Source organism: Streptomyces sp. DSM 116793, from assembly GCF_057320905.1.
The window spans coordinates 6,212,239-6,269,909 of the sequence record NZ_CM170494.1 but is presented as its reverse complement, the minus strand read 5'-3'; the positions used below and the strand labels follow the sequence as shown (position 1 = coordinate 6,269,909).

Below are 57,671 nucleotides of genomic sequence, written 5' to 3'. Positions count from 1 at the left end.
GGTGCCGAAGGCGGCGGGGCGGCCGGTCGCCGCGTCCTCGGCGACCACCGTCCGGCGCGCCGCCACCTCGTCGGGCCGCAGCGTGAGGTCGGGGCCGCAGGCGGCGAGGAAGGCCGGCTCGTAGCCCCAGTGCGCTTTGGAGCGCAGCGCGAGCGCGCTCAGTGCCGCCGCCTCGTCCGGGCGGGCCCGCCGTATCCGCACGCTCGCACTCTAAACGCCGGGACGGGCGCGGGCGGGCCGTACGGGCCTACCCACGCCGTCAGGGGTGAACCGGCGTCCGGCCGGGGCGCCCGCCCCGGCCGCGCGCCGGTCATGGTGTGCTCAGGAGGCCGGAACCACCGTCAGGACGTGATGCCGAAGAAGGCCAGGGCCCGGGCCGCCATGCCACTGGTGGGCAGGGAGTGCCCGACGTTGGCGATGCTGATGCCCTCGACCGGCGCCTGGGTGGTGTTGCTGCCGTACCGGGTGCGGGTCCAGCCGGACTGCGGCTGGTCGGTGGAGACCGGGGTCTGGCTGACGCCCAGCACATTGGTCCACTGCTTGATCTCTTCACCGAAGTTGGGGTAACGCAGCGTGGTGTCGGCCGTGCCGTGCCAGAGCTGCACGCGGGGCCGGGCGCCGCTGTAGCCGGGGTAGGCGCCCCGTACCAGGTCGCCCCACTGCTGGGGGGTCTTGATGATCTGCCCGTTGGCGCAGGCGGTGTTCCAGCCGGAGCCGTCGGTGGTGGCGAAACAGCCGAAGGGCACGCCCATGAAGGCCGTGCCCGCCTTGAACAGATCAGGGTAGTCACCGAGGAGGACGTCGGTCATCATCGCGCCGGACGAGGCGCCGACGACGAAGACCCGGCTCGCGTCCGCCCTGTGCTGCTGGATGGTGTACCTGACCATGGACGCGATGCTGGTCGGGTCGCTGCCGCCGTCGTGCCGGAGGGCCCCCGGCGAGGAGACGTCGAAGCACTGGCCGCTGACGTTGGCGTCGGGGTAGACCACGATGAAGCCGTACTGGTTGGCCAGGTTCGCGAACTCGGTGCCGGAGAAGAAGGCCTGGGCGCTGCCGGTGCAGTAGTGCACGGCCACCAGGACCGCCGGGTTGGGCCGCACCGAGTCCGGCACGTACTCGTACATCCTCAGGTTGCCGGGGTTGTTCCCGAAGTTCGTCACCTGCGTCAGCGTCGCGGCGGGCGTGCGCACCTCGGTGGCCGCGGCCGGCTTCGCGGACTCGGCGGAGGCGGAGGTCACGGCGCCTGCCGTGAACAGGACCGACGCGGCCAGCGCGGCCAGCACGGTGGTGCGGAGTCTGGTGAGCATCGTGGGCCCTTTCTGGGCTGCGGGTGTCGTGGGTGCCGGTGTGCACGTGCTCATGTGCTCGTCGTGCGCTCGGGTGCGGGTGCGGGTGCGGGTGCCGGTGCCTCGCGTGCGTGCGGCGGTGTGCCGTCCGTCCGCTCACACGGGTGGGTGACGGTCGTCGTGCCGTCGGCCGGGTCCGTCGGCCGGCCCGCGGGCGTTGGTGCGCACGTCGGGCATCTCACACCCGAGATTTCGAAATTCGTTCCGAAACTATCGCACCATGACCGTGGACAGTCAAGAAGTGGGGATCCGGACACCGCTCGGAACGACCCGCAACCAGAGCATGTACTGGGAAAGAAGAGCAGTTCAGAGAGGACTCACACCCCGGCCGACGACACCCGACACCGGTACCCCGCATCCGCACGCGGGGCCGAAAATTTCGAAACTCTTTCCCTCAGCGCCCGTGGCCGGCGCCGTGGCGGGGCCTACCGGGACGGGTGGCCGGTGCCCCGGTCGCGATGCCGGCGGCGGGCCGGGCGGAGGGTGTCCGGTGGCGGGCAGGTGCTGCTGCGCACCACCAGGCTGGTCGCCAGGTCGACGCGGTGCAGCCCGGCGGCGCTGCCGCGCCTGAGGTCGAGGACGAGCCGTACGGCCGCCTCCGCCATCTCCACCAGCGGCTGGCGGACCGTGGTCAGCGGCGGCCCCATCCAGCGGGAGACCGTGAGGTCGTCGAAGCCGACCAGGCTGACGTCCTCCGGGATCCTGAGGCCCAGCTCCCAGGCGGCCTCGTACAGGCCGAGGGCCTGGAGGTCGTTTCCGGTGAAGACGGCGGTGGGGCGGTCGGCCATGGTGAGCAGGCCGAGGCCGGCGGCGTGGCCGGTCTCCTGGACGAACCTGCCGGGCCTGACCAGGTCCTCGTCGACGGGGACGCCGGCCTCCTCCATCGCGGCCCGGTAGCCGTCGACCCTGGCGCGGCTGCACATCACCCGGGGGCCGCTGATCACCGCGATGCGCCGGTGCCCGAGCCCGAGGAGGTGCCGGGTGGCGGCCAGGCCGCCCTGCCAGTTGGTGGTGCCGATGGACGGCACGTCGTCGCCGGGGTCGCCGGCCGGGTCCATCAGGACGAACGGGATGCCGCGCGCGGAGAGTTGGGCGCGCTGCCCGTCGTCGAGGGCCGAGGTGACCAGGATGACGCCGACCGGGTTGCGCGCCAGCACCCCGTCCAGCCAGGACTGCCCGACCCGCGGTCCCGCGGAGGCCTCGGAGAGGACGAGGCTCATCCCCTCCTGGCGTGCGACGTTCTCGGCACCGCGGACGATCTCCGTCGCCCACAGGCTGCCCAGTTCGTAGAGGACCAGGTCCAGCAGCGGCGACGAGGGCTCGACGCTCCTCCTGCGCTGGTAGCCGCGGCCCCTGAGGAGCTTCTCGACCCGGCCGCGGGTGGCGGGTGAGACATCCGTGCGGCCGTTGAGGACCTTGGAGACGGTGGAGGCCGACACGCCGGCCTCCTGGGCTATGTCGGCGAGCGTGGCGGCCCGCCCCGCCTTCACCGGCGCGGACGGGGCCCGCGACGGCTTCCTGTGCGGGGCTCGTGGGTCGTTCACCGCGTCATGCTATCCCGGCCCCCTCGGCGGTCCCGGACCGTTTTCCCTGCCCAGGGGGGCGCTGTTGTGGCTTCGCCCCGGAAGGGGCGGCACGACGCGGGCGCGGGGCTGGGGGCGCCTCCCCCGCCTTCGAGGCAGGAGGAGCGCCCGGGCACGTAGGAACCGTCAGATCCCCGCCGCCCCCGAGGGCCCAATCCCTGTCGCAGCCGGGCCACCAGCCGTGGTGGGTTGCTCGCGCAGTTCCCCGCGCCCCTTCAGGACGGGGCTGCGCCCCGTCCCATCTCCGGGGCGCGGGGACGGGGGCACCTCCCCCGCCTTCAAGGCGGGGGAGGAGGAGCGCCCGGCCACGGAGGAACCGTCAGATCGCCGCCGCCCCCGAGGTGGCAGCCCCTGTCGCGGTCGGGCCACCGCCCGGCCGCGGGGCTCCGCGCCTCCGGGGAAGCCGGGAAACCGGGGTGCCCCTAGCGGGAAGCGGTCCTGTACAGGCCGACCGACGCCAGGTGCGGCGTGGCGCGGGACGCGTCGATGTGGACGCGGAGCCGAGTCGTGGTCACCGGCGCGTCGAGGACCAGCAGACGCTGGTACCCGATGGTGGTGCCGGTGCCGACGGGAACCCACCGCCCGTCCCGCCAGGCGTCGACGCCGAAGTGTTCGACGTGCTGCGAACGCGTGATGTCCTCACCGAGCCCCACCTGGTCGAAGGTGGCCGGCTCCGGCAGGGACAGCGTCAGTGTGCCGGTCGTCGCACCGCCCGGCGGCGACCACCCCGTGCGCAGGTCGTCGTCGGTGAGTGACCGCTGCCCGGTCAGCAGGTTCGTGCCGTAGGTGTCGCGGATCGCCGTGCCGAACGACGTCAGCGAGGAGACGTCGGCGTCGGCGATCCGGCCGTCCGTGCCCGGCGGTGTGTTCAGCAGCATGACGGCGTTGCGGCCCACGGACTGCCGGTATTTGGTGACGAGTTGCTCCGGCGACTGCGGCGACTCGTCGGCGTGGTAGAACCAGCCGGGCCTGATCGAGGAGTCCGCCTCGGCGGGGTCCCACTGGAGGTAGTGCACGCCGGGCCCGGTGAGCACGCTCCGCGAGCCGATGTCCTCGGCCTGGGCGCCGCCCGGTATCAGGCCCTCGTTGTGCGCGGTGGACGGGTCGGCGGTGGTGGGGACGACACTCCACTCGGTGTCGCGGGCCACCCCCGCCTCGTTCCCGACCCACCGGGTGCCCTGCGGTCCGGCGAAGACCACGGTGTCCGGCGAGAGGCTCCTGATCAGCTTGAACCAGGCGGTGAAGTCGTACGGCTCGCTGACGCCGGAGCCGGCCCACGGGTTGGCGCCGTCGAGCCACAGCTCGTCGATGGGGCCGTACTGGGTGAACAGCTCGTAGAGCTGGTTCATGTAGTACGTGTTGTAGTCGTCCTCGGTGACGTGGAACTGCGGCAGGGCGCCGCTCGCCACCCGCGCGGCCCGGTCGTCGCCGGGGACGAGGCTGGGGATGGTGCGGGGCACGGGCGTGCTGCCGTTGCCGTACCGGCCGTTGCCGGCGGGCGGCGCGGGGGCGTCCTCAAGGGTGGCCACCTCCGCGGTGGAGCGCTGGGACGCCGGCTTGGCCTTGATCGCCGGGATGTAGGTGTCCTTGTGCCAGGCGTGCGGCAACTCGGCGCCGTCCGTGGGCGAGAGGTAGATCCCGACGCGCAGGCCCGCGGCGCGCGCGGCCCGTACGTAGGACCCGAGGATGTCGCCCCCCGGGTTGCGGCAGCCGGCGTCGCGGACCTGCCAGATCGCCGACGGGTCGGCGTCCCGCCGCTGCTCGGCCGCCGTCCTGGCCCTGGTCACCGCGTCGGCGTCGGCGCACCCGGAGGTGCGGACCCACCAGGGGCTCGCCACCACCGAGTGGTTGGTGTACCGGGTGGGGTAGAGCACGAAGCCGTCGTGGTGCTTGGCGGTGAAGATGACCTCTTTGGCGCCGCTCGCCTTGTAGGCGCGCATCCACTGGGTCACATCGGCGGCGGGCGGGTCGAACCGCGACTCGTCCTCCATGCCCGAGCCCCACTCGCGGTCCGTGAAGGTGTTCATCCCGAAGTGGGTGAAGGCGACCACCTTCCGCTGCTGCCAGGCCACCTGGGCGGGCCTGGGCACGATGTTCGCCGCCTTCTCCACGATCCGGTCCGGACTGTCGCAGGGCTCGACGGGCAGCACGGGCGCCGGCCGCACGGGGCCCCGGCACTCCGCCTGTGCGGCGGACGCGGCTGCGGGGGACGCGGCGGACGCGGGCGCCCCGGCCGCGGCCGGCAGGAGTCCCGCCACCGCGAGTGCGGCGGCCAGGAACACGGCCGGTGCCCTGCGGCCGCTCCCACGGCCTCCCCTGGCGAGCTGAAACGGTGTCATCGGGTGCGATCGCTCCCTTCCCACTGCGGGACCAGGCCCGGCGTCCGGTCGCCCCGACCGCGTTCTCACCGCCTTGACAGGCCTCCCGGCGGCCTGAGAATAGTTACCGCATCGGCCGATAGGAAGAGGTAATTATTTTCATGGCCAAGGGAGGGCTGATCCCCCGGCTGCGCGCCCTGCGGCCGGAGTTGAGCGGGGCGTCGGCCCGGGTGGCCGACCGGCTGCTCGCCGATCCCGCGGGGGCCGCGGCGATGACCATCCAGGAACTGGCCGCCGCCGCGGGCACCTCTCCGGCGACCGTCACCCGGGTGTGCCGCAGGGCTGGCCTGGACGGCTACGCCGAGCTGCGCATCGCGCTGGCCACCGAGTCCGGCCGGGCGGCCGGCGGCGCGTGGCAGGCGGACCTCGGCGAGGACATCGACGTGTCCGATCCGCCCGAGCGGGTGCTCGCCGTGCTCGCCGCGCGGGACGCCGCCGCCATCCACGACACCGTCGGCGGCCTGGACACCACGGCGCTCCGGGCCGCCTGCGACGCGCTCGCCGTGGCTCGCCGGGTGGACCTGTACGGCGTCGGGGGCAGCGCGATCGTCGCCACCGAGCTCCAGTTGCGGCTGCACCGCATCGGCTGTGCCGTCTGGGCGTGGGCCGAGGTGCACTCGGCGCTCACCAGCGCCAGCCAGCTCGGCCCGGCGGACGTGGCGGTCGGCATCTCGCACACCGGTGAGACCGCCGAGACCTGCCGGCCGCTCGCCGTGGCCGCCGACCGGGGCGCCGCCACCATCGCGCTGACCAACGCGCCCGGCTCCACGCTCGCCAGGACGGCCGGGACGGTGCTCACCACGTCGGTGCGCTCCCTCAGCCTCCGGCCGGACTTCCTCGCCGCGCGGCACTCCCAGCTGATCGTGCTCGACGCGCTCTACATGGGCGTGGCGCAGCGCACCTACGGCCGCACCGCCCTGGCCCTGGAGGCCACCGCCGCGACGATCGCGGAGCACCGCAGGGCCCACCCGGCCCGGCGGGCCGTCCGCCGCGGCGGGCCGGCGGACCGGGCCGGCGCCCCCGACCCGGCGGCCGGCCGGCGGACCGCCGACCGCGGGGCCGACGACCGTCCGACCACCGACCGTCCGACCACCGACCGTCCGACCACCGACCGAGAGGGACCCGCTTAGATGACTTCCGACACCATTTCCGGCGCCGCCTACTGGCAGACCGTCCAGCAGGCGCTGCCGGGCACGGTCGAGCGGGCGCAGGAGAGCGTCGCCAAGGCCGCGGACCTGATCGCGGCGGCACTGCGGGACAAGGGTGTGATCCAGGTCTTCGGCACCGGGCACTCCCAGGCGCTCGCCATGGAGGTCGCCGGGCGGGCGGGCGGCCTGGTGCCCACCAACCAGCTCTCCATCCGGGACCGGGTGCTCTTCGGCGGCGAGGACGCCGAGAGCGCGCTCGACCCGTTCGCCGAGCGGGACCCGTCGGTCGCCGCGAAGGTGCTCGACCTGGCCGAGATCCACCCCGCCGACATCTTCATCATCGCCAGTCAGTCCGGCGGCAACGGCGCCATCGTGGAGATGGCCCGGCTGGTCAAGGAGCGCGGCCACCGGGTGATCGCCGTGACGTCGGTCGCCCACTCGTCGCGGATCACCGCCCGCCACCCCAGCGGACAGCGGCTGTTCGAGGTGGCGGACGTCGTGCTCGACAACGGCGCGCCGTTCGGCGACGCGGCCCTCCACCTCCCGGACGGTACGGGGGTGTGCGCGCTCAGCACCATCAGCGGCGCCGTGCTCATCCAGATGACCGTCGCCGAGACGGTGGCCCGGCTGCTCGCCGCCGGGGTCACCCCGCCGCTCTACCAGTCGGCGAACGTGCCCGGCTCGGACGAGCGCAACGCCCGGCTGGAGGCGGAGTACGCCGGACGCATCCGGCGCACCGCGTGAAGCCGTCCGCCCGGCACACCGCCTGACCCGCGCCGGCGGCCCGGCCGGCCGGGCCGGCGGCGCGACCCCCCACTGGAACTCCGAGGACCCCGAGGCCCGCACAGTGTGAGGAGCACGTCGTGACACGTCATTTCCGGCCGCGGCCGGCGTTCGGATGGGCAGCGCCGCTGCTGGCCGCCCTGGCCCTGCTCGTCCCGGCGGGCCTGCCCGCGTCCGCCGCAGCGCGCGAGGCCCCGGCGGCGCCGGCGGGCGCGGCGGGCGGCACCGCCGCGGCGGGCGCCCCCGCGGTACTGCCCGCGCTCTCCCGGTGGACACCGGGCGAGGGCAGTCTGCGGCTCGGCCACGGGTCCGCGGTGGTCGCCGGGGACCCGGGACTGCGCGGCGACGCCGACGCGCTCGCCGGCGACCTGGCAGCCGCCACCGGCCTGCGGCTGCCTGTCGCCACCGGGGCACGGCAGCACCCGGGCGACGTGGTGCTCCGCCTCGACAGATCCCGGGGCGACCTCGGCGCGGAGGGCTACGCGCTGGACGTCTCCGGCACGGTCCGGGTGACCGCGGCGACGGAGACCGGGGTGTACTACGGCACCCGCACCGTGCTGCAGATGCTGGGCGCGGGACGGAGCCTGCCGCGGGGCAGCGCCGTCGACGTGCCGCGGTACGCCGAGCGGGGCGTGGACGTGTGCGCGTGCTACATCCACGTCTCGATGGACTGGTTCGAGCGGCTGATGCGCGACATGTCGTACCTGAAGCTCAACCAGCTCCAGATCGAGGCCAAGGTGGCCAGCGACGCGGACCCGAAGACCAAGTTCTGGGGCTACTACACCAAGGACGAGGTGCGCCGTCTTACAGCCATGGCCCGCAGGTACCACATCACGCTGGTGCCGGAGATCAACTCCCCTGGCCACATGGACCCGTACCTGGAGAACCACCCCGAGCTCCAGCTCACCGACGCCTCCGGCGCCAAGTCCCCGACCCGCCTGGACATCACCAAGCCGGAGGCGTTCGCCTTCTACACCAAGCTGGTGGACGAGGCGCTGACGGTGTGGGACACGCCGTACTGGCACATGGGCGCCGACGAGTACATGCTCGGCTCCGACTTCAAGAACTACCCGCAGATCGCGGCGTACGCCAAGGCGGAGTACGGCGACAAGGCCACCCCGCAGGACGCGTTCGTGGACTTCGTCAACCGCGTGGACGCGCACGTCCGCGCCGGCGGCCGCACCCTGCGGATCTGGAACGACGGCCTGAACGGCCAGAACACCGTGCCGGTGAACAAGGACGTGGTGATCGAGCACTGGCTCACCGAGACCGGTGCGCGGCCCTCCGCCCTGCTCGCCGCCGGCAACCCCGTGATGAACTCCGCGTACTCGCTCTACCTGGTGCGCGGCGGCTTCCACATGGACACCGAGAAGCTCTACGAGAGCGACTGGACGCCGCTGAGTTTCGAGGGTGAGACGCTGTCCGGGCCGCAGCCCGGCGTCACCGGCGCGCAGATCTCACTGTGGCCGGACTCGGCGGCGGCCGAGACGGAGAACGAGGTCGAGACGGACGCGTTCATGCCGCTCCGGTTCGTCGCCCAGGCCACCTGGGGCAGCCCGAAGCCGGCCGCGGACTACGCCGGCTTCACGGCGCTCGCACAGCGGATCGGCCACGCGCCCGGCTGGCGGAACGTCGATCGGCGGCCGCTCGCGGACGGCACGTACGCGTTCGTGGCGCGGGGTTCGGACCAGCGCCTCACCACACCGTCGGCGGACACCGGGGCACCCGCGCGGTTCACCGCCGACACCGCGACGACCTGGGCGCTGACCGCCACCGCGGACGGCTACTACCAGGTCCGGGCGGTGCGCGACGGCACACCCACGCAGGAGTGCCTGGACGTGGTGGACGGCACCCACTACCTCGGAGCGCCGTTGGAGGTGGGCGCGGCCGTCACCCTCCAGCCCTGCGAGGACACCACCCGCACCCAGCGCTGGCAGGTGGTGGCACACGGCGGGACGGTGCGGCTGGTCAACGCCATCTCGCAGTTGGCGGTGGCCGCGGGCCCGTCCGGCGCGGCCGTCCAGACGGCCCCCGACGTGCAGGCCCCGGCCGAGCTGCGGGCGGTGCGCGGGCACGGCTGACCACGCCTGCGGCCACCACCCGGGCCTGCCCGCAGCGGCGGAGACCGCCTCCTGCGGGCAGGCGTGGGTGGGCCGCCGGCTCGGCGGTGGCCCGGCAGCCGCCCGGCGGCCATGGCGAGCCCCGGCCTGTCCTCGTCCGCGCTGCCGGGCCGCGCGCTCAGGATCACGATCTTGAGCTCGGAATCGCCGGGGCGGCCCCGTGGCTGCCGCTCGCCCAGCCGGGCGAAGGTCCGGCTGCCCGCCGTGAGCACACCCGGACCAGCTCGGCCAGGCGAGCGTCATGGGGAAAGCGGCCGGTCGCGCGCCGCGCAGCGGACACGATGGCGAGGGGCGAGCTGTCCGTGTCCCGTACGCGCACCGGCCACGCCGAGATGCGTACGGGGTGGGAGCCGACCGGGAACCTCCCCGGGCGAAATCGCGCAGCCGAGGTGGCGAAGGGCGGGGGCCCGGCGCGGGGCCCGGCGGGTTCCGGCGGGGCCCCGGCGCGGGGCCGTGGGTCTCAAAGGGCGGCCCCGCGCAGGGTCGGCAGGCGCCGGGCGAACGTCAGGGCGCCCGCCGTGCCGTCGGGCACCGGGAGGGGGCGCAGGCCGAGGGCGGCCAGCACGGGCGTCAGCCGGGGCAGCAGCGGCCCGTCGGGCCCGAGCAGCCCGCCGGTCGTCACCACCGTCTCGCCGGGCACCGGGCACAGGGCGCGGACCGACTCGGCCAGTGCCTCCACGGCGCCGGCCAGGATGCCCGCGGCCACCTCGTCCCCGGCCTCCGCGGCGGCCACCGTCGGGGGGCAGAGCCGGGCGAGGGCGGGCGAGCCGTCCGCGATCAGGGCCTCCAGGAGCCGGGCCCGCACCCGTTCCCGCTCGCGCCGCTCGGCGGGCGGTGCGGTGACCGGCTCCGCGCCCCACCGTGCGGTGAGGGCGGGCACCAGCGCCGTCCACGGGCCCCGCCCGTCCAGCGCGCGCAGCGCGGCCCGCCCGGCGTGCCGGCCGATCCAGTGACCGCTGCCGGCGTCGTCCAGCATCGCGCCGTGCCCGTCCACGGTGGCCACCACCTGTCCGGCGGCGAACCGGATGGCGTTGCTGCCCGTGCCCGACAGCACGAGCAGCCCCTCGCCGGGCGTGCCGGGTCCGGAGGCGAACGCCACCTCCACGTCGCTGCGCACCTCGACGGGGACGCCCGCGGGGGCGCCGTGCCGGGCCAGCGCGGTGCGCAGGGCCGTCAGCGCCCTGTTCCTGCCCGGGTCGTCCGCCAGCAGCCAGGAGGCCCCGGAGAACCCGGCGGCCACCCCGCGCAGCCGGGCCGCGGCCCCGGCGGGCAGCGCCTCGGCGAGGGCCGCGGTGAGGTGGTCGGCCAACTCGGGCCCGGCCACCGACAGGGCGTTGCCCGGGCCGCCGGTGCCGCGGCCGAGCACCTGCCGGCCGTCGGCGACGAGCGCGCGCGTGCGGGTGCCGCCCGCGTCGATCCCGACGAAGACCCCGTCTCCGTCCCCCGCCCCACCCGGTCCCCGACCCATCCGCACACCTTCCGTCCCGGGGCCCGCCCAACCGCCGTGGACCGCCCGCCACCTGCGCAAACCGATACGCTCACGCGATCACCCAGCACAGTCCACCCCACCCGGCGCGTCAAGCCGCAGCCGGTAACCATCGTGTGTCACCGGCGCCACGCTCCCCCGCCCCGCTGCCCACCACCGCGGCCGGGCGGCGCCGCCGGGCGGTCAGGGGCGCCAGTCGAAGGGGAAGCGCTCGCTCGCACCGCCCCCCCCGTGGCACCGAGGCGCACCGAGCCGCACCGAGCGGAAATCTGCCGACTCCGTCCGGTCGTATTACGCTGACGGATATCTCGTGTTCGCCACGCTTTGCAGCAGTGTCCTACGCGCAAGGAGAGGCCCATGACCGAGAGACAGCCCAAACGGGGCCGGAAAAGAGCGGCGGGGCCGGTGAACCGTACCGGCGAGGTGTCTCAGGCCCCTTCGAGAACGCCCGCGAACCGTTCAGGTGCGCCTGAGAACCGTTCCCGTTCCGGGTCCGCCCAGCGCCGTTCAGGAGCAGTTGCCGATCTGCGGCGCACGGGCATCGACCCGAATTACTGGTACCCCGTGGCCCTTTCCGGGAACGTGCCGGGGAACAAGGCGTTCGCCGCCACGTTCGCCGGCGAGCGGATCGCGCTGTACCGCGGCGCGGACGGCACCGTCCACGCGCTTGAGGACCGCTGCGCCCACCGCCAGGTGCCGCTGAGCATGGGGGTCGTGGAGGGCGACGTCCTGCGCTGCTGCTACCACGCCTGGGCCTATCGCGGAAACGGCCGCATATCGCAGATACCGTATCTGCCCAAGGGCGTCGGTGAGCCGCCGCGCGGCGTACGGTCCTATCCGGTCCGGGAACGCTACGGGCTCGTGTTCGTCTTTCCGGGTGACCCGGAGAAAGCGGCCGCGACCGAGCTGCCCGTCCTGCCCGAATTCCATTCGCCCCGGCACCGGACCATGACGTTCTCGCGCACCGTGCACTGCCATTACTCGTTCCTGCACGAGAACCTGCTCGACATGAACCACCAGTTCCTGCACCGGGGTGTCCTCGGCAGGATCCACCCCGAACTCCTGGGGTACGACACCGGCCCGCATTCCGTGGAGGCCCGGTACCTCTTCGTCCCGGGCGGCGGGAAGAAGGACCGCGGCGCCGGGCTGCTCTCCGGCGAGGGTGTGCGCGGCGGGGCGTCGCGGGACGCCATCACCGTCCGCACCCAGTACCCGTACCAGACGCTCCGGTCGGTCCCCGAGCACGCCGATCTCCCGGCGTTCTCCCTCTGGGCGGCCTATGTCCCCGAGGACGCCGAGCAGCGCAGGACGCACGCCTTCGGGCTGCTCATGATCGCGAAACCGCCGGTGCCGGGCGCGCTCCACCTCGCCTGGCCCTTCATCCGGAGGTTCACGGAGCGGGTGTTCGCCGAGGACCGGATGGCCGTCGAGGCCGAGCAGCGGGCCTGGGACGAGCAGGGCGAGGACTGGAACCAGGAGGTCTTCCCGCTGATCCTCGACGTCCGCGAGGTGCTGCGCACCAATGGTGTGCCGATCCGCCCGGAGTCCGCACTGTGCGGGGCCGCCGCGTTCTGCGGCGACGGCGGAGCCGGTGCGGGTACGGGTACGGGCTCGGGCTCGGGCTCGGGCTCGGGCCGGGGCGCCGGTGGCGCGGCGGCCGGGGCGAGCGCCAGGACGGGCGGGCGGTCGGGCGCCCGGTCCGGCCCGAAGCCCCCCGTCCGCCCGACCGGCGTGGGGTGAGGCGGAGCCGGGCCCGGGCCTGCCACCGCTCACCCCGCCGCCGCGCACCGCCGGCGCCCGGCACCTCCCGGCGGCCTGCCGCCGCCCGGCACCCCGCCCGGCGGACCCGCCGCCGGCCGGCGCCCCGGCACCACCCGGCGCCTCCTCACGCCAGTCCGAGCCCCGCGTGCTCCAGCCGGGCCACATGGCTGCGCCACACCGTCTCGTCGTTGAACGCGGAGCCGAGGTCCGGGAGTTCGGCGATGTCGGCCTCCGGCAGCGCGGGCGGTGTGCGGTGTGCGGAGGCGGCGAGGGTCATCCTGGCCAGCGTCTCCATGGTGAGGGCGCGCACCACGGCCTGCTGGACCGTCTCGCCGGTGGTGACGACGCCGTGCCCGCGCAGGATGCAGACCGGCCCCGCCCCGAGCGCGGTGGCGACCTCGCGGCCCAGCTCGGGGCGGGTGATGAGGACGCCGCGCGGATAGACGGGGATGCCGTCGAGCGCCATCCGCATGGCGGGGATGTTGTAGGCGCCGACGATCGGGCGGAGGGTGAGCCCGGCCAGGTCGGCGGCGACGACGCTCGGCGGGTGGATGTGCACCACGGCCCGGACGTCGGGCCGGGCCCGCAGCACCTCGCGGTGGATGGGGAGTTCGTTGGGCACCCGGTGGCCGCCGGGCACGGTGGTGTCGCCGTCCAGGCCGACCCGCCACACGTCTTCGGGCTCGGTGAACAGCAGGCCGCGCTCGCGCGGGCCCCGGCAGCGGATGTGCAGGGTGCCGTCGTCCTCACGCAGGCTGATGTGGCCGAGGATGTCCTCGGCGAGCCCGCGGTGGGCGAGGATCCGGCAGCCCAGGGCGATCAGCCGCCGGGCCTCCTCTGCGGAGGGCGTCGCTGGGGCGGGGGCGTCGTGCGGGGTGGTCATGCGGGATTCCCTGGGTTGTGCGTGCTGGGTCGTGCGTGCTGGGTTGTGCGTGCTGGGTTGTGCGGGTTCGTGGGGGGGCTCGGGTGGGTCAGTACGTCGCGGGGTGCAGGACGTAGCTTGCGCCGCCGCCGACGACGAAGACGTGCGCGCGAGATGTGCGCGCGGGGGCCGGTGCGGCGGTGGGGGCCTGGCCGGGGACCGGGACCGGATCGCCGCCGGGTCCGACGGCTCCCTGGGCTCGGGATCCCGTGGGCCCGGCCGGGGTCAGCGAACGGCGGGGATGGTGCCGGGTGCTGAGAGGGTGTCAGGTGTGGATGTGGACGGTGCCGGGGGCCGGGGGAGCAGGGCGCTGCTCTCCGGGTAGGGACGGTGCCGGTAGGGCGTGTCCATGACGTGCCGGAAGAACGCGGCCGTGACGTCGAGCGTGGGACTGCGCACCCCCGCCGACTCGGCGAGGTGCGCGGCCAGCGCCACGTCCTTGGCGATGGTGGTGGTGGCCGGTGCCAGGCTGCGCATGGCCGCGGTGTCGCTGCGGAAGTAGCTCGCGGCGGTGCTCAGGCCGGACTCGGCGCCGCTGCACTGCTGCACGGCGTCCGCCTCGGCCAGCGCCTCCGGCCATGCGTCATGGCACCGCACCGACCAGCCGTCCCGGAGCAGCCCGACGGCCGCGCGGTCCCCCATCGACCCGAGCCCGATGGTCCCCATCGGCCCGAGCCCGATCACCCCGGTCTCCGACGTCCGCGACGGCCCCCGCGCGGTACCGGCTTCGACGGTCACGACCGCGCCCCGGCACACCGCCACCCGGGCCCGGTGGCACGGCACGTTGCTGTTCGCACTGCGGAGTTCCCTTCTCCATGGCGCCGGCAGCCGCCCTTCCGCATTGAAGAAGTTACTTCTTCCATACGGAGGCTGCCACCGCCGTCACCACCCAGTCAAGAACCACCACACGGCAACCACTCGCGTCCCACCCACCCCGAAGAAGACACAAGGAACCCCCGGTGACCAAGGCCGCTGGATCACACGCCTATGGAAAGGGATCATCACGCCCGAGGAACAGCCCGAGTGGATGCAGTTCCCTGCCCTCATGCCTCACACCGTCTCTTCATGGGGCCTGCACGACGCCTTCCGGGGCCTGAACCACGGCAAGCCCTACGCGGTCCAGGTGGAGCCGTTCAACTTCCTCCTTCTGAGGACAGTCGGCGAACGGTGGACGGGACCCCATGACGTGCTCCTCATGGCCCCCTACACCCCCGGCCGGCCGATTGGGGCCGCATCCCCGGGACGGACCACAACCGGCCCACACAGACCTCCGTCGGGCCCCGCTGCGCACCGTCCGCGACGTGGCCGCCGACTACGCCACCCACCCGGAGTACAAGTTCGAGGACATGCACGGCCAGCCGTGCGGACCGCGCTGGATCCACGCACCCGCAGCACGAGTCATCGGGAAAGAGGCCAACTCCCTAGACTAGAGGGAGAGCAGCTATTCACGCTGGAAGGCGTTGCGAGTCCGCTACTCGGCAAAACCTGGGAGGAATGGCTTCCCCTGGTAGACCTGTTTCCAGACCGGATTGCCGATCAAGTGGTCATCTCCGCACGGCAAGTTGCCCGGTACAGGTCCGGCCAGGCCCCCGAACGGGGCCGTATGACGACGTTGGTTCAAGGGGCTGTGCAGCTTGCTCTCAGCGACCTACGGAGCCATCGGTTCGCCAGCATGGGCCCGGCCACATCCTCCACACCTGGTACCAGGTCCACCACGGAGACCCCTCCATGCCCTTCTGAGGCCCCGAGACAGCAGCGAGGCCCCGTTCCACCGGGTGGTGCGAACGGGGCCTCAATGGCCGCGTATTGCCCCACGCGGCCGGTTGACTTCCCCCGGATGGGTTGAGGGAAGGCCATAGTCAGCGGGGGCGCCGAGACTGGATTCCGGCGCACGACAGCATGCCTACTCACCTGGCAGCCCCCAACTCACGGACTCTATCGGCCAGAGAGAGGATTGTGTTGGCTAGGGAACCGTTGTAGTCCAGCACCGAAATTAGGCCGTCCCCAACGTTCCTGAAGACCAGGTTCTGAGCCTCTTCCAATTGCCGGGTCACGGTGCCACGTTCCGACGCTTCAGGAAGTAGCTTTCCCATTAGCTCAAGCCTGAGCATCAGATCATGCACACAGAGACGCAATCCTGCCGTAGTCCGCAACGCTTCCTCGTAAGGCGGAATGTGATGATCCCGCCTCACCGAAAGCGCGTAGTCGCAGACCGCTTGCAGATCATCCGGGCCCCGATGATCGGGGGATGCAGGGGGTGACCCCGCCGCCGGTATGTTCGGACACGTCGACGATCCTCCTTGATCTCGTCGGCCACGCCCCCGGACCGCTCCCTGGCAGTTGCGGTCGCGGGGGTCCTGCCGTTGCGGCAGGCGTGGCTGTTCGGTTGTGGTGCCCCGCCGCCCTCCCACCGCCCAGTGGGAGCTGCGCCGCCGCAGGAGGACGACGGGGGTGCCCAACTGTGCGCCCCTATCAGGGACGTTTGAGCCCCAGGGGAGGGACAGCCGGGACGCTTCGGCGGTATCGTGCTAGGACGCCCAAACGTCCCAGGAGGTCTCTTGAATACAGCGCTACGTCATGCTATGGCTGAACGAAAGATCACACCCCGAAAGTTGGCCTTGCGGGTCGGTGTTGCACAGAAGACAATCGAACGGTGGATCGCAAACGAAAATTTAATCCCGCATGCGGCTAACCGAGTCGAGGTCAGTACCGCTCTAGGAGTGAGTGAAACCGTGTTGTGGCCAAAGGCGGCTAGGAACGTACTTAAGACCGGTCACGACCGGGAAATTGTCGCTGTTTACCCGTACCGCTCTGCGTGCCCCTCACCTGTCTGGGCAGATCTAATCGCAAAGACGAAGGGCGATCTTTTCTTCGCAGGGTACACAAACTATTTTCTCTGGCTAGAGCAACCCGCATTTTTGAGCACGCTTGAAACCAAGGCGAAAAATGGGTGCCACGTGCGCTTCCTTGTCGGTGACCCTGAGCTGGACATAACGCGGCAACGAGAACAGGCCGAAGACGTCGCACTCACCGTGTCCACGCGAATTCGGATTACGCTCGAAAACACGAAAAAACTGAGTAATGTCGAAGGGATTGAAACACGCGTCAGCGACCCACTGGACGCCCAAACACACATGTCGCTTTCAGTGTTTCGCTTTGATAATGAGGCATTGGTAACCCCGCACTTGGCACGAATGGCAGGTCACGATTCGCCGATGTTGCACCTGAAGAGGCTGGAGGAAGGCGGCGTATTTGACCGGTTCATTGAGCACGCCGACGAACTTTGGGCCCGGTCAAGGGAAGTTGAGCAGTAAGGTAAAGTATTACGTGCAATGGCGGAGCCGCCCGGCCAACCAGCCGGACGGCTCCTTTTTTCACTCAGAGTCACGGTCGCAGATTGCGCACGAGCCATTACGGGTCTCGACAGACGGAGGGGTCTATCACTATTCGCCCCACGGGCGCGGGGAACTGCGCAAGACACCCACCAACCCGCTACGAGGACATCGCCGACCGGGAGAACACCCGGGACGGCGAGGTGCGGTGGTTCGACGAGGGCAAGCAGACCGTGGCACTGCGCGTGGCCCAGCTCGCCACCGGGCAGCACTGGGCCGAGGAGCCCGTGTCCCGGGTCTCCCATCTGGTCGCCACCGTACGGCTGGAGTCCGTTGCGGCCCCCGAGGTGGAGGTGAGCTGCCGCCTCCTCGTGTACCGGGCCGCGTCGCCGACGAGACGGACTTCCTGGTCGGGCGGCGCCGGGACCTGCCGCGCAGGGCGGGTGACGCGTGGCCGTGGCGGGTGGCGGGTCGTACGGCGCAGCCTGCTGCTGGACCAGTGGGTGCTGCTGGCGAAGAACCTGTCGGTCCTCGTCTGAGGGCCCCCGAGCGGTTGCCCGCGCCGCTTCTGGCGCGTCCCCTGGCGCCCAGGGCGCCCATGGAGCGGCGCGGGGAACTGCCCGCGCGACGGGCGTGAGACCCGCGGATCGCCACCGGCCGCAAGGGGCACCGCCCTGCCGCACGCGGCCGCCGACCTCAAGCGCCCGCGCTATGATCGCCGGATGGCTCAGGGCAGAGCGGTCGACAAGACGGGCCGCGCGGGGGGTGCGAAGCCGTCCTACCCGATCACCTCGGTAGGCAACGCGCTGCGGCTGCTGCTGATGTTCCGCGACCACAAGCGGCTCCGCCTCACCGACGTCGCCCACGCCCTGGACGTCGCCGACTCCACCGCGCACCGGCTCCTCGCCATGCTCATCCAGCACGACTTCGTGCGCCGCGAGGAGGACCTGCGCGTCTACGTCGCGGGCCCCGCGCTGCTGGAGATCGGCCTCGCCGCCGTCCGCAATCTGGACATCCGCAATCTGGCCCGGCCGATCCTCGCCGACCTCGCCCTGCGGGTGAACGAGACCGTGCACCTGGCCCAGTTGGAGGGCGGCCGCATCCGCTACCTGGCCGGCGCCGAGAGCAACCGCGCGCTGCGCGTCGCCGACCGCACCGGCCAGCTCATGCCCGCGCACCGCACCGCCACCGGCAAGGCGCTGCTCGCCGAGCTGACCCCGGCCCAGCTGGACGAGGTGTTCGCCTCCCACTCCCCCGGCGCCCTGCGGGCCGAGGAGCGCGCCGCGCTCGACGCGGAGCTGGCGCGGGTCCGCGACCAGGGGTACGCCACCAACCACCGCGACGCCGACGAGGACGAGATCGTCTCGGTGGCCACCGTCGTCCGTGACCGCCGCGACCTCGCCGTGGCCGCGTTGAACGCGTCCGCGCCGGCGACCCGGATGCCGCGTAAGCGCCAGCTCACCGTGGTCCGCCATCTGCACGCGGCGGCGTCCCAGCTGGAGACCCTGCTCAACAACGCGGTGGGCTAGGCCTGCCCGGCACCCCGGCACCCCGGCCCTGGAGGTCTCGTCTGCCCCGGCCCTGGCGGTCTCGTCCGCGGCCACCGGCCGGTGCTGGTTGTTCGCGCCCGCGCGGCGGAGCCGCACATCGACACAGCCCCGCGCCCCTTATCGGGCGCGGCCCCTCACGGTCTCGTCCCCGGCCACCGGCAGGTCGGGGCTGGGCGCGCAGGTCCCCGCGCCCCCTGCGAGGGGACCGGAGCCGCCGGGGCGGCGGAATCAGTCGGGTTCCGTGGCGTCCGGCCCGCCGGAACGGGGCGCGGCCGTTGCGACGGGCATGCTGCGCCACGCCGCCCAGTCCGCGCTGACCGCGCTCGCCGTGCGCAGCAACCGCGGCAGATGCAGCTCGACCAGCGTCTCCACGGAGGTCTCCGCGGCGTGCACGGTGACGTTCATCGCCGCGATGACCCGCCCGTCCCCGTCCCGCACCGGCACCGCGACGGACCGGACGCCCACGGCCAGGTCCTCGTCGGCGAGCGCCCAACCCCGGGCCCTGACCTCCCGCAGCACCGGCTCCAGTTCCTCCGCGCCGAACGTGCGCCGGGGCGTGACGCCGGACCTGCCGGGCTGGGCGAGCACCCCGGCGAGCCGGTCCGGCGGCAGCGCCGCGAGCAGCACCCTGCCCTGGGAGGTGGCGGCCGCGGGGAACCGGGTCCCGATCGTCACCGCCAACGCGATGATCTTCGGTACGGCGACCCGGGCGACGTAGACGATGTCGGAGCCGTCGAGCTGCGCCATGGACGACGACTCGCCGGTCTCGTGCACAAGGCGTTCCATGTGGGGGCGCGCGATCTCCCACAGTCCCTGCGACCCGATGTACGCCATACCGAGGTCGAGCACCCGGGGCGTGAGGGTGAAGCCGCGGCCGGTGGCGGCGACATAGCCCAGTTCCTGGAGGGTGAGCAGCATCCGGCGGGCCGTCGGACGGGCGAGGCCCGTGGCGGACGCGATGTCGCTCAGCGTCATCTCGGGCCGCTGCGGGCGGAAGCAGCGCAGCACGTCCAGGCCTCGCGCGAGGGCCTCGACGAAGTCGGGGCCGACGTCCCGGCGCACACCATCCCCGCCTCTCGCACCAGCACCGACCTGTCGTGCCCCCGAGGATACCGGCACGTCAGGCACGGCCGGGCGGGACGTGGACGGCGCCGCGGTCCACCGCCTCGTAGATGCGGCCGGCGACCGGCCGCTCCCGTTCCTCCGCGAGGTGACCGAGGAGGCCCGCGGTCCGCGCGAGCAGCGCGAAGCCGCGCAGGATCTCCGGGTGGAACCCGAGGTCGGCGAGGGCGGCGCCGCACACCCCCGCGCCGTTCAGCGGCAGCCTGCGGCCCAGGATCTCCTGGTGCACACGGCCGACGGCCTCGAAGAGCCTGAGGTGCGGGCCGCACCGGCCCTCCTCCTCGGCGATGCGGAGGATCACCGGGGTGCGGGGATCGCCCTGCTTGTGCACGGGGTGCCCGAGGCCCGGCACCAGCAGGCCGGCGGCCCGCTGCCGCCGGACTGCCGCGCGTGCGATGGCGTCCCAGCGTGCGGCCTCGGCCGCCTCGACGGTCTCGGCCGTCTCGGCCGTCTCGACGGTCTGGGCCGTCTCGGCCGTCTCGACGGTCTCGGCTGTCTCGGCCGTCTCGACGGTCTCGGCCGTCTCGGCCGTCTCGTCGGTCTCTCCCGTCTTGTCCGCCGTCTCGGCCGCCTTGTCCGTCTCGTTGGGTGTCGGCAGTGCGCCGTGCTCGCGCTCGGCCGCGCGCAGTGCGTCGGCGAGGAAGCGGCCGGTGTCCTCGGTGACGCCGAGGAAGCGGGAGCCGCCGCCCAGCAGCCCCGCGGCGAGGGCGCCCTGGAGTGCCTCGGGGGCGCTGAGGTAGGTGAGCCGGGCGGCGATGGCGGTGGGCGTGAACCCGTGGTCGGCGAGCGCGACGAGGACGGCCTCGAAGACCCGGGTCTCCCCCGGGTCCGGCCGCCGGCCGGCCACCAGCCAGTACGCCAGTTCCCCGAACGACACCCGGCCCAGCAGGTCGGCTGCCAGGTCGGCGCCCAGCAGCCGGATGGAGTCGGCGTCCGAGGTGCCGAGTGAGGTCGGGTACGCGCCGTCCTGCGAGTCATCCGTCACGATTCCCACTCCCAACCGCCTTACGGACATTCGTCCGCTACCCGGCCACGCTAAGGCGCCCCGGCCGCGCCGGCAAGAAGGGCCCCGCCAGGGGCACGGAGAACCGCGCGAGCGACCCACTACCGGCCGACGGCCAGAACACGACCGGAACAGCTCACCTTCGGACGGCGACGACCAGACGGGGCAGGCGCCTCCGGGCGGGTCTCGTCGTAGCCGGTCGCGCAGTTCCCCGCGCCCCTTCGAGGCGGGGCTGCGCCCCGACCCGCCCAGGGGCGCGGGGAACCGCGCGAGCGACCCACCACCCACCGGCGGCCAGGACACGACCGGAACGGCCCCCTTCCGACGGCGACGACCAGACGGCCCCGACGGCCCCGCCGTAGCCGATCGCGCCGCTCCCTGCGCCCCCAGGGACCGGGGCGCAGCCCCACAGGAAAGGGGTGCGGGGAAGCCCTGCATGGCACTTGACAGCGGGTGATGACGCCGATCACCGTGAGGGACGCGAGGAAGTGACCGACATACGGACGGCTGTCCGGAGGTGTCCGTGGCACAACTGGTGGCGGTTCTGGCGACCACGCACCACCCGTTCTACTACCGCACGAGCACCCTGCCCCCCGAGGAACGACCGGACTTCGCCGAGGCATGGGTGCGCAAGGTCGAGGCGTACCGCGCCACACTGACCCGCGCGCGGCCCGACGTGCTGGTGATGGTCGGCTCCGACCACTTCCACCAGCTCTGGCTGGACAACATGCCCCAGTTCCTGGTCGGCAAGGCGCCGTTCTACGACGCCAACTTCCACAACGAGGAACGGGAGTTCGGCCTGCCGCGGATGCTGCTGAAGGGCCATGAGGAGCTGTCCGCGTACATGCTGCGGGAGGGCCTGGACAAGGGCTTCGACCTGGCGTTCAGCAACGAACTGCGGGTGGACCACAGCATCACCTGCCCGATCATCACGCTCCGCCCGGAGAACGACCTGCCCGTGGTGCCGCTGTACACCAACATCTTCGCGCCGCCGCTGCCACAGCCGAAGCGGTTCGTGCAGCTCGGCCGGGCCGTGCGGGAGATCGTGGAGTCCTGGCCGAGTGAGCTGCGGGTGGCGGTGGTCGGCAGCGGCCACCTCTCCCTGGAGCTGGGCGGGCCCCGGCAGTTCGGCCCGCACGGCCCCGACCCGGAGTTCGACCGCAGGGCGGTCGGCTGGATCGCCGCGGGCGACATCGGGGGCGCGCTGTCCGAGGTCAGCCTGGACAGCCTGTGGGAACCGGGCAACGCCACCCACGGCTTCATGGACTTCCTGCTGATGATGGGCGTCGCGGGCGAGACGAGGGCGGACCACGCCGACACCCTCGACCTCTTCCACACGATGGAGGCCTACTTCACCTGGTATCCGAACGGTGCGAACGGGGCCGCCGCATGAGCAGGTACCTGCTGGACAAGTTCCTCTACGACGTGGACCGCGACCCGGAGCTCACCGAGGCCTACCGCGCCGACCCGGCGGCCCTCGTGGCCCGCTGGGAGCGCGAGGGGATGCGACGGCTCACCGGGGTGGCGGGTGACCGGACCACCTGGACCCGGCTGACCGACGACGAGCGCCGGGCGCTGGTCGCGCAGGACTACGTGGCGATCCAGGAGCTGGGCGGCCACCCCTTCCTCACCCTGACCCTCTTCATCGCGCTCTTCGAACGCGACTATCCCGAACCGCTCGGCTTCCAGCACGAGTACGCGCGCCGCCTCGCGCACTGGACACTCCCCTACCCGGACATCGCGACCTGACGGCGCCCCCGCATGAGCACCGCGCAGGGCGTACCCGCCGCGCGGGACACCCGCACCGCGCGCCGGGCGCCCACACCGCCCCGGGCACCCACACCGCAGCGCACGGCCGCCCCCTCAGCAGCACGCCCCGCACAGCGCGCACGCCCCGCACACCGCGCACGCCCCGCACAGCGCATCCAAAGGACCCTCATGACCACCGACGACGCACCACCGAACGACACCCCGCCGAACCCCACACCCTCACCCGCACCGGTACCGGTACCCGCATCCCCGCACGGCCCGCTGGCCGGTCTCGTGGTAGCCGACTTCTCGCGGGTCCTCGCGGGGCCGTACTGCACCATGCTGCTCGCCGACCTCGGCGCCGAGGTGATCAAGGTGGAGGGGCCGGGCGGCGACGACACCCGCAGCTGGATGCCACCGGTGCGGGACGGCGTCTCGACGTACTACCTGGCCGTCAACCGCAACAAGCGCTCGGTCGTCCTCGACCTCAAGGACGCCGGCGACCGGTCCCTGGCGCAGGAGCTGTCGGCCCGTGCGGACGTGCTGATCGAGAACTTCCGGCCGGGCGGCCTGGCCCGCTTCGGCCTGGACTACCCGGCGACGCGGGCCCGCAACGAGGGCGTGGTCTACGCCTCGATCAGCGGCTTCGGCAGCGGCGAGGGCGCCGCACTGCCCGGCTACGACCTGCTGGTGCAGGCCATGTCGGGGCTGATGAGCCTGACCGGGGACCCGGACGGCGAGCCGTACCGCGCGGGCATCTCCGTCTTCGACGTGATGACCGGGATGCACGCCGCGATCGGAATCCTGTCCGCGCTGCACCACCGCACCCGCACCGGCGAGGGCCAGCACATCGAGGTCAATCTGCTGTCGTCGGCGCTGTCCGCGCTTGTCAACCACACCTCCGCGTATGTCGCGGGCGGCACGGTCCCGCTCCGCATGGGCAACGCACACCCCAGTCTCTTCCCGTACGAGCCACTGCCGACCGCCGACCGGGACCTCATCGTCATCGCGGGGAACGACGGCCAGTTCCGGAAGCTGTGCGCGGTGCTGGGTCTGGACGGCCTCGCCGACGACGAGCGGTTCCGGCGCACCGAGGACCGCACCCGGAACCGCGAGGCGCTGCGGCCGTACCTGGTGGAGCGGCTCCGGCAGCGCGGCGCGGACGAGTGGTTCGCCCTGCTCACCGCCGCGGGGCTGCCGTGTGGCCCGATCAACACCGTGCGGGGCGGGGTGGAGTTCGCCGAACGGATCGGGCTCGCGCCGGTCGTCCGGGTGGGCGAGGGTGACGCGGCGGTGCCGGGCATCCGCAACCCGATCTCCTTCTCGGCCACCCCCAGCCGCCATGTGCTCCCGCCGCCGGCTCTCGGGCAGCACGGCGACGAGATCCGCGCCTGGCTGAGCGGCCCCCGGGACGCCTGATCCACCCACCCGTCCACCGCCACGCGCCCCCGTCCACCGCCGTGCGCACCGCCCCCCGCCGACCGCACCGCACCCCCGCCGACCGCGCCCGTGCCGGCCACGTACCCCGCGCACGGCACCCGCACGGCCCCTCCCCCCTCCGTCGCCCCTCCCCCCCTCGCCCCCTCGCCCCCTCGCCCCCTCGCCCCCTCGCCCCGACACCAGGCCGATCACAACGAGGTGATGACGTATGAGCAGTGACCCGCGGCCCGCGGACTCCCGGCCCGGCGGCCCCCGGCCCGACGACTTCCGGCCCGGCCGCCCGATCCTCTTCCGCAACGCCACGGTCCTGACGATGGATCCGGCGCTCGGCGAGCTGTCCGGCGGCGACGTGCTCGTGCGGGGCAGCCGGATCGAACAGGTGGGACGTGACCTTCCGGCGCCGGACGGGGCGGTGGTGGTGGACGCGACCGGCGGCATCCTGATGCCGGGGATGGTCGACACCCACCGGCACATGTGGCAGACGGCGCTGCGGGGCCTCGGCGCCGACTGGACCCTCTCGCAGTACTTCGTCTTCTACTACCTGAACTGGGGAAAGATCTTCCGCCCGCAGGACATCCACGCGGGCAACGTGCTCGCCGCGATCGAGGCGCTCGACTCCGGGGTGACGACCACGGTCGACTGGTCGCACGGGCTGCGCACCCCGGAGCACGGGGACGCCGCCGTGGAGGCCCTGCGTTCGGTGCCGGGCCGCTACGTCCTGGCGTACGGGAACCTGCTGGGCGCGCCCTGGGAGTGGGCGAACACTCCCGAGTTCCGGGCGTTCGTGGCCCGGCACTTCACCGTCCGCGACGACATGCTCGGCCTTCAGCTCGCCTTCGACGTCACCGGTGACGCGGCGTTCCCGGAGAAGGCCGCCTTCGAGGCGGCGCGCGACCTCGGGCTGCCGGTCACCACGCACGCCGGGGTCTGGGGCGCCACCGACGACAACGGCATCCGGCTGATGTGGGAGCACGGCTTCATGACGCCGGCCACCACCTATGTGCACGCGGCCACCCTCAGCGAGGACTCCTACCAGCGCATCGCCGCGTCCGGCGGCACGGTCTCGGTCTCCACGGAGAGCGAGCAAAGCGCCGGACAGGGCTACCCGCCGACCTGGCGGCTGCGCCGGCACGGCATCCCCGTGTCGCTCTCGATGGACACCAGCGTGTGGTGGAGCGGCGACCTGTTCTCCGCGATGCGCGCCACGCTCTCCGCGGACCGCTCCCGCGAACACCTGGCGGCCCAGACGTCCGGTGAGACCGTGGTGCACAACGCGCTGCGCGCCCGGGACGTCGTGGAGTGGGCGACGATCGGCGGCGCGCGGGCGCTCGGCCTGGACGACTCGATCGGCTCGCTGACCCCGGGCAAGAAGGCCGACCTGGTGCTCATCAAGAACGACCGCTCCCCCGCCATGTTCCCGCTGCTGCACCCGTACGGACATGTGGTCTTCCAAGCAGGGCGCGGCGATGTGCACACCGTCCTGGTGAACGGCACCGTGGTGAAGCACCGCCACGAGCTGACCGGCGTCGACCTCGCCCGGGCCCGGGCGGAGGTGACCGCGACGGTCGACCACGCCCGCAAGGAGATGGGCGAGGAGGCCTGGCGGCAGGCCATGGAACCGGAGATCCCCCGGACGGAGCTGATCCACAACCCGTACGCCTATGCCGAGTACCGGGGCGAGGGGGTGGCGGTGCGCGGACGGGAGGCGTAGCCGCGGCGGGCGGGCTCAGCCGGCCGTGTGCCGTCCGGCGCCGGAGCGGCGGGCCGCCCGCCACTCCGGCGCGAGCACCGACCACACCTCGATGTCGAGCCGCCTGCCCCGGTGCGGGAAGCTCTCGCGCAGCACGCCGTCCCTGGTCATGCCGAGCCTGCGGGCCACCGCGACGCTGGCCTCGTTCTCCGATGCGACCCGCCACTCCACGCGGTGCACGCCCCGCTCCTCCACGGCCCAGTCGATGATCAACCGCGCCGCCCTGGTCACCAGTCCCCGGCCCACCGCCGCCGGTTCCAGCCAGCAGCCCGCCTCCGCGGTGCCGAGCGCGACGTCCATCGTCCGGAAGAGCACGCCGCCGACCAGCTTGCCGTCCGTCCAGATGCCGTGGATCCGCCCGGTGTCGGAGGCGGCGCGCTCCGCGTACGACCGGAGGAACGCCCGGCTCGACTCCAGATCGGTGACGCGATCGGCAAGCCCGATGTGCCGCCCCACGAACTCCCGCCCACGATCCATATGGGCAAGCAACTCCGCGGCATGCCACGGCTCCAGCGGCCGCAACTCGGCACCGTCGTCCCCCAGAACCCTCACGAACATCGTCACCCTCGCCCTCACCGCACCCACCCCGCACCGGTGCACCGGCACGGCTCACGGCGTTATAACCCGGGGCCCATGCAAGACGCACGGGATTTTCTCCGACGACGGAGCCACCCGGGGTGGAGAGCCGCCCGCCCCGGGGGAAGCCGCCGCCCAGGAAGGCACCCCGCAGGGAGGCGCCCCGCGGGGGCCGCCCCCCGAAGTGCCGGGGCCCCGAAGGGGCGCGGGAAACTGCGCGACCAGCCACAAGGAACCCGCCACGCAACCACGGCCCCACAGGACACCCCCATGAAGATCGGTTTACCGGGACGCCCCACGGCGGGCCGCACCCGGCAGAGGAAGCACCCACGCGGGGGCCGCCCCCCGAAGTGCCGGGGGCCCCGAAGGGGCGCGGGAAACTGCGCGACCAGCCACAACGAACCGCAACACAACCACGGGCCCCAGGGGGCACCCCAAAAATTCGGCTTCCCCGGACGCCGGCGTCCGCACGTGCAGGCCCACCCCCCGCAGACGTACCGTCGAAGACATGGGCACACGTATCGACCCCACCGCCGTGTCCGCCCTGCGGAACACCTCCACGGGCGGCGTGCTCACCCCTGACGACCCGCCCTACGACGAGGCGCGCAGCGTCTTCAACGCGATGATCGACCGCCACCCGGCGGTCATCGCCCAGTGCCGCACCGTGCAGGACGTCGCACGCGCCATCGGCTTCGGCCGCGATCTCGGCCTCGAGATCGCGGTACGCGGCGGCGGGCACAGCGTCGCCGGCACCTCGGCGGTGGACGACGGCCTCGTGGTCGACCTGCGCCTGATGAACGCGGCGGTGGTGGACCCCGAGGCGCGCACCGCGCACATCGAGGGCGGCGCCACCATGGCCGGCCTGGACCGGGCCGCCGAGCCGCACGGCCTGGCCACCACCGGCGGCCGGGTGTCCACCACGGGGGTCGCCGGGCTCACCCTCGGCGGCGGCGCCGGCTGGCTGGACCGCAAGTACGGTCTCGCCTGCGACAACCTCCTCTCGGTGGACCTGGTGACCGCCTCCGGCGACCTGGTGCGGGCGAGCGAGGACGAGAACCCCGAGCTGTTCTGGGCGCTGCACGGCGGGGGCGGCAACTTCGGCGTCGCGACGTCGCTGGCGTTCCGGCTGCACCCCCTGCCGTCGGTCACGGTGGCCCTGCTGCTGTGGGAGCCCGCGGAGGGCCCGCGGGTGCTGCGGGCGTACCGCGACTTCATGGCCGGCGCACCGGACGAGGTCGGTGGCGGGCTGCTGTTCCTCACCGCGCCGCCGGAGGAGTTCGTGCCGGAGAGCCTGGTGGGGCGGCTCACGTGCGCGCTGGTCGCGACGTACGCGGGCCCCCGGGAGGAGGCGCGGCGGGTGCTGGCGCCGCTGCTCGGCCTCGGCCACGCCGGCGGGATGGTCGCCGAACTGCCCTACGCGGACCTGCAGAGCATGCTCGACGACCCGCCCGGCTACCGGAACCACTGGTCGGCCGAGTACCTGGACGCCTTCCCTGACGAGGCCGTGGACCGCTTCTCCGCCCGCGCCGCGGACATGGTCGTCCCCTCACCGTCGCAGCACGTGCTGTTCCCGCAGGGCGGCGCGGCGGCCCGGACGGGCGCCGGCTTCCCGGTGCCGTGGCGCAGGGCCCCGTGGGTGGTGCACCCGTTCGGCCTCTGGGCCGACCCGGCCGACGACGAGCGCGCCGAGCGGTGGGCGCGGCAGACCAGGGCCGACGTCCAGCAGTGGTCCTCCGGCGCCGTCTACCTCAACTTCATCGGCGACGAGGGCGCCCACCGCGTCGTCGCGGGCTTCGGCCCCGACCACTACCGCCGCCTGTCCGCCGTGAAGGCGTCCTACGACCCCGGCAACGTCTTCCACCTCAACCACAACATCGAGCCCGACAGCTCCGGCGGTCCCCTGCGCGGAGGGACCAGGGGAGCACCGTCCTCACCTGACACCTGACACCTGGCTGTGCACCGGCCCGCTTCGCACACACTCTGTCAGCCTTGCCGTGACCGGTGAACTCACGCCGAATCCCGCCCCTGCTCCACATCGCCCGAGGCACCCAAGCGCTGTCGTATCGAATCGGCCTGTTGATGTAAGCCCAGCTGGCTATACACCTCCAGGGCCGCACGCCAGAGTGACTCGGCGGCCTTGAGACCGCTCTGTTCCTGGGTGATTCTGGCGATACCCTCCACGGCGTGGGCCTCTTCGTATCTCCGATTCAAGTCCCGCGCCAGTTGCAAGGCCTGGCTGTATGCGGCCAGCGCGGATCGGGTATCGCCGACGCGATAGTGCATCTCCGCATGCACAGCCAGGATTCGCTGCCGCTGATGCATATCTCCTATCTCGCACGCAATCCCCTCGGCTCGCGTCAAGTAGTCACGCGCATCTGCATACCGGCCTTGTTCTCGGCAGGTAATTCCGAGGTTGACAAGCGAATCGACCTGACCTGCTCGATCACGTATGGCCTGATAATTCTCCAGCGCCAGACGGAAGTAGGAGATCGCCTGCCCAGAATTCTGCACAGACCTGTGCAGATTGCCGATGTTGTTGTAGAGGATGGCAAGCTCCTGCCTGCCGCCGAATCTCTTGACAAGCGCAAGCGAGCGCTCATAGTACTCACGAGCCTTCTCTTGATCGCCCTGCAGTCCATACACTTCGCCGATGTTGTTGAGAGCCTTTATCTGCCCATTCACATTTTCAACTTCGCAGTGAATTTCAAGTGCGGCACGGAACTTATGCAATGCCTGCTGAAGATAGCCGAGGTGCGCCAGGGTGATTCCTTGGTGACTCAGCGCCTCGGCCTCACCGGCGATGTTCCCCGCCTGCCCGTGCAGCAGTAGCGCCTTCTGAAAATGCTGGAGAGCATCAGGTAACCGTTCGGAAACGAGGGCCACCACACCTAATTGCTCCAGCGCTTCGCCCTGAAGCCAGACATCCTCCATCGCCCGCCCGTAAGAGAGCGCCTCGGTCGCATGCCGAAGGGCATCTTCATGGGCACCCTGAGGTCGGAGCAAGGCAGCGCGTTCGATGAGGATCCGAGCGGTCACCGAGGGGTCACCAAGAGCACACGCGCGCGCAAGGGCAGCCGCATTTAGTCCGGCAGCCGTCTCCCACATGCCCCACACATGGATGGATCGATCCAGGACGTGCGGAAAGTACAGCGCATGGTCCTGCCCCTCCGCGACCGCCAGTTGCGCGGCCGCCAAGAGATTGCCTCGGTTCAGATCCAACCAGGCCAGAGCCATCTCTGGGCCGTTCAGCTCGGGAACAACCCGGGCCCGGTGGGCTGCGGGGATGTCCATGCGCCGACGCTGAGGGTAGGCCATCCGGTCACTGTGATCGGCGGCGGTGAGGTAATGATCGAGGATGCGCCGAACGATCTCGCGCCGCTCATATGGTGCGTCATCCCTCTCCCCGACAGTCCGGGCGAAGTGCCTGACCACGTCATGGAGCTGGTACCGATGTTTGACAGGCTCTTCGAGCAAGTGCCTGTCGACGAGCTCGTCCACGATGGTGCGGGCTTGCGTGACGCTGACGTCCGCCAAGAGCGCTATCACGTCGATCGTAAGGTCAGGGCCCGGGTGAAGCGCAAGAGCACGGAAGAGCCGCTGATCGGTCGTGCGGAGTCCGGCATAGGAGAACTCGAACGCACCCACGATGCCATGCTGCGTGTCAATCTCGTCCAGTGGGCGGGCGGACTGGCTCAGGCGCTCGGCCAGGTCAGCAGCGTCCCAGGCCTCGCTGCGACGAAAGCAGTTGGCGGCGAGGCGTATGGCCAACGGGTGCCTGTTGCAGAAGTTCACGATCCGGTGCACCGCTGACCGGTCCGATATCCGGTGGGGGCCGACGATGCGGGTGAACATGCCTGCGGCTTCCCGACCGTCCAGCCCATCCAGGGCCAGCGATTGCGCGCCCTCGAGCTCGAGGAGTCGGTGGCGGCTGGTCACGAAGACCCTGCAGGACGACGAGCCCGGGAGCAGGGGACGCACTTGCGCGGCAGTGCGGGCATCGTCGAGCAGCAGGAGCAAGGAACGGTGTGCTGTCCGTGCACGCCACAGGGTCGAACGAGCCTCGAGCGTGGCGGGCAGGTCGTCTGGTACCACGCCGATGGCCTGAAGCAGCACGGCAAGAGCGTCCGCGGGCTCCACGGGAGGCTGTTCATGGTGCGCACGGAGATGGAGGTGGAGCCGGCCGTCGGGGTACCTACTCCGGAGCCGGTGGGCGGCGTGTGTGATCAGTGCCGTCTTGCCGACTCCCCCCATTCCGTGGACAACGGTGAGCGGCAGGGCTGTGGCCCCCGGGACAGGCATCGCCAGCAGCGAGGCGAGCTCGTGTTCTCGCCCACTGAAATCGCTGATGTCACGCGGCAGATTGTCCGGCGGCATGGGCGCTGTCGCACGCTGCTGCACCGAGGACGGCACCTGAAGGGTGGGGTCGCGCGTCAGAATGCGTCGGTGCAACATCTCCAGCTCCGGGCTGGGATCCGCGCCGAGCATGCTGCTGAGACGCCTCCGCGTCTCCCGGTAGACGGCCAAGGCATCACCGTGACGACCGCACCGGTGCAGGGCCAACATCAAGTACTTGGCATAGGGCTCCGGGTCGGGCTCACGGGCGAGCAGGTCGTAGAGCTCCGCCACAAGGTCGGCATGGCGGCCCAGGTCCATCTCCCAGGCGATCCGTTGTTCCCGGGTCTGCCGAAGGTTCTCGGTGAGACGTCGCCGCATGGCAGCGGCCCAGCTCCCGGCGAATTCGGCCAATGGCTCTGCCCGCCAGAGACATTCGGCCGCACGTAGGAGGTCGACCGCCTGCCCAACATCACCATTGGCGGCGGCTGCGCCCGCCTGACGTCGTAAATCACGGAAGCGCCGCAGATCAACGGTTCCGGACGGTACACGAAGGGTGTAGCTGCGGGCGCTGAAGTCGATGTGGACCTGATCTCCAACGGCCTTCCGCAACCGCGTGCGCAGGCGGGAAATGTTGCTCTGGAGAGTGGCCGTTCCACTGGCTGGCAGTTCCGCCCACACTCGTCTCAGTAGCGTGTCAGCTGCGACTGGCGCCCCCTCGGCACACAGCAGAACTGCCAGAAGGCACCGTTCCTTGGCTGAACCGATGTCATGAGTCGACCCGCCCACCCACAGCTCGAGCGGGCCCAGCATTCGGAACTCCACCAGCGTCCCCTCCGCCGGGCGCTCCCCATTTGAATTGGAACTCTTCTTCGAACAGTGTGACACCTACGCGCTGAAGCTGACAGAGGGTGCGGTCGACAGCGGGCCGGATCAAGACATGGGACTTACGCGTATGCTGTTGGCATGTGCCGTGTCACCGTGCGTCGTAGCGTGCAGGAATAAGTTTGTTCGACTCCGATGGTGGGCAAATGATCGATCAAAGTGTGCGTGCCCGATGCATGCGTCTCGGCCTGGGGGCGGCTTGAGAGAAGAGGACGCGGGGATGGCGAATGGGGCGTCCGGTCCCGCATGGCATGCCAACACCCTCTCGGGGACGGTCCACGGGCACAGCGTCCAAGCTGCGACCATCCATGGGAATGTGTTTATCGGCGCCGATGCCGAGCGGGATCGCCGGCGGGTACCACGGCAGCTTCCTCACCCTCCCCGCCACTTCACCGACCGGAGCGACAGCCTCGCCACCCTGGACCGCCTTCTGACCCCCGCCGCGCCCTCCACTGCAGTCATCACGGGCCCTGCCGGGATCGGCAAGACGTCCCTGGCCCTTCAGTGGTTGCACAACCGCCGCGACAACTGGCCGGACGGGCAGTTGTACGTGGACTTGCGCGGCCATCTGTCCGAGGCCCCAGTAAGCCCCAGCTCGATTCTTCCGCAGTTCCTCCGGGCACTCGGCGTATCGGCCGAGCAGATCCCGTCCGACCTCGCCGAACAGACGGCTCTCTACCGCACGGTCGCCGCGGACCGACGTATCGCGGTGCTGTGCGACAACGCTCTCTCCGCGGCGCAGATCCGGCCGCTTGTTCCCGCGTCCGAAAGGTCCGTCTGCCTCGTGACCAGCCGCTGGCACCTGACCTCTCTCCTCGTGGACGGGGCGCACTTCGTGCCGCTCGATCCATTGGACACCGACTCCGCTGTCGAGTTACTGGAACACATCGCGGGCCCGGAGAGAGTGGCGAGGGATCGTATGGCAGCTCGCGACATGGTGATGGCCACTGGTTGCTTTCCGCTCGCAGTGGCGGTAGGCGCGGCGTTGCTGCTGACACGACCGGAATGGACGCTTGCCTCAGCCGCGGAGCGCCTTACGGCCCTCCGCTCCGCCGGCCCCGACGAAGAGGTCTCCATGAACGCCAGCCTCGACCAGTCCTACGCCATGCTTCCACCGGATGCCGCGCGCCTGTACTGCCGCCTGAGCTTGCACCCGTGCTCGCCGTTCAGCAGACGCGTCGCTCATGCAGTGGCCGCTACGGTTCCGGCCGTCGATCGCGTCGAGGAGAACTTGGCTGCGCTGGTCGATGCCAATCTGGTCACCACGCCGGATCCAGAACACTTCCGATTCCATGACGTGATCCATCAGCATGCTCGTGCACGTGCCGAGAGCGATGAGACCAGCGAGCAGAGACGCGAGTCCGTCCTGCGCATCGTCGACGCGTACTTGAAGTGCGCGGATGCCGCCGACCGGATTCTGTATCCACAAAGACGGCGCCTGCCGACCTCCTACACATACACCAGCGACGCCGTTGTCGAATTCTCCGACGCCGCAGGAGCGCTGGCCTGGTTCGAACGAGAGCACGAGAACCTGGTCTCGGTCCAGCGCTTAGCAGCCCAGATGCGACTCGACAAGGCGACGTGGCAACTCGCAGAGGCGATGTGGACTCTGTTCATCTATTTCCACCACCACGACGCCTGGATCGCGAGTCACGAGTTGGGAGTCATAGGAGCAGCCAGGGACGGCCACCGGCCGGCCGAGTCCCGCATGCGGACCGGACTCGGCATCGCGTTACGTGAGGCAGGCCGGAACGAGGAAGCTCTGAAGGAGTTTCACTCAGCGCTCGCTCTACGCCGCGGGCTCGACGATCACCGCGGCGAAGGCCTAGTGCTCCACAACATCGGTGTCACGTACCGCCGCCTGGGCGACTGGAATAAGGCGCAGTCCTTCCTGCACAGTGCCTTGGCGATCCGCGAGGAGACGGGCGACATACGTGGCGTTGCCCGGGCGCATGGCGCACTGGGCGAGGTGGAGAGCCTAGCGGGGCGTCACGAGTCTGCATTGGTTCACCTGCGTCAGGCACGCAACGTGCTCATAACCACCCACGACCCGTACGAAGCCCTCGTGGAACGACTGCTCGGGCAGGCTCACATGCGGTCCGGGGACCTCCGTACGGCCCGGACCCATCTCACCGCGGCGCTGGAGGCACTGCGACGGACCGGTGAGGCTTTCGAAACGGGTGCGATTTACGAAGTCTTTGGGGAACTCGCAGAATACGAGCAGGACACGGCTGCTGCCCGAGACCACTACTCCCGGGCCGCCGCCGTCTATTCCCGCCTTGGCGCGGGCAGGGACGCGAGCCGCGTTGCCGAGCATCTTGATCGCCTCGGTCCCTCACCCGCAGGCTAGCGCTCGCCACTCCGCCTAACGCCATGTACTGACCCGGGTGCGCACCGGGTAGACACAGCGCAGGGCATCGAGTTCACCTCCTGTCAGGAAACCTTCCGCCGCCGATGCCGCACCGACCTTCCAGCCGGCGAAGAGCACCGCCGACTCGAGTGCGTCCACTGGCTCGCCCGAGGCCAGCCAGTTGTGCAGGAAGGCGGCGAGCAGCGCATCGCCCGCGCCGTCGGTGCTACAGACGGGCCGCGGTGCCACTGCGGAGATCTCAACCAGCCTGCCGTCCCTCAGACCCATCGCACACCCTTGCTCACCCCGGCCCACTGCAGCTATGCAGCACCCTGGGTAGCGGTGAAGCACATCCGCGATCCACTCCCGCGGAGACGAGGAGAGTCCCTCGTGGCTGCGAAAGATGATGTCCGCGCACTCCAGCCATGGCTGCCTGTCGAGGCCGTCGGACTCCCTCGCGGCATGCAGGTCGGTCGCGATCGGCAACTTGAGCAGGTCCTTAGCCACCTGCAGGAACTTCTCCCCGAACGGGTTACAGGCAATTACCGCCACGCCGGCACCCATGGCCTGCTCGATGAACCGCTCCACCGGATAGGCACCGGTGCCACTGGTCCAACCACTGCGCGCCACGCGCCCGTCCGGCTCGACAAGAATCATGGTCTTGGCAGACTCCGGGACGGTGACCACGCCTCGTCCTTCGAGTCCGGCTCTCTCGATTGCACGCCTGATCGCGTCGCCGGCCTCGTCCGCCCCCACGGTTGTGCACAGCCGCGGGGCGTCCCCCAAGCAGGCCATCGCGCAGGCCATGTTGTATGCGCCACCAACGACCGTGCACCGCATCCACGGTGCCTGCTGATAGGCGCTGTATTGAACAGGGAAGCGCTCGACCGGCATGATCATGGACAGTCGGGTCACCCCCACCAGAACTATGTGTGCCACTGCTGCTTCTGTCTCCCCGTGATCGTTTCGATCCTTCAGACGCAGATCACGGACCCGACCGCACCGGGCGGTGCTAGGCACGGGATCGAATCCGCCATGTCCGAGGGTGAGGGACGGGATTGGACAGAACGCTTGCAGAACACCTGCAGGGCGCCGACGGGGCGCCGTGCGAGATTACCCCGGCATATTTCGTTCGCCGTTCGCCACGCTACAGTGGCACCACATTGATACCCAGACGAACACGTCAGACTGGCACCATACGCCACATACACATAACATCACGCGGAGAAGAGCCGAAGAGGGCGCGATGGAAAGAAGAGGCCTGCGCCGACTGGAGTATCAGCGAAGGCCTGACTAACCGGCCACCGTCTAAATCATAAAGCGGTCTGTCCGCATTTGAGTTGCCGCCGTGTAGGTCACATCCTGGCGGCCGGCCTGCTCCGCGTAAGCACTGCAAGCAACCCCAGACACCACAGCAATCAGAATCACCATGCCAATAAGATTGCGCTTAGCTTTCGCGCACATAATTCTCCTGCGGTAGATCGCCGCCGTTTTCCCTGGCGGCCTGCAAGAGGAACCTATCACCATCTGCGACGACCCAATCACAGCCAAAAGCCCGGCATCGACACAGGCCGCAGACTGCTGGATTCGAGAGCCTAGCATCATCAGGCGGTGCGTCGATCACATGGGGACGCACCGTCGGGATGTCCGAATTTAGGGCGTATTCAGCAAGAAGTAAGCTTGGAACACGTCTGGCAGCGTTGAAAGATGAATTCCGCGTAAGCCGCCCGCCAGGACTGCGCGGCCGCCCGCGGGGCACCCGGAACACCCCGTAGGACGTGCAGAGAGGCGCAGAGGACATGCCGGACAAGCCCAGTGGGGGACCGCGTACGCCCGAACCCGAGTTCCCGCAGCAGGAGCAGGAGCACCCCGGGTGGACGGGGCCGATGGACCCGCCACCCGACCACGGCGAGCTGTCGTACCGGGGCAGCGGGCAGCTCACCGACTGCAAGGCGCTGCTGACCGGCGGTGACTCCGGCATCGGGCGGGCCGTGGCCATCGCCTATGCGCGGGAGGGCGCGGACGTGATGTTCACGTACCTGCCGGAGGAGGTCAAGGAGGCGGAGGAGACGGCCCGGCTGGTCGCCGACGCGGGCCGGACGGCCGTCGCCGTGCCGTGCGACGTCCGCGACGAGGACCAGTGCCGGAGCCTGGTGGAGCGGGCCGTGGCCGAGTTCGGGCGGATCGACATCCTCGTCAACAACGCGGCGTTCCAGATGAGCCAGCCGGACGGGATCTCGGCGATCTCCACCGAGCAGTTCGACCGGGTGCTGCGCACCAACCTGTACGGGATGTTCTGGCTGTGCAAGTTCTCCGTGCCGCACATCCCGCGCGGCGGCTGCGTCATCAACTCCACGTCCGTGCAGGCCTACAAGCCCAGCCCGCACCTGCTGGACTACGCGACGTCGAAGGGCGGCATCGTCACCTTCACACAGGGCCTGGCGCAGATGCTCGCCCCGGACGGGATCCGGGTCAACGCCGTGGCGCCCGGGCCGGTGTGGACGCCGCTGATCCCGGCGACGCTGCCCGACACCCGGGAGTTCGGCAAGCAGTCACCCCTGGGCCGCCCGGCCCAGCCGGCGGAGATGGCGCCCGCGTACGTCTTCCTCGCCTCCCCGTACGCCGGCTTCATCACGGCCGAGATCGTCAACGCCACGGGCGGCACCCCGCTGCCCTGACCGGCCCCGGACCCCGCCGCCCCGAGGCGCCGTCGCCCCGGCGGCTTCGCCCGGGGCGGCGGCGGGGTCGGGACGACCCCTGGCGGAACTCCAGGCGACGCACAGGGGTATGGCGATATACCCGTCCTTTCCGGCGCACTGTTTCAGCCACATTTAAGCCATTGGCCATCTGGTCACCCAAGGGATCACCATCCGGCGGCACGAGTGTGTCGAGGCCCCCTCATCGGCTCCTGGCCGGTCTCGAAAGGACCTCGATGGACGACACCGCTCCCGCCCGCCCCCAGAAGACGGGCCTGACCCGGCGCAGACTCCTGGGCTCCGCGGCCACGGTCGGCGCGCTCACCGCGACCGACACGGTCCTGCCCGCCAACGTCCGCAAGGCCGTGGCCGCCCCCGCCCGGCACGGACGGCTCGCGGACATCAAGCACGTCGTGCTCCTGATGCAGGAGAACCGCAGCTTCGACCACTACTTCGGCACCCTCTCGGGGGTGGACGGCTTCGACGACCCGAAGGCCGTGCGGCTGCCCGGCGGCGCCTCCGTCTTCGAGCAGCCCGACCCCGCCGCGCCGGAGGGCACGTTGCTGCCCTACCGGCTCGACACCCGCACCACCGCCGCCCAGGTGATCCCGTCCACCAGCCATGAGTGGGCCGTCCAGCACCAGGCGTGGAACGGCGGCAAGATGGACCAGTGGCTGCCGGCGCACCGCGCGGCCGACGGCAAGAACGGCCCGTACGTCATGGGCTACTTCACCCGCGAGGACATCCCCTTCCAGTACGCCCTGGCCGACGCCTTCACCGTCCTGGACCACTACCACTGCTCGGTGCTCGGCCCCACCGGGCCCAACCGCCACATGTGGCTGGCTGGCACCATCGACCCGGACGGCGTGGCCGGCGGCCCCTCTCTCACCACGGGGGCGCCAGGCGGCCAGTACTCCTTCACGACCTACCCCGAGCGGCTGACCGAGCACGGCGTGAGCTGGAAGTTCTACCACCAGGACGGCGCGACGGGCCTGCCGACGCTCCAGCACATCGCGCAGTACTTCAACGCGGGGCCGGGCGACCCGCTGCACGACCAGGCCATGGCCTCGTCGCCGATCGGCCAGTTCGAGTACGACGCGCTCAACGACAAGCTGCCGACGGTGAGCTGGATCCTCCCGCCGGCCGGCTACGACGAGCACCCGGCGGGCTCGCCGGCCGCCGGTGCCGCGTTCGTGTCCGGCATCATCGACGCGCTCGCGGCCAACCCGGACGTCTGGGCGAAGACCGCCTTCATCCTGTCCTACGACGAGAACGACGGCATGTTCGACCACGTCGTCCCGCCGACACCGCCGCCGGGCACCCCCGGCGAGTTCGTCACCAAGACGTCCGTGACCGGGGTGGACGGCGGTGGGCTGCCGACCGGTCTCGGCTTCCGGGTGCCCGCCATCATCGTCTCGCCGTGGACGGTCGGCGGCTGGGTGTGCTCCGAGGTGTTCGACCACACCTCGCAACTCCGCTTCCTGGAACTCGTCACCGGGGTGCGGGAGCCCAACATCAGTGCCTGGCGCCGCAGCACGGTCGGTGATCTGACCTCCGCCTTCCGGTTCAACGCCACCAGCAGGACGATTCCGCCGCTGCCCGGCACCAACGGTCAGCTCGACCTGTCCAAGTACCAGAGCAGTCAGTTCCCCCTGCCGACCGCGCCCACCACCGGCCAGCACCTGCCCGCGCAGGAGCGCGGTTCCCGCCCGCACATCTCCTGAAACCGGCCCCCGGGCCGGCCGTCCGGCCCGGGGGCGCCCCGCCCACGTCCGCGTACGCACCCACCCGGCACGGCAACGCGGACACCCCTGCTCCGCCGGCCACACCCCCGTTATGTGGCAGACCGGACAAACCTCCTCCTAGACTGAGAGACGTGGCCCGGACCAATGACGAGGTCGAGGCGCTCCTCCAGGAGTACGCGGACCTCATCGCGATCACGGGAGGCGACGCCTTCAAGGCGCGCGCCTACGAGAAGGCGGCCCGTGCCATCGGCGGCCACCCCTCCGACGTGTCCCGGCTGGGTCCCAAGGAGATGCAGAAGATCCCCGGGGTGGGCAAGTCGATCGCCGAGAAGGTGGAGCAGTATCTCCGCACCGGCAGCATCGACGTGGTGGAGGAGCGCCGGGAGGCGATCCCGGCGGGCGTGCGGGAACTGATCACGATCCCGACGCTGGGCCCCAAGAAGGCCCTGACCCTCTACGAGGACCTGCACATCTCGTCGGTGGCCGAACTGGCCGAGGCGATCCGGGCGGACCGGCTGCGCGACCTCAAGGGCTTCGGCCGGAAGACCGCCGAGAACATCCTGCACGGCATCGAGCTGATGGAGCAGGCCGGAACCCGTATCCCGCTGGGCGTCGCCATGGACCCGGCGGAGGAGATCGTCACGGAGCTGTCGCGGCTCACCGGCTGCCGGCAGTGCGCCTACGCGGGGTCGCTGCGCCGGGTGAAGGAGACCATCGGGGACATCGACATCCTCGTCGCCGCGCACAAGTCGGCCCCGTTCATGGACGCGCTCGGCGAGCTGCCGTCCACCGCCGAGGTCATCGCGCAGGGCAGGAAGAAGACGTCGATCCGCACGGTGCAGGGCGTCCAGGTGGACCTGCGGGTGCTGCCACCGGACTCGTGGGGCGCGGGCCTGCAGTACTTCACCGGGTCCAAGGCGCACAACATCCGCACCCGCACGATCGCCGTCCGTAAGGGCCTGAAACTGTCCGAGTACGGACTGTTCGAGATCGAGAACGACAAGCAGGTCGCGTCCCGCACCGAGGAAGAGGTGTACGCACGGCTCGGCCTGCCGTGGATCCCGCCGACCCTGCGGGAGGACCGCGGGGAGATCGAGGCGGGCCTCGCCGGCGACCTGCCCGACGTGGTGACCGAGCGGGACATCCGCGGCGACCTGCACACCCACACCTCCCTCACCGACGGCATCGCCCCGCTGGAGGACATGGTGGAGGCCGCGGCCCGGCGCGGCTACCGGTACTACGCGGTCACCGACCACGCGCCCGACCTGTACATGCAGCGGATGACGGACGAGAAGGCGCTGGCCCAGCGCGAGCAGGTGCGGGAGCTGGACGGCGCGCACCGCGGCATGCGGCTGCTGCACGGCACCGAACTGAACATCGGTCCGGACGGCGAGGTGGACTGGCCCGAGGAGTTCCTCGCGGGCTTCGACATCTGTGTGGCCTCGCTGCACTCGCACTTCGGCCTCGGCCGGCGGGCCATGACCCGGCGCCTGGTGCGTGCCTGCGAGCACCCGAGCGTCAACGTCATCGGACATCCGACGGCCCGGATGATCGGCAAACGCCCGGGGGTGGACGCCGACTGGGACGAGGTCTTCGCCGCCTGCGCCCGCACCGGCACGGCGCTGGAGGTCAACTCCCAGCCGGACCGGCTCGACCTCGGCGACGAGGACATCCTGCGCGCCAAGGAGTTCGGCGTGAAGTTCGCCGTCGACACCGACGCCCACTCGGTCCTGCACCTCGACAACATGCGCTACGGCGTGGGCACGGCCCAGCGCGGTTGGCTCACCCCGGCGGACGTCATCAACACGTGGCCCCTGGGCCGCCTACGGCGCTTCCTGCGGAAGGGCCGGGAGACACCCCGGTAGCCCACACGCCCGGCGCCCGGAACGAAACCCCAAAGGGCAACCACCCTCCAGGGGCGCGGGGAACTGCGCGACCAGGCCCGACCGGCCAACACCCGAACACGAAACCCCAAGGGGCAACCACCTCCCAGGGGCGCGGGGAACTGCGCAACCAACCCCCACCGGCCGGCGGCCGGACACGAGACCGCAGGGAACTCGGCCAGGCGGCGCGCCGCAGGCGCATCGTGGCGGGCGCGCCCACACCCCGAAGGACGGCGGCGGGGCCCCGAGGGCAACGACGCCGGCCACCTGTGCGCCGCGGGGCCGGCCGCGGGCTCGCCTACCCGCCGCGCCCCGGGCCCGTGGCTCCGGCCCCCTGGGCCCTGAGCACGAGTGCGCCGCCGGACGCGGCCTCGACCCGGGTGCCGAAGGGACGGCTGACGTCGTCGAGGACGGTGCGCAGCCATGCGGTGTCGCCGGGCGACGGGTGCCGCAGGCGCATGCGGTACGCCTGGAGCGGCACCATCCGGACGCCGGTCAGCCGGCCGGTGCCGCACTCCACCGTCACCAGGTACAGCAGCCGCAGGTCGTCCCGGTACTCCTCGTGGCCGCCGATGCCCTCGTAGTCGTCGACGAGGTCGCCGCAGCCGTACAGCACCAGCTTGCCGCGGTACACCTCCAGGGGCCGCGGATGGTGCGAGGAGTGGCCGTGCACGATGTCCACGCCCGCGTCGACCAGGGCGTGCGCGAGGCGGCTCTCGGCCGCGGGGACGTCGTAGCCCCAGTTGCCGCCCCAGTGCACGGACGCGACGACGAGGTCGCCCGGCCGCTTCGCCCGGCGCACCCGCTCGCCGAGCGCCGCGGCGGACGCCATCGGCGCCGCGACCAGGTCGACACCGGAACGCCGGGCGGTGGCGGCCCAGTCGTGGGGGATCCCGCTGGTCGGCAGGCCGAACGAGAAGACCAGGAGCCGGCTGCCGCCCGGCAGGGTGACGACCGCGGGCCGCCGCGCGGCGGCCGCGTCCCGGCCGGCCCCCGCGGTCCTGAGCCAGGCACCGGCCAGCGCGTCGAGCGTCTCGGAGAGGCCGCGCCTGCCGAAGTCGAGCACATGGTTGTTGGCCAGCACGGTGACGTCGGGGCGGACGGCGGCCAGGCACGGCAGGTTGGCCGGGTTCATCCGGTAGTGCACGCCCTTGCCCGGGGCGAAGTCCCCGGCCCGCGTGACGCTGGTCTCCAGGTTGACCACCCGCGCGTCGGGCGCCGCCCGGTCCAGCACCGGCAGCGCCTCGCCCCACGGCCAGCGGTAGTCGGCAGGCCGGGGCACCGGCCCGTTCTCCGCCTCGGCGAGCGCCACGTACTCGCGGGCGTCGCGAACGTACGCCTCCTGGAGTTCCGGGTCGCCGGGGTGCGGCAGGATCTGGTCGACGCCCCGGCCGAGCATGACGTCACCGCAGAGAAACAGGGTGACCGCGTCGCCGTGCATCGGTCCTGGTCAGTGCCGTGACCGCGGGGTCGTGGCGGCGAGGCAGGCGATCACCTCGTCGTCGTCAACCTGCGCGAAGTCGGCGTAGAACTGGCCGATCGCCCAGAAGTCCCGGGGGGTCTCGGGGCTGACCAGCTCGTCGGCCTCACCCGCCAGCCGGTCGGTCCAGCCGTACGGCGCGACGGGCACCGCCAGCACGGTGCGGGCGGCGCCGCGGGCCCGCACGATCCGGCAGGCAGCCCGCGCGGTGGACCCGGTGGCCACCCCGTCGTCGACCACCACGACGGTCCGGCCCGTCAGGTCCACCGGCGGGCGGTCGCCGCGGTACTGCCGCGCCCGGCGCTCCAGCACCGTGCGCTCGCGCTCCTCGACCTGGGCCAGTTCCTCCTGTGTCACACGGGCGTCCAGCATCACCTCGTCGTTGATGACGCGCACGTCGCCCTCGCCGAGCGCGCCCATCGCCAGCTCCGGCTGGAACGGGGCGCCCAGCTTGCGCACCAGGCAGATGTCCAGGGGGGCGTCGAGCGCGTCCGCGACCTGCCGGGCGACCGGGACGCCGCCCCTGGGGAGGCCCAGGACGACGGTGTCCTCCGTGCCGAGGTGCGTGAGGGCGGCGGCCAGCCTCCGCCCGGCTTCGTGACGGTCCACGTAGATCACGTTGTGTCCCTCTTCTCTGTTGGCCGGGACTCTCCTTCTCTGCTTCCCGCTCTCTCCCTCCAGGGTCACTCGGTGGCGGTGCCGGTGCCCAACGGGTGCGGTCCGCGACTCGGCGTACGGCGGCGCGCCGGGCCGCCGTCGTCCGTCCTGTCCCGGGCGTTGACACCTCAAGTGATCTACTGATCTACTCACTTTATGAGTCGCCGTGAGTTGTCGTTGTCCGAGCGTCTGGCGGACGACATCGTCGAGATCATCCACACGCAGGGGCTGGCCCCGGGGGACGCGCTGGCCTCCTCGCGGGAGCTGGCCCGGCGGTTCGACGTGACCACGCCGACCGTGCGGGAGGCGCTGCGGCGGCTGGAGGCCACCGGGGTGGTGGAGTTCCGGCACGGTTCGGGCACGTATGTGGGGCCGGGGGTCGAGCGGCGGCTGCTGGCCAACCCGCACCAGCCGCGCGGCACCCGCACATCGGTCCTCGAACTCGTGGAGACCCGTCTCGTGATCGAGCCGCCCGTCGCGGCCATGGCCGCACGGGTCCGCGCCCCGGAAGGGCTCGCCCTGCTGGAGAGCGCAGCCTCCAACGCCCTGTATCCGCCCGAGGAGTCGCTGCGCCAGTCCGTGCACTTCCATGTGGCGCTGGCCGCGACCAGCGGCAACGCCCTGCTGCGGGAAACCGTGGAGGCCCTGCTCGACGTCCGGGCGCGGGAACAGGTCGAGATCCGCCACCGGTACAACGACCGTACCCGCGACCACACGGAGCACATCCGGATCCTCCGCGCCGTCCACGACGGGGACGCGGCGGCCGCGGAACGGCTCACCCGGGAGCACCTGGAGGCGATCCGCACGTCCGTCGCCTCCGCCGACTTCCCGGGGGAGGCAGGATGAGCGCCCCGGGGAGCCGGTCACCGGGGCCGGCCCGTCCGGTGCGGCTGGCCGAGATGACCACCGAGGAGGCCGCCGAGGCGGTGACCGGGGCGCCCGTCGTGCTGCTCCCGGCGGGCGCCTTCGAGCAGCACGGCCCGGGTCTGCCGCTCGCGACGGACACGATCCGGGCCGAGCGGGTGGCCGACCTGGTCGCCGCGGGGCTCGGCGGGCGGGCCGTGATCGGGCCGGGCCTGCCCGTGGGCGTCTCCCCGCACCACCTCGCCTTCGCCGGCACGCTCACCCTGACCACCGGCACGTTCGCCACCCTGGTCCGCGAGTACGTGGCGGGTCTCCACCGGCACGGCTGGCGCAAGGTCCTGGTGCTGACCGGACACGGCGGGAACAACGCCACGCTCACCACCATCGCCCAGGACCTCCTCACCACCCACCCCGACCTGGGCTTCGCCTGGACCCCGCTGACCGCCCTCGCCGCCGACGTGGTGGCCCGCATGCGGGTCGGCGAGGTGCACGGGCACAGCGGCGAGGCCGAGACCGCGCAGCTGCTCCACCTGGCACCCCACCTCGTGCACCGGGACCGGCTCACCGCCGGCACCACCTCCACCGGGCAGCTCACCCCGCTCGCCCGGCTCGCCCGCCGCACCGGCCACCCCACCCTCACCGTCCGCTACGACCAGCTCAGCCCCAACGGTGTGCTCGGCGACCCGCGCACCGCCACACCGGACGACGGCCGCGCGATCGTCGACGCCGTCGTCGCCCGCATCGTCGCCTTCGTCGAGGAGTGGCTGAACGCCTGAGGCCCGGCGCCCGGCCGCCGTGTTCGGGACGGTCGGCCGGCACGTCCGGGCCACCGCCCGGCCCTCGGCGCACCCGCGCCCGCGCGGCCCGCGCCCACCGGCGCCGCCCGGCCGCGCAGCACGACGCCCACGCCCACGCCGCCTCCGCAGCACCTCGTCGTCCGCAGCACCTCGGCGCACGCCCACGTGCCCGGCAGCACACCCGCGCGCCCCGCAGCACACCCGCGCCCATCCGCCCTGACGTACCCGGCCGGCCGGTGGAAGCCCGCCGGCGGAAGGAGCCCGCCGTGACAGGAACCACCGCCCGCACCCCCGCCCGACTGCGCGCCCCCGCCCGACTGCGCACCGTCGCCACGACGGCGGCGACGGTCCTCGCCGCGCTCACCACCCTGGCCGCGGCCCCTGCTCCCGCTCCCGCTCCCGCTCCCGCCCAAGCCTCGCCCGTCGTCACCCCGTCCTCCGGGGCGCTGCCCCCGACACCGGCCACGGCGCCCCTGAAGGGGCGCGGGGAACTGCGCGACCAGCCATCCACCGGCCGGTGGTCCGGATACGACAGAGACAGCCACTTTCGGCCGGTGGCCACCCGCATGTCGCGTCGTGGCTGGACACGCCCTCGCGGCGGCGCCTCCCCCACTGCCTCAAGGGTGTGGGAGGTGCCCCCGGGACACAGCCCCGCCCCCTCCAAAGACGCACACAGGCCGCAGGCCGGCACGCACGCCGGGCGCGCCCCCGGCAGCCCCGCGCCCACCGCCGGCTGCGGCACCCCCGCGCCCCAGCTGCCGGACACCAGTGTGCTGCGCACCCTCACCAGCGGTGGCCGCGAGCGCACCTACCAGCTCCACCTGCCCGCCGGCTACCGTGCCGACCGCCCCTGGCCGGTGATCCTCGCCTTCCACGGCCGCGGCAACACCGGCGCCGGCACGGAGGAGTTCTCGAAGCTCTCCACCCTCCCCGCCGTCGTGGCCTACCCCAACGGTGTCGTCAGCACCGGCGACGGCGACCGCCAGGCCTGGCAGGGCGCGCCGTACGCGGCGCCCGGGGTGGACGACGTGGCGTTCACGGCCGACCTGCTCACCGCCCTGGAGCAGCGGCTCTGCGTCGACGCCGGGCGCGTGTACGCGACGGGCAAGTCCAACGGCGCCGGGTTCACCGGCCTGCTCGCCTGCCGCATGGCCGACCGGATCACGGCGATCGCCCCGGTGTCCGGCGCCTTCTACCCGGGCACCGGCACCGACTGCCACCCGTCCCGGCCCGTGCCGGTCATCGACTTCCACGGCACCGCGGACACCACCATCCCGTACGCGGGCGACGCGGACCGGGGCCTGCCGGCCATCCCCGACTGGGTGGCCGGGTGGGCCGGGCGGGACGGCTGCACCGAACGGCTGCCCGACCGGCTGGTCGAACCCGACATCACCGTGTCCGCCTGGGTGAGCCCCGGCGGCGGGACGCGGGTGGAGCACGTCGCCGTCGCGGGCGGCGGGCACACCTGGCCGGGCGCCGACAGCTACAGCGGCGGCGGTCACACCACCCAGACCATCGAGGCCCACGAGGTCCTGTGGCGGTTCCTCAGCGACTACCGCCTGCCGTAGCCGCCACCGGCCCGACTCCCGCTCCCCCGCTCCCCCCACCTCCGTCCTCCCCTCTCCGTCGTCCCCCGCGCCCCCACCTCCGTCCTCCCCTGCCTTTCTTCCACGCCTCTCCGCTCCCCCGCCCCCGTCCCCACGGACTCCCCCGCCCCCGTCCCCACGGACTCCCCCTCTCGCCGTCCCCCGGAGCCGCCATGTCCGCCGCCAGTCCCGCCCCACCAGGTACTCCGCAGAAGCCCGCCGAGCCGCGGGTGCCCCGTGTCGTACGGGCCATGGCGGTCGTGGAACGCGCGGGGAACGCCCTGCCGCACCCCTTCTGGCTGTTCTGGATCCTCTCCGCGGTACTGGCCGCCGTCAGCGCCCTGCTGGCCGGTCTGGACGTGTCCGTGGTCTCGCCCGAGGGCGGCAAGGCGGTCGCGGTGCGGAACCTGCTGAGCGGGGACGGCCTCGCCATGGCCGTCTCCACCATGGTCGACAACTTCGCGGTGTTCCCGCCGATGGCGACCATCGTGATCGTCATCATGGGCGTGGCGGTGGCCGAACGCACCGGGTTCCTGGCCGCGTTGATGAAGGCGGGCGTGTCCCGGGTGCCCGCCTCGTGGGTGGTGTTCGCGGTCGCGTTCGCCGGTACGGTGGCCCATGTCGCCTCGGCCGCCGCCTACATCATCCTGGTGCCGCTGGGCGGGCTGGCCTTCCACGCCGTGGGCCGCTCGCCGGTGCTCGGCATCGTCGTCGCCTACACCGCCATCGCCTCCGGCTACGACGCCAGCCCCGTGCCCACGCCCAACGACGCCATCTTCGCCGGCATCACCACCACCGCCGCCAGGATCGTGGGCGGGCACGACGCGTATGTCTCCCCGCTGAGCAACTGGTTCTTCTCCATCGCCTCCTCCCTCGTCCTCGCGGCCGTCATCACGCTGGTGACCAGGACCGTGCTCAGCAGGCGTCCCGACCTCGACCCGGACCAGGACGCCGACCTGCCGGACATCGGCGGGCTGAGCCTCGGCGACCGGGAGCGCGCCGCGCTGCGCCGGGCCGTGCTCGCCCTGGTGGTGGGGGTGCTGGCGGTCGTCGCGGTGGTGCTTCCGGAGTCCTCGCCGCTGCGGGGCGAGGGCGGCAGCATCGTCGACTCACCGCTGCTGGACGGCATCGCCGCCGTGGTGGCGCTGCTGTTCGGCGTGGTCGGCACCGTCTACGGCGTCCGGGCCGGCTCCCTCGGCGGGGCGCGCGACGTGCCGAAGCTGATGGCGCAGGGCGTGGTGCAGATGGCCCCGGTGCTGGTGCTGTTCTTCGCCGTGGCGCAGTTCCTGGCCTACTTCGACTGGACCCGCATCGGCGATGTGCTGGCCGTGCGGGCCGCCGAGGCGCTGCGGCACAGCGGGCTGCCGATCGTGGTGGTCTTCCTGCTGGTGCTCCTGCTGCTGACGCTGGTCAACACCATGGTGACCAGCGGTTCGGCGATGTGGGCACTGGCAGCGCCGGTCCTGGTGCCCATGCTCATGCTCGTGGACGTCCCCGCGCAGACCACCCAGGCGCTCTTCCGGATCGCGGACTCCGGCTCCACCGCCATCACCCCCATGAGCCCGTACTTCGTGATGGCACTCGGCTTCCTCCAGCGGTACCGCCGGACCGCGGGCATCGGCACCCTCGCCTCGTACACGCTGCCACTCGCCGTCGCCATGACGGCCGTCTGGACGCTGCTGTTCCTGGCGTGGTGGGCGGCCGGCATCCCCCTGGGACCCGGGGCCGCCGTCCGCTAGGCGGTGCCGGGCGGCCCGACGGGCAGCCGGGCGGGGGGGGCGGAACCGGCCGGCGGGCCGGGGGGCCGGGGGGCCGGGGGGCTGGCGCCGGTCAGCGGGCGAGGGCGGCGCTCCGGCGACCGCCCACGCCGAACGGCGGCCTGCCGGCCACGCCCGCCAGGCCCTCAGCTCCCGGCGCGCCGGTACTCGTACACCGTCGTGCTCACCTTGCACACCCCGGGCGAGACCACCTGCGCCCGCAGCGTCCCGCTGTGTGTGTCGTAGTCGACGCCCTCCGCCTCGAAGGTGCCCGTGCAGACGCTCTGCTGGGGCAGCGCGCCGAGGTCGGTCACATGGCCGGTGACCGCGGTGCCGTCGAGGGTGTGCGGGAGGTCCACCTGGAGCAGGGGGCGCGGGTCGGGCCAGAGGTCGGTGGCGGCGTCGTCGGAGGCGCACACCAGCTGGGTGGCGGTGATGAAGTCGCAGCCCTGGATGTCGCGCACCGGGTGGTCCAGGGTTATCCGGCCGGTCTGCGGGAGGGTCCCGCCGGACTGCGGGGTGGTGGGGTTGAGCAGCGGGGCCGGGAAGGTCTGGAGGCTGTCCTGGTCGCCCCACTCCCCGGAGACCAGCCACTGGGAGTCCGGGGAGAGCGCGGCGAAGGAGTTGTTGAGCTTCTCGCCGGCGTCCAGCGGGTGCTCGTAGGTGTAGCGCGTGCCGTCCGGGGTGGTGACCGCGAACATCTTGGACGTGGCGTCGTCGGGGCCCTGGTAGGCGTCGAAGACGTAGCCGCGGGCGATGTCGGGGTCGCCGACGTGGTTCCAGCCGCGGACCCGCAGGTCCAGCGGGATGGTGCCGAGGCCGCGGTAGAGCAGCGAGCCGTCGTCGCGGGAGGCGAGGCCCTCGCCGCCGGACAGCGAGTCGACGCTCGACGTGCCGGTCCGCACCCAGCCCTGGGTGTCGGCGGAGGCGGCGGCGGTGCACAGCGCGGTGAGCGCGGCGGCGCCGAGGAGCGCGGTGGCGGTGCGGACGGCGGTGCGGGCACGGGGGCGGAACGGGCTCACGCTGTCACCTCGTCAGGTCCACGGTGGGGACCTGAGCCTAGCCTCACCGGATGACGCCGACCACTCCACCCCCGCCCAACTCCTCGTTAACAAGAGCCTCTTGGGTCACACCGTTCGCGTGCGGCGACCTACGCCTCCAGCTCGGCCAGCTCCTCCGCGCTGAGCGTGAGCTCCGCCGCGGCCGCCGAGTCGCGGATGCTCTCGGGGCGGCTGGCGCCGGGGATGGGGACGACCACCGGGGCCAGCGCCAGCATCCAGGCGAGCACGACCCGGTAGGCGCTGACGCCGTGCGCCTCGGCGATCCGGGCGAAGGCGGTGTGCGTGGCGGCGAGCCGGTCGGAGCGGGTGATGCCGCCGAACGGGCTCCACGGCAGGAAGGCGATGCCCAGCTCCGCGCAGAGGTCCAGCTCGGGCCGGCTGGAGAGGAAGGCCGGGGAGAACTGGTTCTGCACGGAGACCAGGCGGCCGCCGAGGATCTCGTTCGCCTGCCGGATCTGCCCCGGGTCGGCGTTGGAGATGCCCGCCATCCGGATCTTGCCCTCGTCGAGCAGCTCGGCGAGGGCGCCGACGGACTCCGCGTAGGGCACGTTCGGGTCGGGGCGGTGGAACTGGTACAGCCCGATCGCCTCGACACCGAGCCGCTTCAGGGAGGCCTCGCAGGCCTGCCTGATGTGCTCGGGCCGGCCGTCGAGCGTCCAGGTGCCGTCACCGGGACGCAGGTGGCCGCCCTTGGTGGCCACCAGCACGTCGGAGCCGGCGGAGTGCGAGGCGAGGGCCTTGGCGATGAGCGACTCGTTGTGGCCGACCTCGTCGGCGTGGAGGTGGTAGGCGTCCGCGGTGTCGATGAAGGTCACGCCGGCGTCCAGGGCGGCGTGGACGGTGGCGATCGAACGGGACTCCTCGGGTCGCCCCTCGATGGACATGGGCATACCGCCCAGTCCGATCGCGCTGACCTGGACGTCACCGATACGGCGGGTCTGCATGAGTGGCTGCCTTTCGACGAGCGCGTGGTGCGGGATGCCGCGGCCGGCGGCTCCGGAGCGGGCCGGGGGGAGCCGGCTCCGGGAGCGCGCGGGGCGCATGGCCGGCCGCGGCGCACCGTTCAGCCTCGCTCCGGCAGCGGTGTGCTGTCCAATAGAGGAATCCGAACGCATTGAGCGTCCGTACCGCTGAATCCCCGCCACGTGCACACCTCTTGACACACCAGTGCCACTACAAACAAACTTCCCGCGATTCGCGAGCCCTTATGGGAGCGCTCCACGGTCGTCGCTTGGCGAAGGGTCCTCGATGACGCTGACTCGACGCAGGCTGCTGGCGGGCGCCGCAGCGCTCGGCGGCACCGTTCTCGGGGCCGGCGGGTGTGCCAGCCCCCCGACCGCGAACCCGGGCCGCCTCACGCTCTGGTACACCTACAACGGCCTGTCCGAGCACGTCCTCACCACCGCGGCCAAGCGGTTCGCCCGGGACGAGTTCGTCACCTCGCAGGTGAGCGGCGACCTCACCCAGCGGCTGCTGGCCGCGCTCGCGGGCCGTGCCTACCTGCCCGACATCACCATGATCGGCGACAACATCTCGCGGTACTTCGCCGACAGCGACCGTTTCGTCGACCTCAACACGCTGGGCGCGCGGCGGCTCGCGGGCCGTTACCTGCCGTGGAAGTGGCAGGCGGGGGCGAGCCCGGACGGCTTCCAGCTGGGCTTCCCCATCGACGTCGGCCCCGCCGCCCTCTACTACCGGCACGACGTGTTCGCCCGGGCGGGCTTCCCCAGCGAGCCCGAGGACGTCGCCGCGGCCGTGCCGACGTGGGAGAAGTACTTCGCCTTCGGCGAGAGGCTGCAGAAGAAGCTGCCGGGCCGCTATCTGATCACGGACACGAAGACGGTGTTCACCTACTCGATGGCGCAGGAGCCGAAGAAGTACTTCGACCCGCGGAACCACTACCTCGACGACCAGTCCCACGTCCGGCTCGCGTGGGACCGCTCGGTGGAGGCGTTCCGCCGCCGCCTGACCGCCGGGTACGCCGGCTCGGGGAGCGTCAACGGCCAGTCCGTGGACCGGCACGCGGCCTGGAACACCGGCCGGGAGCTGAGCCTCGTCAACGCGTCCTGGATCACCGGCGAGATCAAGCAGTCGGCGCCGCGCACCGCGGGCAGGTGGCGGGTGTGCGCACCGCCCGGCGGACCCGGCAACCAGGGCGGCTCGTTCCTCGCCATCACCAGCGCCTGCCCGCACCCCGAGGCCGCGTTCGAGATCGTGAGCTGGCTGCAGGACCCGGCCAACCAGACCTGGAACTACACCGACATCGGCCTCTTCCCGTCCAGCCCAGGCGCCTTCACCGACCGGCGGCTCACCGCCGGGGACCCGTTCTTCGGCGGCCAGTCCACCGTGCGGGTCTTCGCCGACATCGCCCGACGGGTGCGGTACGCCTACTTCAGCCCCTGGGACATCACCATCAGCGACACCTACACCGACGAGCTGACGAACGTGGAGCTCGGCGGCAAGGACCCGGAACGGGCCTGGCACGACGCCCGCACCCGCATCGAACGGCTGCTGCGCCGGCAGGGAGTTCTCTCATGACCGCGACATCCGCCCGGGTGGCCGGGGGCGCCGGTGCGTCCGCCGGGGCGCCGGCTCCGGCGCTTCCCGACGCCGTCCGGCGCCGCCGGCGCTGGCGGTACCTGCCGCAGTACGCGGCCATCTCGCCGTTCTTCATCCTCTTCGGCGTCTTCGGGCTCTACCCGGTGCTGTACTCGTTCTACCTGGCGTTGCAGCGCTGGGACGGGGTCGGCCCGATGAAGTTCGTCGGCCTGGAGAACTTCCGGTACCTGCTCACCGACGGCCAGTTCTGGGACTCGATCGGCAACACCCTGATCATCTGGGTGATGTCGACCGTCCCGATGACGGTGCTCGCGCTGCTGATCGCGCTGGGCCTGAACTCCTCGATCCGGTACAAGGGCGTGCTGCGGATCGCCTACTTCATGCCCAACGTGACGTCGATCGTGGCGATGTCGCTGGTGTTCGGCTCGATCTTCAGCGGCGAGTTCGGCATCCTCAACTGGTTCCTGGGCCTGTTCGGCCTCGGCCACGTGCCGTGGCTGGCCGACCCGTGGGCGATACGCTCGGCCATCGCCATCATGATCATCTGGCGGTGGACCGGATACAACGCCATCATCTTCCTGACCGGCCTGACGGCACTGCCCACCGACGTCTACGAGGCGGCCCGCATCGACGGCGCCGGGCCCGTCCAGACGTTCTTCCGGATCACGCTGCCGCTACTCCGCCCGGTGCTGCTGTTCTCGCTGGTGATGTCGGCGATCGGCGGCCTGCAGACGTTCACCGAGTCGCAGGTGCTGCTCGGCGACCGGGGCGGTCCGGGCGCCGCGGGCCTGACGATGGTCCTCTACTTCTACGGCACCGCCTTCGCGGACAACGACTTCGGCTACGGCGCCGCGATCGCCTGGGGCATCTTCGTCGTGGTCGTCCTGTTCGCCATCCTCAACTGGCGGCTCGTGCAGCGCCCGGAACGGGGCCGGGTCGCCCTGGGGGAGGCCGGGCGATGAGCACCCGCGGCCGGATCCTCACCTGCGCCGCGCTCATCGTGGGCGCGCTGATCACGCTCTTCCCCTACTACTGGCTGTCCGTGATGGCGTCCAACACCACGGCGGACATCTACGCCTCGCCGCCGAAGCTCGTCCACGGCGACCAGCTCCTCCACAACATCGGGGAGGTCTTCTCGAAGATCGACTTCTTTGGCTCGCTGCTCAACACGCTGGTCGTGGCGGTGGTGACGACCGTCGCGGTGCTGTTCTTCGACTCGCTCGCCGCGTTCACGTTCGCCAAGTACACCTTCCCCGGCAGCAAGGCGCTCTTCGGCATCCTGCTGGCCACGTTCGTCGTGCCGACGCAGCTCGCGGCGATCCCGCAGTTCTCCCTGATGGCGCACCTCGGCTGGGTGGGCAGCCTGAAGGCGCTGATCGTGCCGGCGGCGGCGAACGCGTTCGGGATCTTCTGGATGCGGCAGTACGCGGCCGGGTCGCTGCCGGACGAGCTCCTGGAGGCCGCGAGGATCGACGGCTGCGGCTTCTTCCGCAGCTACCTGTACGTGGCCCTGCCGGTGCTGCGCCCGGCGCTCGCGTTCCTCGGCATCTTCACCTTCGTCAACGCCTGGAACGACTTCCTGTGGCCGCTGGTCGTCCTGATCGACTCGCACCACATCACGCTCCAGCTCGCGCTGGCGCAGCTCAACGGCCTCTACGTCACCGACTACAGCGTCGTCATGGCGGGCACGCTGGTGGCCATCGTCCCGCTGATCATCGTGTTCCTGTTCGGCGCGCGGCACTTCATACGGAACATCGCGTCCGGGGCGTTGAAGGGGTGAGGGGGCGCCGGCGCGGCGCCCCCTCCGACCGGGGGTGACGGCCGACGGCGATTCAGCCCAGCGTCACGCGACTTCCGCGGTGGGGGGCGCCGCCCCGTCGTCCCACTCGACGTCGCGGTCGTCCATCCCGGCGGGTTTGTCCACAGCGGACTGCGTCACGCGTTCAACGGGATCGGATTCGGCCACCACGTCGCTTTCGCACATTCTTCCGGTCGCCATTTTCCGGGTGCTCGGGGCCTATCGCCTATCCCGATGGATGCCGGAGATCCGGTGGCGACGGCGAGACTCCTCCGCATAGACTATCGCGCGCTGCTCGCGATGGCGGTCGGTGAGGTCGGCGGTGGGGGCGAGGGTACCGTGGTCGAGCTGCGCAAACACACACCGCAGGGCAGTCCCGCCGGTCCCGCCCAAGGCCCTGAACGCGCGTTCGCTTTTCCTGGTCTGCGGTACTTACGACTCGCCCACCCTATCCCCCGAACGATCACCACAAGGCGGTCCACGCAGCGGCAGTGGGCCCTTTTTTCTTTTCCTTGGCGTTCGCGACCGGCGTCCGTGTCCGGGGCCACGCAGTGAACTCCGGCGAGAATCGGGTGCTTCGTTTTCAAGACAAGAGAAGTGTGGAGTGTGATGCCATGAACCGAGTAGGCAGAGATTCGCCCCGGTCGGCCTGGGGGCTCGGGGAGCCGCTGGCGCGCGTGGGGTTATCCGTTCTTCTGCTGGCGGGCGGCACCGTGGCAGCGACGGCTGGACCGGCCGCCGCTTCGGCCGCCGACGGCACCCTGACGGTCGAGGTGCTGCGCGACTTCTTCGGCACCGGCGTGATCAACGCGACGATGGACGTGCCGCAGCGGGGCATGAAGGTGGAGGTCTCCGACCCCGCCGGACACGATGTCACCGGCGTCACGGATGCCACGGGAAAGGTCGTGGTGCCGCCGTCGACGGTGCTGAGCGGCGGCCGGTACCGCGTCGACGTCAGCGTCCCGGCACCGTACAGGGGCTATCTGCGGGCGGCGCCCGCGTCGACGGCCGAGAACCACTTCGACAGCTTCACGTCGTTCGTGGACGTGTCGGGCGGGAAGAACGCCTCGGTGGTGACGGGGGTGTGGGATCCGGCCGACTACGCACTGCCGGACTCGCGGTATTTCGTACCGGTCCAGAACGGCGCCAACGGCACCGACACCCGGGCGTTGGTGGCGTTCGGGACCAACGCCCGGGGCACGTGTCCCACCGATGTGTCCTGCCCCGACACGCTGGCCACGCAGGCCCAGGTGGGGACCACGTTCGGGTTGGCGTACGACACGTACCGGAGCCGGTTGTTCCAGAGCGCGTTCGCCCGCCGGTACGCCCCGTACGGTCCACAGGGCCCCGGCGCGATCTACACGGTGCCGGTCAGCGGCTCGGGCGCGCCGGAGCTGTTCGCCAAGGTGCCGGGCACCGCGGTGACACCGCACGACACCGCCCACATGATCAAGGATCCCGGGTTCACCGATGCACCGGGCAAGGAGAGCATCGGTGGCCTGACCCTGTCGGAGGACGGCTCCACGCTGTACGCGGTGAACCTGCTGACCCGCAGCCTGGTGAGCTTCGACGCGACAGGGGCCACCGCCTCGGCGCCCGAGGCGACGGTCCCCATCCCGGACCCGGGGTGCGCGAGCGCGGAAGACTGGCGGCCGTTCGGCCTCCAGGCCCACAACAACACCCTTTACGTCGGCGGCGTGTGCAGCGCGGAGAGCACGCAGCAGCGCGCGGACCTGAAAGCCGTCGTCTACACCTATGACGGCAAGCGGTTCAGCACGGTGCTGACCCACCCGCTCACGGACGTGCGCGGCACCGTCTACGGTTCCGGCGACAAGGCCACCCACTGGAACCCGTGGAACACCCGTCTGGACACGTGGGACGACCGGTCGACGGGCACCACCTTCATTGATCCGCAGCCGGAGCTGGCCTCTCTCGCCTTCGCCCGCGACGGCTCGATGATCCTGGGTTTCCGCGACCGGTTCATGGACGTGCTCAGTTGGGGAGGGCTGGACCCCCGCCCGGGGAACGACACGGCGGAAAACGGCATGTCCGGTGGTGACATCACCATGGTCTGCGCCACTGCCGCCGGTGGGTACGCGTGGGAAGGCACCGGAGACTGCCCCAACCACGCCACCCCCGCCAACAACGGCGGCCAGGCCACCGGTGCCGTCGAGTACTTCCCGGGCGACTTCTACGCCAACGCCCACCAGGAGACCGCGTTGGGGTCGGTGGCCTATATCCCCCAGCAGCAGTGGGTCGTCAGCACGGAGTTCGACCCGGTCGTCAACGTCGCGACCTCAGGGACCGGGTACCACAACATCACGACCGGTCAGGGCCCGGGCAACAACCCGACCGCCAACGGGTTCCAGTTCGTCAGCCAGGTCCAAGGCGGGTTCGGCAAGGCCGGCGGGCTCGGTGACATCGCGTACGCGGCGGCGAACGCGCCGATCCAGATCGGCAACCTCGTGTGGTTCGACGGCGACCACAACGGGACCCAGGACCCGGCGGAACCGCTGCTGCCGGAGGCCACGATCAACCTGCTGGACGCGAGCGGCAAGCAGGTCGCCACGACCAGGACCGATGCCGCCGGCGAGTACTACTTCGGTGGTGTCGGCGCCGCCTACCAGCTCACCCCCGGTGCCAAGTACACCGTCCAGTTCGACGTGTGTACCGCCGACACCGGCGAGGTGCCCGGCCGGCCCACGGCGGACGAGCTGCGGTTCACGCTCCCGAGAGCCGGTGCCACCCGTGCGCACGACTCCAACGTGACCCCGCCGACCACCGGGCGGTTGTGCAACGGCTACGCACCGGTCACCGCCCCGGACAAGCCGGGCGGGGTCGATCACACGATCGACGCCGGGGTGTACGTCCCGAAGGCGACCCCGACACCGCCACCGACCTCCCCACCCGCGTCGCCGCCGGCCTCCACGCCGTCACCCGCGGCGCCCAACCACCCGGCCCCGGCCGGTGGGAGCTCGGGTTCCCTGGCGGACACCGGTACATCCCGGCTGCCGGAGATGATCGCCCTCGCCGGTCTGCTGGTGGGTGCGGGTCTGGCCATCGCGTTCATGAGCCGGAAACACCGCGCCCGGAAACACTGAACGAACGGAACAACAGTGATCTGCCCGCCCGCGATCCGGATGGCGCGGTCGGGCGGATCACGTCTCGGCCGGTCCAGGAGGGCCGGCCCTGGCGTCGTCCGCCACTGCGCTGCCGAGTGTCGTAGCGACCGCACGGTGGCCGGGCAGTGCGGTGATCGAGAGGGTGGATCAGAAGAGTGTCAGCGTCGAGCCGCGTGCGCAGCGTGAGAGTCCGGCAAGCCCTACGGGGCCGTGCGGCCGACCGGCGCCGGTGGCTGCGGCCACGCTGGGCGGCAGCCGTCGTCGGCACAGCGGCCGTCGCGGTGGCCGCGCTCCTCCTCGCCGGCGGCGGCTCCGACTCCGGCGCCCCGCGCGCACTGACGTCGGACGAGGCGAACCAGTTGGCGATCACGCGGTTCCGCAACTACGAGGCGCACGGGCGCGCGGTGACGATCACCGTGCCGGGCACCGCCGGTGGGCTGGTCGTCACCGCGTCCGTCGACTACCGGGGCAAGCGCGGTTACGGCGTGGTGCACGGCACCGGGCGCGACACCTCCAGCGACGGGCTGATCGAGTGGACGACCGCCTCGGTGTTCGTCCACCCGATGGCGAACGCCCCGGCGCACGCCCCCGCGTCGCCGCCCCGCTCGGGCTGGTACAGCCGTCCGATGCAGGCGTCCGGCAACTCGCTGGACAGTTCGCTGGCCATCGCACTCAGTCTCGGCAGCGACCGGCCGGACAACGCCGAACTGCTGCCGCAGAACGGCGCGACCTGGTGGGGACGAGACCAGGTGGACGGGCACCGGGTGAACGTCATGACCGGGCCGTCCTCCCGTGACCGCTCCGGCACGGCGGGCAACGTGCGCTACTGGGTCGGCTCGGACGGCACCATGTACCGGGTCCGCGTCCGCGTGAGTTCCGCGCCGCAGCCGGTGGTCATCGATTTCGACACCCAGAAGTACGTCCCGGTGGGGCCGGTCCCCGGATCCACCCCGACGCGGTAGCCGCTGTTCAGGACGTCCGCACCCGCGCGTCCGCGGCGAGCAGGGACGCCGGCGGCAGCGGGATGCCCGCCGTGTCCGGCAGGGCCGGCACGGCCGGGACAGCGGTGGCGCCCGTGGTCCGGGCGTGGGGGAACTGCGGCTGGGGACCGGGCGCCGCGACCTCCGTGAACGGGATGCCACCGGGTGCGGTCGGCATCGTCCACCTGCCGGCCGGCGAGGGCGACCCGGCCGGAAGCGGACAGGACGCGGTGGTCGCGAGCCGGGCGGGCACCGTGGTGCGCAGATCATTGCCGCGCAGGCAGTTGCCCCGTCCCCGCGTGGCGGTGGGGAACGTCCAGCCGACGTCGACGCCGTTGCCGGTGAACGTGTTGTCCACGATCTGGTTGCCGACCGGAGGCAGGTCGGCGGTCGCGGTGATCACCAGCCCGGCGTTGCCGTTGTCGGCGATGCGGTTGCGGATGAACCGGTTGTCGCTGCCGCCGTCGACGCCGATGCCGGTGCCCCACCCGCCGTCGGCCTGCTCCGGGGTGGCCCTCTGCTGGTTGGCGGCGATCAGATTGCCCGCGATGACGGCGCCCTGCTGCGGGAGCAGCTTCTCCTGGTGGTCGGAGCCGGTGGTCAGACCGACCCGGTTGCCGACCAGGCGGTTGCCGACCACGTACATCTCTCCGCTGGCGTTGGTGCCTTCGTAACCGACCGCGTTGAGTTCGGCGATGTTGTCCCGCACCACGATGTGACACGGCTTGCACTGCCCGACATAGATCCCCGAGTCGGCACCGCCCGAGGTGTACGAGTGCTCGATGACACCGTTCTGCGCGGAGAACGCGTAGATGCCGTACAGCCCGTTGCGGGTCGCGGTCACATACGAGACCAGGAACGACTTCAGGAAGGTGACGGGCTCGTCGCCGGTGTCGTAGCCGCCGCTCCGCCCCGGCAGCCCGGCGGCCGCCGCCGCCGAACCGGTGACCAGGACCCCGTTCTGCGTGTTCTTCTCCACGGTCAGGTTCTCCACGGCCACCCCGGGCGCCGCGACCACGATGCCGTTCGGCTGCTGCAACCGCCCGTCGATGACGACCTTGTCACGGGAC

Annotated in this window: 41 protein-coding genes and 1 pseudogene (2 of these 42 only partly in view); 25 read left to right on the top strand and 17 right to left on the bottom strand. The window is 71.7% G+C overall.

The window, feature by feature from the left end; translation table 11 throughout:
• The 4 genes from ACSMXW_RS24635 to ACSMXW_RS24620 all read right to left on the bottom strand — a co-directional run.
• On the bottom strand, positions 1–201 hold the 5' portion of the coding sequence (locus ACSMXW_RS24635; protein WP_485799417.1) for a GNAT family N-acetyltransferase. The gene continues 1,761 nt to the left of window position 1, outside the view; the window shows 201 of its 1,962 coding nt (coding positions 1–201); the start codon lies at positions 199–201; its stop codon lies beyond the left edge, outside the window.
• A gap of 140 nt (positions 202–341) precedes the next feature.
• Positions 342–1,307, bottom strand: coding sequence for an extracellular catalytic domain type 1 short-chain-length polyhydroxyalkanoate depolymerase (locus tag ACSMXW_RS24630; protein WP_485799416.1), 966 nt, complete (start codon positions 1,305–1,307; stop codon positions 342–344).
• 464 nt (positions 1,308–1,771) lie between these two features.
• Positions 1,772–2,836 carry a LacI family DNA-binding transcriptional regulator gene (locus tag ACSMXW_RS24625; protein WP_485808277.1) on the bottom strand — a complete coding sequence of 355 codons (1,065 nt, stop codon included), beginning with the start codon at positions 2,834–2,836 and terminating at the stop codon, positions 1,772–1,774.
• A gap of 515 nt (positions 2,837–3,351) precedes the next feature.
• A complete protein-coding gene (locus ACSMXW_RS24620; RefSeq protein ID WP_485799414.1) occupies positions 3,352–5,268 on the bottom strand; it encodes an alpha-L-fucosidase in 1,917 nt (638 codons plus the stop codon).
• A gap of 140 nt (positions 5,269–5,408) precedes the next feature.
• Here ACSMXW_RS24620 and ACSMXW_RS24615 point away from each other — a divergent pair, with 140 nt between their 5' ends.
• The 3 genes from ACSMXW_RS24615 (at position 5,409) to ACSMXW_RS24605 (ending at position 9,319) form a co-directional block, all read left to right on the top strand.
• On the top strand, positions 5,409–6,437 hold the full coding sequence (locus ACSMXW_RS24615) for a MurR/RpiR family transcriptional regulator (RefSeq protein ID WP_485799413.1): 1,029 nt from the start codon (positions 5,409–5,411) through the stop codon (positions 6,435–6,437).
• On the top strand, positions 6,438–7,199 hold the full coding sequence (locus ACSMXW_RS24610) for a sugar isomerase domain-containing protein (RefSeq protein ID WP_485799411.1): 762 nt from the start codon (positions 6,438–6,440) through the stop codon (positions 7,197–7,199).
• A 119-nt stretch (positions 7,200–7,318) separates the two neighbouring features.
• Positions 7,319–9,319 (top strand): family 20 glycosylhydrolase, encoded by a 2,001-nt coding sequence (locus tag ACSMXW_RS24605; protein WP_485799409.1) that lies wholly within the window; start codon positions 7,319–7,321, stop codon positions 9,317–9,319.
• Positions 9,320–9,818: 499 nt separating this feature from the next.
• Here the strand turns inward: ACSMXW_RS24605 and ACSMXW_RS24600 are convergent, their stop codons facing one another.
• Positions 9,819–10,826 (bottom strand): N-acetylglucosamine kinase, encoded by a 1,008-nt coding sequence (locus tag ACSMXW_RS24600; protein WP_485799407.1) that lies wholly within the window; start codon positions 10,824–10,826, stop codon positions 9,819–9,821.
• A gap of 582 nt (positions 10,827–11,408) precedes the next feature.
• On the opposite strand from ACSMXW_RS24600, the gene ACSMXW_RS24595 reads away from it, so the two are divergent.
• A complete protein-coding gene (locus ACSMXW_RS24595; protein ID WP_485799406.1) occupies positions 11,409–12,584 on the top strand; it encodes a Rieske 2Fe-2S domain-containing protein in 1,176 nt (391 codons plus the stop codon).
• Positions 12,585–12,729: 145 nt separating this feature from the next.
• Here ACSMXW_RS24595 and phtC read toward each other — a convergent pair whose 3' ends face one another.
• A complete protein-coding gene (phtC, locus tag ACSMXW_RS24590; RefSeq protein WP_485799405.1) occupies positions 12,730–13,488 on the bottom strand; it encodes a 3,4-dihydroxyphthalate decarboxylase in 759 nt (252 codons plus the stop codon).
• Between the two features lie 264 nt (positions 13,489–13,752).
• Positions 13,753–14,265: a hypothetical protein gene (locus tag ACSMXW_RS24585; RefSeq protein ID WP_485799403.1), complete on the bottom strand. Its 513-nt coding sequence runs from the start codon at positions 14,263–14,265 to the stop codon at positions 13,753–13,755.
• 1,982 nt (positions 14,266–16,247) lie between these two features.
• Here ACSMXW_RS24585 and ACSMXW_RS24580 point away from each other — a divergent pair.
• The 3 genes from ACSMXW_RS24580 to ACSMXW_RS24570 all read left to right on the top strand — a co-directional run bounded on the left by ACSMXW_RS24580 (position 16,248) and on the right by ACSMXW_RS24570 (position 18,388).
• On the top strand, positions 16,248–16,841 hold the full coding sequence (locus ACSMXW_RS24580) for an XRE family transcriptional regulator (RefSeq protein WP_485799401.1): 594 nt from the start codon (positions 16,248–16,250) through the stop codon (positions 16,839–16,841).
• 83 nt (positions 16,842–16,924) lie between these two features.
• On the top strand, positions 16,925–17,398 hold the full coding sequence (locus tag ACSMXW_RS24575; protein WP_485799399.1) for an aromatic-ring-hydroxylating dioxygenase subunit beta: 474 nt from the start codon (positions 16,925–16,927) through the stop codon (positions 17,396–17,398).
• A 183-nt stretch (positions 17,399–17,581) separates the two neighbouring features.
• The gene (locus ACSMXW_RS24570) at positions 17,582–18,388 is read left to right on the top strand and encodes an IclR family transcriptional regulator (protein WP_485799397.1); all 807 of its coding nucleotides are present in this window, start codon (positions 17,582–17,584) and stop codon (positions 18,386–18,388) included.
• A 249-nt stretch (positions 18,389–18,637) separates the two neighbouring features.
• On the opposite strand, the gene ACSMXW_RS24565 is transcribed toward ACSMXW_RS24570, so the two are convergent.
• Positions 18,638–19,471 carry an IclR family transcriptional regulator domain-containing protein gene (locus ACSMXW_RS24565; RefSeq protein WP_485799395.1) on the bottom strand — a complete coding sequence of 278 codons (834 nt, stop codon included), beginning with the start codon at positions 19,469–19,471 and terminating at the stop codon, positions 18,638–18,640.
• 58 nt (positions 19,472–19,529) lie between these two features.
• On the bottom strand, positions 19,530–20,516 hold the full coding sequence (locus ACSMXW_RS24560) for a citrate/2-methylcitrate synthase (protein ID WP_485799393.1): 987 nt from the start codon (positions 20,514–20,516) through the stop codon (positions 19,530–19,532).
• Between the two features lie 541 nt (positions 20,517–21,057).
• On the opposite strand from ACSMXW_RS24560, the gene ACSMXW_RS24555 reads away from it, so the two are divergent.
• The 4 genes from ACSMXW_RS24555 (at position 21,058) to ACSMXW_RS24540 (ending at position 25,434) form a co-directional block, all read left to right on the top strand.
• Positions 21,058–21,927, top strand: coding sequence for a DODA-type extradiol aromatic ring-opening family dioxygenase (locus tag ACSMXW_RS24555; protein WP_485799392.1), 870 nt, complete (start codon positions 21,058–21,060; stop codon positions 21,925–21,927).
• A complete protein-coding gene (locus ACSMXW_RS24550) occupies positions 21,924–22,283 on the top strand; it encodes a hypothetical protein (RefSeq protein ID WP_485799389.1) in 360 nt (119 codons plus the stop codon). The genes ACSMXW_RS24555 and ACSMXW_RS24550 overlap by 4 nt, the downstream gene beginning before the upstream one ends.
• Before the next feature lie 189 nt (positions 22,284–22,472).
• Positions 22,473–23,702 (top strand): CaiB/BaiF CoA transferase family protein, encoded by a 1,230-nt coding sequence (locus ACSMXW_RS24545; RefSeq protein ID WP_485799388.1) that lies wholly within the window; start codon positions 22,473–22,475, stop codon positions 23,700–23,702.
• A gap of 229 nt (positions 23,703–23,931) precedes the next feature.
• Positions 23,932–25,434 carry an amidohydrolase family protein gene (locus ACSMXW_RS24540; protein WP_485799387.1) on the top strand — a complete coding sequence of 501 codons (1,503 nt, stop codon included), beginning with the start codon at positions 23,932–23,934 and terminating at the stop codon, positions 25,432–25,434.
• Positions 25,435–25,449: 15 nt separating this feature from the next.
• Here ACSMXW_RS24540 and ACSMXW_RS24535 read toward each other — a convergent pair whose 3' ends face one another.
• On the bottom strand, positions 25,450–26,031 hold the full coding sequence (locus ACSMXW_RS24535; RefSeq protein ID WP_485799385.1) for a GNAT family N-acetyltransferase: 582 nt from the start codon (positions 26,029–26,031) through the stop codon (positions 25,450–25,452).
• A gap of 526 nt (positions 26,032–26,557) precedes the next feature.
• Between ACSMXW_RS24535 and ACSMXW_RS24530 the strand changes: the two genes are divergently transcribed.
• A complete protein-coding gene (locus ACSMXW_RS24530; protein ID WP_485799383.1) occupies positions 26,558–27,994 on the top strand; it encodes an FAD-binding oxidoreductase in 1,437 nt (478 codons plus the stop codon).
• A 62-nt stretch (positions 27,995–28,056) separates the two neighbouring features.
• Here ACSMXW_RS24530 and ACSMXW_RS24525 read toward each other — a convergent pair whose 3' ends face one another.
• On the bottom strand, positions 28,057–31,194 hold the full coding sequence (locus ACSMXW_RS24525; protein ID WP_485799381.1) for an AfsR/SARP family transcriptional regulator: 3,138 nt from the start codon (positions 31,192–31,194) through the stop codon (positions 28,057–28,059).
• 388 nt (positions 31,195–31,582) lie between these two features.
• On the opposite strand from ACSMXW_RS24525, the gene ACSMXW_RS24520 reads away from it, so the two are divergent.
• Positions 31,583–33,616 carry a tetratricopeptide repeat protein gene (locus ACSMXW_RS24520; RefSeq protein ID WP_485799379.1) on the top strand — a complete coding sequence of 678 codons (2,034 nt, stop codon included), beginning with the start codon at positions 31,583–31,585 and terminating at the stop codon, positions 33,614–33,616.
• A 15-nt stretch (positions 33,617–33,631) separates the two neighbouring features.
• Here the strand turns inward: ACSMXW_RS24520 and ACSMXW_RS24515 are convergent, their stop codons facing one another.
• Positions 33,632–34,537 (bottom strand): carbohydrate kinase family protein, encoded by a 906-nt coding sequence (locus ACSMXW_RS24515; protein WP_485808275.1) that lies wholly within the window; start codon positions 34,535–34,537, stop codon positions 33,632–33,634.
• 878 nt (positions 34,538–35,415) lie between these two features.
• On the opposite strand from ACSMXW_RS24515, the gene ACSMXW_RS24510 reads away from it, so the two are divergent.
• The 3 genes from ACSMXW_RS24510 (at position 35,416) to polX (ending at position 39,922) form a co-directional block, all read left to right on the top strand.
• Positions 35,416–36,294 (top strand): SDR family oxidoreductase, encoded by an 879-nt coding sequence (locus ACSMXW_RS24510; RefSeq protein ID WP_485808274.1) that lies wholly within the window; start codon positions 35,416–35,418, stop codon positions 36,292–36,294.
• Between the two features lie 254 nt (positions 36,295–36,548).
• The gene (locus tag ACSMXW_RS24505; RefSeq protein WP_485799378.1) at positions 36,549–38,036 is read left to right on the top strand and encodes an alkaline phosphatase family protein; all 1,488 of its coding nucleotides are present in this window, start codon (positions 36,549–36,551) and stop codon (positions 38,034–38,036) included.
• Positions 38,037–38,188: 152 nt separating this feature from the next.
• A complete protein-coding gene (gene polX / locus ACSMXW_RS24500; protein ID WP_485799376.1) occupies positions 38,189–39,922 on the top strand; it encodes a DNA polymerase/3'-5' exonuclease PolX in 1,734 nt (577 codons plus the stop codon).
• A 316-nt stretch (positions 39,923–40,238) separates the two neighbouring features.
• On the opposite strand, the gene ACSMXW_RS24495 is transcribed toward polX, so the two are convergent.
• Both ACSMXW_RS24495 and ACSMXW_RS24490 read right to left on the bottom strand, forming a co-directional pair.
• Positions 40,239–41,381, bottom strand: a complete 1,143-nt coding sequence (locus tag ACSMXW_RS24495; protein ID WP_485799374.1) for a CapA family protein — start codon at positions 41,379–41,381, stop codon at positions 40,239–40,241.
• 39 nt (positions 41,382–41,420) lie between these two features.
• Positions 41,421–42,038: pseudogene (locus tag ACSMXW_RS24490) on the bottom strand (phosphoribosyltransferase); the annotation flags it as partial.
• A 195-nt stretch (positions 42,039–42,233) separates the two neighbouring features.
• On the opposite strand from ACSMXW_RS24490, the gene ACSMXW_RS24485 reads away from it, so the two are divergent.
• The 4 genes from ACSMXW_RS24485 (at position 42,234) to ACSMXW_RS24470 (ending at position 47,063) form a co-directional block, all read left to right on the top strand.
• On the top strand, positions 42,234–42,923 hold the full coding sequence (locus ACSMXW_RS24485) for a FadR/GntR family transcriptional regulator (protein ID WP_485799373.1): 690 nt from the start codon (positions 42,234–42,236) through the stop codon (positions 42,921–42,923).
• On the top strand, positions 42,920–43,717 hold the full coding sequence (locus ACSMXW_RS24480; RefSeq protein WP_485799371.1) for a creatininase family protein: 798 nt from the start codon (positions 42,920–42,922) through the stop codon (positions 43,715–43,717). The genes ACSMXW_RS24485 and ACSMXW_RS24480 overlap by 4 nt, the downstream gene beginning before the upstream one ends.
• A 287-nt stretch (positions 43,718–44,004) precedes the next feature.
• The gene (locus ACSMXW_RS24475; protein ID WP_485799369.1) at positions 44,005–45,306 is read left to right on the top strand and encodes a CE1 family esterase; all 1,302 of its coding nucleotides are present in this window, start codon (positions 44,005–44,007) and stop codon (positions 45,304–45,306) included.
• 191 nt (positions 45,307–45,497) lie between these two features.
• Positions 45,498–47,063, top strand: coding sequence for an AbgT family transporter (locus ACSMXW_RS24470; protein ID WP_485799368.1), 1,566 nt, complete (start codon positions 45,498–45,500; stop codon positions 47,061–47,063).
• 164 nt (positions 47,064–47,227) lie between these two features.
• Here ACSMXW_RS24470 and ACSMXW_RS24465 read toward each other — a convergent pair whose 3' ends face one another.
• Both ACSMXW_RS24465 and ACSMXW_RS24460 read right to left on the bottom strand, forming a co-directional pair.
• Positions 47,228–48,103, bottom strand: coding sequence for a hypothetical protein (locus ACSMXW_RS24465; protein ID WP_485799366.1), 876 nt, complete (start codon positions 48,101–48,103; stop codon positions 47,228–47,230).
• A gap of 128 nt (positions 48,104–48,231) precedes the next feature.
• Positions 48,232–49,086 (bottom strand): aldo/keto reductase, encoded by an 855-nt coding sequence (locus ACSMXW_RS24460; RefSeq protein WP_485799365.1) that lies wholly within the window; start codon positions 49,084–49,086, stop codon positions 48,232–48,234.
• A 304-nt stretch (positions 49,087–49,390) separates the two neighbouring features.
• Between ACSMXW_RS24460 and ACSMXW_RS24455 the strand changes: the two genes are divergently transcribed.
• The 5 genes from ACSMXW_RS24455 to ACSMXW_RS24435 all read left to right on the top strand — a co-directional run bounded on the left by ACSMXW_RS24455 (position 49,391) and on the right by ACSMXW_RS24435 (position 56,583).
• On the top strand, positions 49,391–50,680 hold the full coding sequence (locus ACSMXW_RS24455) for an ABC transporter substrate-binding protein (protein ID WP_485799363.1): 1,290 nt from the start codon (positions 49,391–49,393) through the stop codon (positions 50,678–50,680).
• Positions 50,677–51,663 carry a carbohydrate ABC transporter permease gene (locus ACSMXW_RS24450; RefSeq protein WP_485799362.1) on the top strand — a complete coding sequence of 329 codons (987 nt, stop codon included), beginning with the start codon at positions 50,677–50,679 and terminating at the stop codon, positions 51,661–51,663. Before ACSMXW_RS24455 ends, ACSMXW_RS24450 begins: the two co-directional genes overlap by 4 nt.
• Complete coding sequence (locus ACSMXW_RS24445; protein ID WP_485799361.1) at positions 51,660–52,481, top strand: carbohydrate ABC transporter permease; 822 nt, start codon at positions 51,660–51,662, stop codon at positions 52,479–52,481. Before ACSMXW_RS24450 ends, ACSMXW_RS24445 begins: the two co-directional genes overlap by 4 nt.
• Positions 52,482–53,212: 731 nt before the next feature.
• Positions 53,213–55,600: an SdrD B-like domain-containing protein gene (locus tag ACSMXW_RS24440; RefSeq protein WP_485808272.1), complete on the top strand. Its 2,388-nt coding sequence runs from the start codon at positions 53,213–53,215 to the stop codon at positions 55,598–55,600.
• Between the two features lie 302 nt (positions 55,601–55,902).
• Positions 55,903–56,583, top strand: a complete 681-nt coding sequence (locus ACSMXW_RS24435) for a hypothetical protein (RefSeq protein ID WP_485808270.1) — start codon at positions 55,903–55,905, stop codon at positions 56,581–56,583.
• Positions 56,584–56,590: 7 nt separating this feature from the next.
• Here ACSMXW_RS24435 and ACSMXW_RS24430 read toward each other — a convergent pair whose 3' ends face one another.
• Positions 56,591–57,671: the 3' portion of a right-handed parallel beta-helix repeat-containing protein gene (locus ACSMXW_RS24430; protein ID WP_485799360.1), read on the bottom strand. The gene runs 131 nt beyond the window's last position; only the last 1,081 of its 1,212 coding nucleotides appear in the window; the start codon falls outside the window, past its right edge; the stop codon is at positions 56,591–56,593.

Bases quoted from the DNA above. Each gene is read 5' to 3' on its own strand.
- ACSMXW_RS24630 (WP_485799416.1), bottom strand. From the start codon at position 1,307: ATGCTCACCAGACTCCGCACCACCGTGCTGGCCGCGCTGGCCGCGTCG.
- ACSMXW_RS24620 (WP_485799414.1), bottom strand. From the start codon at position 5,268: ATGACACCGTTTCAGCTCGCCAGGGGAGGCCGTGGGAGCGGCCGCAGG.
- ACSMXW_RS24615 (WP_485799413.1), top strand. From the start codon at position 5,409: ATGGCCAAGGGAGGGCTGATCCCCCGGCTGCGCGCCCTGCGGCCGGAG.
- ACSMXW_RS24610 (WP_485799411.1), top strand. From the start codon at position 6,438: ATGACTTCCGACACCATTTCCGGCGCCGCCTACTGGCAGACCGTCCAG.
- ACSMXW_RS24600 (WP_485799407.1), bottom strand. From the start codon at position 10,826: ATGGGTCGGGGACCGGGTGGGGCGGGGGACGGAGACGGGGTCTTCGTC.
- phtC (WP_485799405.1), bottom strand. From the start codon at position 13,488: ATGACCACCCCGCACGACGCCCCCGCCCCAGCGACGCCCTCCGCAGAG.
- ACSMXW_RS24570 (WP_485799397.1), top strand. From the start codon at position 17,582: ATGGCTCAGGGCAGAGCGGTCGACAAGACGGGCCGCGCGGGGGGTGCG.
- ACSMXW_RS24550 (WP_485799389.1), top strand. From the start codon at position 21,924: ATGAGCAGGTACCTGCTGGACAAGTTCCTCTACGACGTGGACCGCGAC.
- ACSMXW_RS24545 (WP_485799388.1), top strand. From the start codon at position 22,473: ATGACCACCGACGACGCACCACCGAACGACACCCCGCCGAACCCCACA.
- ACSMXW_RS24540 (WP_485799387.1), top strand. From the start codon at position 23,932: ATGAGCAGTGACCCGCGGCCCGCGGACTCCCGGCCCGGCGGCCCCCGG.
- ACSMXW_RS24535 (WP_485799385.1), bottom strand. From the start codon at position 26,031: ATGTTCGTGAGGGTTCTGGGGGACGACGGTGCCGAGTTGCGGCCGCTG.
- ACSMXW_RS24530 (WP_485799383.1), top strand. From the start codon at position 26,558: ATGGGCACACGTATCGACCCCACCGCCGTGTCCGCCCTGCGGAACACC.
- ACSMXW_RS24525 (WP_485799381.1), bottom strand. From the start codon at position 31,194: ATGCTGGGCCCGCTCGAGCTGTGGGTGGGCGGGTCGACTCATGACATC.
- ACSMXW_RS24510 (WP_485808274.1), top strand. From the start codon at position 35,416: ATGCCGGACAAGCCCAGTGGGGGACCGCGTACGCCCGAACCCGAGTTC.
- ACSMXW_RS24505 (WP_485799378.1), top strand. From the start codon at position 36,549: ATGGACGACACCGCTCCCGCCCGCCCCCAGAAGACGGGCCTGACCCGG.
- ACSMXW_RS24495 (WP_485799374.1), bottom strand. From the start codon at position 41,381: ATGCACGGCGACGCGGTCACCCTGTTTCTCTGCGGTGACGTCATGCTC.
- ACSMXW_RS24485 (WP_485799373.1), top strand. From the start codon at position 42,234: ATGAGTCGCCGTGAGTTGTCGTTGTCCGAGCGTCTGGCGGACGACATC.
- ACSMXW_RS24480 (WP_485799371.1), top strand. From the start codon at position 42,920: ATGAGCGCCCCGGGGAGCCGGTCACCGGGGCCGGCCCGTCCGGTGCGG.
- ACSMXW_RS24470 (WP_485799368.1), top strand. From the start codon at position 45,498: ATGTCCGCCGCCAGTCCCGCCCCACCAGGTACTCCGCAGAAGCCCGCC.
- ACSMXW_RS24460 (WP_485799365.1), bottom strand. From the start codon at position 49,086: ATGCAGACCCGCCGTATCGGTGACGTCCAGGTCAGCGCGATCGGACTG.
- ACSMXW_RS24455 (WP_485799363.1), top strand. From the start codon at position 49,391: ATGACGCTGACTCGACGCAGGCTGCTGGCGGGCGCCGCAGCGCTCGGC.
- ACSMXW_RS24450 (WP_485799362.1), top strand. From the start codon at position 50,677: ATGACCGCGACATCCGCCCGGGTGGCCGGGGGCGCCGGTGCGTCCGCC.
- ACSMXW_RS24445 (WP_485799361.1), top strand. From the start codon at position 51,660: ATGAGCACCCGCGGCCGGATCCTCACCTGCGCCGCGCTCATCGTGGGC.